The 57,671-nt window shown below is 72.0% G+C and carries 43 protein-coding genes and 1 pseudogene (1 of these 44 running past the window's edge); 23 read left to right on the forward strand and 21 right to left on the reverse strand.

Annotation, left to right across the window (positions count from 1 at the left end; translation table 11 throughout):
- Positions 1-408 precede the first annotated feature (408 nt).
- Complete coding sequence (locus tag AB0B29_RS17125; RefSeq protein ID WP_362240012.1) at positions 409-858, forward strand: PTS sugar transporter subunit IIA; 450 nt, start codon at positions 409-411, stop codon at positions 856-858.
- 78 nt (positions 859-936) lie between these two features.
- Complete coding sequence (gene ptsP / locus AB0B29_RS17130) at positions 937-2,607, forward strand: phosphoenolpyruvate--protein phosphotransferase (RefSeq protein WP_362240015.1); 1,671 nt, start codon at positions 937-939, stop codon at positions 2,605-2,607.
- Positions 2,608-2,675: 68 nt separating this feature from the next.
- On the opposite strand, the gene AB0B29_RS17135 is transcribed toward ptsP, so the two are convergent.
- Together AB0B29_RS17135 and AB0B29_RS17140 are read right to left on the reverse strand one after the other, a co-directional pair.
- Positions 2,676-3,566 (reverse strand): hypothetical protein, encoded by an 891-nt coding sequence (locus tag AB0B29_RS17135; RefSeq protein ID WP_362240017.1) that lies wholly within the window; start codon positions 3,564-3,566, stop codon positions 2,676-2,678.
- Positions 3,567-3,746: 180 nt separating this feature from the next.
- Positions 3,747-5,714, reverse strand: a complete 1,968-nt coding sequence (locus AB0B29_RS17140; RefSeq protein ID WP_362240020.1) for an acetoacetate--CoA ligase — start codon at positions 5,712-5,714, stop codon at positions 3,747-3,749.
- A gap of 211 nt (positions 5,715-5,925) precedes the next feature.
- Here AB0B29_RS17140 and AB0B29_RS17145 point away from each other — a divergent pair, with 211 nt between their 5' ends.
- A complete protein-coding gene (locus tag AB0B29_RS17145) occupies positions 5,926-8,292 on the forward strand; it encodes a glycoside hydrolase family 31 protein (RefSeq protein ID WP_362240022.1) in 2,367 nt (788 codons plus the stop codon).
- A gap of 107 nt (positions 8,293-8,399) precedes the next feature.
- Here AB0B29_RS17145 and AB0B29_RS17150 read toward each other — a convergent pair whose 3' ends face one another.
- A complete protein-coding gene (locus AB0B29_RS17150; protein ID WP_362240025.1) occupies positions 8,400-8,936 on the reverse strand; it encodes an NUDIX domain-containing protein in 537 nt (178 codons plus the stop codon).
- Positions 8,937-8,983: 47 nt separating this feature from the next.
- On the reverse strand, positions 8,984-9,793 hold the full coding sequence (locus AB0B29_RS17155) for a M15 family metallopeptidase (protein ID WP_362240028.1): 810 nt from the start codon (positions 9,791-9,793) through the stop codon (positions 8,984-8,986).
- Positions 9,794-10,722: 929 nt separating this feature from the next.
- Between AB0B29_RS17155 and AB0B29_RS17160 the strand changes: the two genes are divergently transcribed.
- Positions 10,723-11,517: an MIP/aquaporin family protein gene (locus AB0B29_RS17160; RefSeq protein WP_362240031.1), complete on the forward strand. Its 795-nt coding sequence runs from the start codon at positions 10,723-10,725 to the stop codon at positions 11,515-11,517.
- Positions 11,518-11,536: 19 nt separating this feature from the next.
- Positions 11,537-13,054, forward strand: a complete 1,518-nt coding sequence (gene glpK, locus AB0B29_RS17165; RefSeq protein WP_362240034.1) for a glycerol kinase GlpK — start codon at positions 11,537-11,539, stop codon at positions 13,052-13,054.
- Positions 13,055-13,143: 89 nt separating this feature from the next.
- Here glpK and AB0B29_RS17170 read toward each other — a convergent pair whose 3' ends face one another.
- The 5 genes from AB0B29_RS17170 to AB0B29_RS17190 are packed head-to-tail and all read right to left on the reverse strand — an operon-like array spanning position 13,144 to position 21,351.
- The gene (locus AB0B29_RS17170) at positions 13,144-13,749 is read right to left on the reverse strand and encodes a GTP-binding protein (RefSeq protein ID WP_362240036.1); all 606 of its coding nucleotides are present in this window, start codon (positions 13,747-13,749) and stop codon (positions 13,144-13,146) included.
- On the reverse strand, positions 13,730-17,413 hold the full coding sequence (locus tag AB0B29_RS17175; RefSeq protein ID WP_362240039.1) for a hydantoinase B/oxoprolinase family protein: 3,684 nt from the start codon (positions 17,411-17,413) through the stop codon (positions 13,730-13,732). The genes AB0B29_RS17170 and AB0B29_RS17175 overlap by 20 nt, the downstream gene beginning before the upstream one ends.
- Before the next feature lie 24 nt (positions 17,414-17,437).
- Positions 17,438-17,833 carry a DUF742 domain-containing protein gene (locus tag AB0B29_RS17180; RefSeq protein ID WP_104778870.1) on the reverse strand — a complete coding sequence of 132 codons (396 nt, stop codon included), beginning with the start codon at positions 17,831-17,833 and terminating at the stop codon, positions 17,438-17,440.
- 9 nt (positions 17,834-17,842) lie between these two features.
- Positions 17,843-18,277 (reverse strand): roadblock/LC7 domain-containing protein, encoded by a 435-nt coding sequence (locus AB0B29_RS17185; RefSeq protein ID WP_362240041.1) that lies wholly within the window; start codon positions 18,275-18,277, stop codon positions 17,843-17,845.
- Positions 18,274-21,351: a sensor histidine kinase gene (locus tag AB0B29_RS17190; protein WP_362240043.1), complete on the reverse strand. Its 3,078-nt coding sequence runs from the start codon at positions 21,349-21,351 to the stop codon at positions 18,274-18,276. Before AB0B29_RS17190 ends, AB0B29_RS17185 begins: the two co-directional genes overlap by 4 nt.
- A 419-nt stretch (positions 21,352-21,770) precedes the next feature.
- On the opposite strand from AB0B29_RS17190, the gene AB0B29_RS17195 reads away from it, so the two are divergent.
- A complete protein-coding gene (locus AB0B29_RS17195; protein WP_436845862.1) occupies positions 21,771-22,334 on the forward strand; it encodes a hypothetical protein in 564 nt (187 codons plus the stop codon).
- 135 nt (positions 22,335-22,469) lie between these two features.
- Here AB0B29_RS17195 and AB0B29_RS17200 read toward each other — a convergent pair whose 3' ends face one another.
- On the reverse strand, positions 22,470-23,660 hold the full coding sequence (locus AB0B29_RS17200) for an NAD(P)/FAD-dependent oxidoreductase (RefSeq protein WP_362240045.1): 1,191 nt from the start codon (positions 23,658-23,660) through the stop codon (positions 22,470-22,472).
- A gap of 193 nt (positions 23,661-23,853) precedes the next feature.
- Complete coding sequence (locus tag AB0B29_RS17205) at positions 23,854-24,177, reverse strand: bifunctional 3-phenylpropionate/cinnamic acid dioxygenase ferredoxin subunit (protein ID WP_362240048.1); 324 nt, start codon at positions 24,175-24,177, stop codon at positions 23,854-23,856.
- A 315-nt stretch (positions 24,178-24,492) separates the two neighbouring features.
- Here AB0B29_RS17205 and AB0B29_RS17210 point away from each other — a divergent pair, with 315 nt between their 5' ends.
- The 6 genes and pseudogenes from AB0B29_RS17210 (at position 24,493) to AB0B29_RS17235 (ending at position 32,343) form a co-directional block, all read left to right on the forward strand.
- Entirely contained in the window at positions 24,493-25,323 is an 831-nt protein-coding gene (locus AB0B29_RS17210) for an IclR family transcriptional regulator (RefSeq protein WP_362240051.1), read from the forward strand.
- Between the two features lie 227 nt (positions 25,324-25,550).
- Positions 25,551-26,636: an S-(hydroxymethyl)mycothiol dehydrogenase gene (locus AB0B29_RS17215; protein ID WP_362240053.1), complete on the forward strand. Its 1,086-nt coding sequence runs from the start codon at positions 25,551-25,553 to the stop codon at positions 26,634-26,636.
- 175 nt (positions 26,637-26,811) lie between these two features.
- Positions 26,812-29,262 (forward strand): GcvT family protein, encoded by a 2,451-nt coding sequence (locus AB0B29_RS17220; RefSeq protein WP_362240056.1) that lies wholly within the window; start codon positions 26,812-26,814, stop codon positions 29,260-29,262.
- 31 nt (positions 29,263-29,293) lie between these two features.
- Positions 29,294-30,436, forward strand: a complete 1,143-nt coding sequence (locus AB0B29_RS17225) for an aromatic ring-hydroxylating oxygenase subunit alpha (protein ID WP_362240059.1) — start codon at positions 29,294-29,296, stop codon at positions 30,434-30,436.
- 118 nt (positions 30,437-30,554) lie between these two features.
- Positions 30,555-30,743, forward strand: a pseudogene (locus tag AB0B29_RS17230) (aldehyde dehydrogenase family protein); the annotation flags it as partial.
- A gap of 37 nt (positions 30,744-30,780) precedes the next feature.
- Positions 30,781-32,343 carry an APC family permease gene (locus AB0B29_RS17235; RefSeq protein ID WP_362240061.1) on the forward strand — a complete coding sequence of 521 codons (1,563 nt, stop codon included), beginning with the start codon at positions 30,781-30,783 and terminating at the stop codon, positions 32,341-32,343.
- A gap of 40 nt (positions 32,344-32,383) precedes the next feature.
- Here the strand turns inward: AB0B29_RS17235 and AB0B29_RS17240 are convergent, their stop codons facing one another.
- The 4 genes from AB0B29_RS17240 to AB0B29_RS17255 form a co-directional block, all read right to left on the reverse strand.
- Positions 32,384-37,024: a hypothetical protein gene (locus tag AB0B29_RS17240; protein ID WP_362240064.1), complete on the reverse strand. Its 4,641-nt coding sequence runs from the start codon at positions 37,022-37,024 to the stop codon at positions 32,384-32,386.
- Between the two features lie 35 nt (positions 37,025-37,059).
- Positions 37,060-37,941 carry a hypothetical protein gene (locus AB0B29_RS17245; protein WP_362240066.1) on the reverse strand — a complete coding sequence of 294 codons (882 nt, stop codon included), beginning with the start codon at positions 37,939-37,941 and terminating at the stop codon, positions 37,060-37,062.
- 109 nt (positions 37,942-38,050) lie between these two features.
- Positions 38,051-39,577: a hypothetical protein gene (locus AB0B29_RS17250; RefSeq protein ID WP_362240068.1), complete on the reverse strand. Its 1,527-nt coding sequence runs from the start codon at positions 39,575-39,577 to the stop codon at positions 38,051-38,053.
- Between the two features lie 81 nt (positions 39,578-39,658).
- The gene (locus AB0B29_RS17255; protein ID WP_362240070.1) at positions 39,659-40,354 is read right to left on the reverse strand and encodes a GntR family transcriptional regulator; all 696 of its coding nucleotides are present in this window, start codon (positions 40,352-40,354) and stop codon (positions 39,659-39,661) included.
- Between the two features lie 196 nt (positions 40,355-40,550).
- Here AB0B29_RS17255 and AB0B29_RS17260 point away from each other — a divergent pair, with 196 nt between their 5' ends.
- Genes AB0B29_RS17260 through AB0B29_RS17280 form a run of 5 tightly spaced genes read left to right on the forward strand, consistent with a single transcriptional unit; the run spans position 40,551 to position 44,930 of the window.
- On the forward strand, positions 40,551-41,852 hold the full coding sequence (locus AB0B29_RS17260; protein WP_362240073.1) for an MFS transporter: 1,302 nt from the start codon (positions 40,551-40,553) through the stop codon (positions 41,850-41,852).
- Positions 41,849-42,676, forward strand: coding sequence for a putative hydro-lyase (locus AB0B29_RS17265; RefSeq protein ID WP_362240076.1), 828 nt, complete (start codon positions 41,849-41,851; stop codon positions 42,674-42,676). The genes AB0B29_RS17260 and AB0B29_RS17265 overlap by 4 nt, the downstream gene beginning before the upstream one ends.
- A 15-nt stretch (positions 42,677-42,691) precedes the next feature.
- The gene (locus AB0B29_RS17270) at positions 42,692-43,450 is read left to right on the forward strand and encodes a LamB/YcsF family protein (protein ID WP_362240078.1); all 759 of its coding nucleotides are present in this window, start codon (positions 42,692-42,694) and stop codon (positions 43,448-43,450) included.
- Entirely contained in the window at positions 43,447-44,064 is a 618-nt protein-coding gene (locus AB0B29_RS17275; RefSeq protein WP_362240080.1) for a 5-oxoprolinase subunit B family protein, read from the forward strand. The genes AB0B29_RS17270 and AB0B29_RS17275 overlap by 4 nt, the downstream gene beginning before the upstream one ends.
- On the forward strand, positions 44,061-44,930 hold the full coding sequence (locus tag AB0B29_RS17280; protein WP_362240083.1) for a biotin-dependent carboxyltransferase family protein: 870 nt from the start codon (positions 44,061-44,063) through the stop codon (positions 44,928-44,930). The genes AB0B29_RS17275 and AB0B29_RS17280 overlap by 4 nt, the downstream gene beginning before the upstream one ends.
- A gap of 211 nt (positions 44,931-45,141) precedes the next feature.
- On the opposite strand, the gene AB0B29_RS17285 is transcribed toward AB0B29_RS17280, so the two are convergent.
- The 4 genes from AB0B29_RS17285 to AB0B29_RS17300 form a co-directional block, all read right to left on the reverse strand.
- Positions 45,142-46,335, reverse strand: coding sequence for a glycosyltransferase (locus AB0B29_RS17285; RefSeq protein ID WP_362240085.1), 1,194 nt, complete (start codon positions 46,333-46,335; stop codon positions 45,142-45,144).
- Positions 46,332-47,459 carry a glycosyltransferase family 4 protein gene (locus tag AB0B29_RS17290; RefSeq protein WP_362240087.1) on the reverse strand — a complete coding sequence of 376 codons (1,128 nt, stop codon included), beginning with the start codon at positions 47,457-47,459 and terminating at the stop codon, positions 46,332-46,334. Before AB0B29_RS17290 ends, AB0B29_RS17285 begins: the two co-directional genes overlap by 4 nt.
- A 196-nt stretch (positions 47,460-47,655) precedes the next feature.
- Positions 47,656-49,074, reverse strand: coding sequence for a HEAT repeat domain-containing protein (locus AB0B29_RS17295; RefSeq protein ID WP_362240090.1), 1,419 nt, complete (start codon positions 49,072-49,074; stop codon positions 47,656-47,658).
- Between the two features lie 300 nt (positions 49,075-49,374).
- Positions 49,375-49,767 carry an ankyrin repeat domain-containing protein gene (locus tag AB0B29_RS17300; protein WP_362240092.1) on the reverse strand — a complete coding sequence of 131 codons (393 nt, stop codon included), beginning with the start codon at positions 49,765-49,767 and terminating at the stop codon, positions 49,375-49,377.
- Positions 49,768-50,064: 297 nt separating this feature from the next.
- On the opposite strand from AB0B29_RS17300, the gene AB0B29_RS17305 reads away from it, so the two are divergent.
- Positions 50,065-50,259: a hypothetical protein gene (locus AB0B29_RS17305; RefSeq protein WP_030843336.1), complete on the forward strand. Its 195-nt coding sequence runs from the start codon at positions 50,065-50,067 to the stop codon at positions 50,257-50,259.
- A 50-nt stretch (positions 50,260-50,309) separates the two neighbouring features.
- Entirely contained in the window at positions 50,310-52,067 is a 1,758-nt protein-coding gene (locus AB0B29_RS17310) for a hypothetical protein (protein ID WP_362240094.1), read from the forward strand.
- A gap of 110 nt (positions 52,068-52,177) precedes the next feature.
- Here the strand turns inward: AB0B29_RS17310 and AB0B29_RS17315 are convergent, their stop codons facing one another.
- Positions 52,178-53,677 carry a PLP-dependent aminotransferase family protein gene (locus tag AB0B29_RS17315; protein ID WP_362240096.1) on the reverse strand — a complete coding sequence of 500 codons (1,500 nt, stop codon included), beginning with the start codon at positions 53,675-53,677 and terminating at the stop codon, positions 52,178-52,180.
- Positions 53,678-53,776: 99 nt separating this feature from the next.
- Between AB0B29_RS17315 and AB0B29_RS17320 the strand changes: the two genes are divergently transcribed.
- The 4 genes from AB0B29_RS17320 (at position 53,777) to AB0B29_RS17335 (ending at position 57,250) form a co-directional block, all read left to right on the forward strand.
- A complete protein-coding gene (locus tag AB0B29_RS17320) occupies positions 53,777-54,430 on the forward strand; it encodes a YczE/YyaS/YitT family protein (RefSeq protein WP_362240099.1) in 654 nt (217 codons plus the stop codon).
- Positions 54,427-55,194, forward strand: a complete 768-nt coding sequence (locus AB0B29_RS17325) for a glycerophosphodiester phosphodiesterase (protein ID WP_362240101.1) — start codon at positions 54,427-54,429, stop codon at positions 55,192-55,194. The genes AB0B29_RS17320 and AB0B29_RS17325 overlap by 4 nt, the downstream gene beginning before the upstream one ends.
- 68 nt (positions 55,195-55,262) lie before the next feature.
- On the forward strand, positions 55,263-56,609 hold the full coding sequence (locus AB0B29_RS17330) for an MFS transporter (protein ID WP_362240104.1): 1,347 nt from the start codon (positions 55,263-55,265) through the stop codon (positions 56,607-56,609).
- A gap of 266 nt (positions 56,610-56,875) precedes the next feature.
- Entirely contained in the window at positions 56,876-57,250 is a 375-nt protein-coding gene (locus AB0B29_RS17335; protein WP_361932691.1) for an RNA polymerase-binding protein RbpA, read from the forward strand.
- A gap of 200 nt (positions 57,251-57,450) precedes the next feature.
- Here the strand turns inward: AB0B29_RS17335 and fxsA are convergent, their stop codons facing one another.
- A protein-coding gene (gene fxsA, locus AB0B29_RS17340; RefSeq protein WP_362240107.1) for an FxsA family membrane protein crosses the window boundary here: on the reverse strand, positions 57,451-57,671 show its 3' end. The gene runs 355 nt beyond the window's last position; the window shows 221 of its 576 coding nt (coding positions 356-576); the start codon falls outside the window, past its right edge; the stop codon is at positions 57,451-57,453.

Consider the following 57,671-nt stretch of genomic DNA (forward strand, 5'->3'; position numbering starts at 1 on the left):
GGCGTTGACTTTTGGCACGCTGTTGAGTTCTCAAGGAACGGTCGCTTCCTTTGTACTCACCCTCTCGGGCTTTCCTCCGGGCGCTTCCCTTCGGTGTTCCAAACTCTATCAGTGTTTTTCCGGCCTCCCGACCACCGTCCTGCAGACATGCAGAAGGCGATCCAGAGATAGGATCTGACAAGTTGGTTGCTGCCCGGCCAGGACGCATGGTTGCGTCGCTCAGCCCCAAGCAGGAGTACGACTGTACACGCGGCCACGGAGCAGGTGCAAATCGATTTGGGGTATGGTCTAGACCACTTCGGAGTGCCTGCGCGGAACCGGCACTTCAGGTGACATACGCTGCTGAACAGTGTGCCGCCCGGTACCTACAGGGACGGCCATTCGATCTCCACCCCTCGGAGGCTTCCCATGACGACCGTGACGTCCCCGCTCGCAGGACGCGTTATCGGACTGGCGGCAGTGCCGGATCCGGTCTTCTCCGGGGCCATGGTCGGCCCGGGCACGGCGATCGATCCCGTACGCGAGCCCTCCGAGGCCGTCTCGCCCGTGGATGGCGTCGTCGTCTCCCTGCACCCGCACGCTTTCGTCGTCGTCGACGAGAACGGCCACGGCGTGCTCACCCACCTCGGTATCGACACCGTGCAACTAAACGGCGAAGGCTTCGAGCTGCTCGTGAACAAGGGCGACACCGTCAGGCGCGGTCAGGGTGTCGTCCGCTGGAACCCGGCGGCCGTCGAGACCGCCGGCAAGTCCGCGGTCTGCCCGGTCGTGGCCTTGGAAGCCACGGCCGAGGCTCTCTCCGATCTTCGCGACAACGGCGATGTGAAGGCCGGCGACAGTCTCTTCCTCTGGAAGTGACGCCAGTGCCGTCGAGTGACGGCGAGTACGACAACCACCGCGGCGGCGGGGGCCGCCGCTCTATCGGAGACGGGTGAGATGGAGACAACGCTGCGAGGCGTCGGCGTGAGCCACGGTGTGGCCATCGGCGAGGTTCGGCACATGGGAACGGCGGTGCTCGAGCCGCCCGCGAAGCAGATACCGGCGGAGGAAGCGGAGCGTGAACAGGGTCGCGCCCGCAAGGCCGTCGAGGCGGTGGCGGCGGACCTGATGGCGCGGGGCAACCTGGCCGGTGGCGAAGCCCAGGCGGTGCTCGAGGCGCAGGCCATGATGGCGCAGGACCCCGAGCTCATGGCTGATGTGGAGCGGCGGATCGCCGTCGGCAGCACGGCGGAGCGGGGGGTGTACGACGCGTTCGCCTCCTACCGCGAGCTGCTGGCGGGAGCCGGTGAGTACCTCGCCGGTCGCGTGGCCGACCTCGACGACGTGCGGAACCGTATCGTCGCCCGGCTGCTGGGGGTGCCGATGCCGGGCGTCCCCGACAGCGACGAGCCCTATGTCCTGGTGGCCCGCGACCTCGCGCCGGCCGACACCGCGCTGCTCGACCCGACTCTGGTGCTCGGCTTCGTCACCGAGGAGGGCGGACCGACCAGCCACAGCGCGATTCTCGCCCGGGCGCTCGGGGTGCCGGCCGTGGTGGCGCTGCCGGGTGCCGGTGAACTCGCCGAGGGCACGATGATCGCCGTCGACGGCAGCACGGGAGAGATCTTCGTGGACCCGAGCGACGAGAAGAAGGCGCGGCTGGAGGCTGCGGCTGCCGAGCGGAAGGCCGCGCTGGCGGCCTCGACCGGACCGGGTGCCACGGCGGACGGTCACAAGGTGCCGTTGCTCGCGAACATCGGTGGCGTCGCTGATGTGGCGGCCGCCGTCGAGGCCGGTGCCGAGGGTGTGGGTCTTTTCCGTACGGAGTTCCTCTTCCTGGACGACAGCAAGCAGGCGCCCTCGGAAGAGAAGCAGGTCGCCGCGTACCGCCAGGTGCTCGAGGCGTTCCCCGAGGGGCGTGTCGTGGTGCGGGTGCTGGACGCGGGTGCGGACAAGCCCCTCGACTTCCTGACGCCGGCCGACGAGCCGAACCCGGCGCTCGGGGTACGGGGTCTGCGGACGCTGCTCGATCACCCGGAGGTGCTGCGCACGCAGCTGACCGCGCTCGCCAAGGCAGCGGAAGGGCTGCCGGTCTACCTCGAGGTCATGGCCCCGATGGTGGCGGACCGTACGGATGCCCGGGCCTTCGCGGACGCCTGCCGTGAGGCCGGGCTGCGGGCGAAGTTCGGCGCGATGGTGGAAATCCCGTCGGCCGCGCTGCGGGCCCGCTCGATCCTCCAGGAGGTCGAGTTCCTTTCGCTGGGGACGAACGACCTCGCCCAGTACACCTTCGCCGCCGACCGGCAGGTGGGTGCGGTGTCCCGTCTGCAGGACCCCTGGCAGCCCGCCCTGCTCGACCTGGTGGAACTGTCCGCCGAGGCGGCCAAGGCCGAGGGCAAGAGCTGTGGAGTCTGTGGTGAGGCCGCTTCGGACCCGCTGCTCGCGTGTGTGCTGACCGGTCTGGGTGTCACCTCTCTCTCGATGGGCGCCGCGTCGATTCCTTACGTCCGGGCGACGCTGGCGAAGTACACGCTGGCGCAGTGTGAGCGTGCCGCAGCGGCGGCACGGGCGACGGACAGTGCCGAGGACGCGCGCAGTGCGGCGCAGGCGGTGCTGTCGGGCGAGTAGGCCCCCATCGGATCCACGGCGTTTCCCGGGAGGGGCGCTCCATCGAGGTGGAGCGCCCCTCTTGTGTGTCAGTGCCGGTGCCCCTGGGCGGGTTTCTCCTCTCCGAGGTCGGGCGGCGCGCAGTAGTCGACGTTGGATTCCGGGGAGATCAGGTCTCCGGATTCGACGTCGGTGCAGTAGGCGTCGAAGACCTCGCCTGCGGTGAGGGGTTCGAGTCCGTAACAGCGCATGCGCCAGCCGTAGACGCGGTCGGGTGAGCCCGGGGCGCTGGCGCGGATGACGAGTCCTCCGGGGCTGTCGGTGGCCAGGCCGAGGGCCAGGACCGTGGTGAATTCGAGGGCTTCGGTTTCGTCCAGTTCCAGGGCGGCCCCGTCGTCGGTGATGTGGAGGGCGGCGACGAGGGTTTCGGGCGGTCCGGTGACACTGCAGACGAGGTGGCGGTCGCCCGGTGGCGCCGTGTCGAGGATGCGGACGAGCAGTTCTGCGGCTCGGGTGAAGGCGGCGCGTCCGATGTCCTCGCCGCAGGAGGTGCAGGCGCCCAGGCGGGCGAGGAGGGTGGTCGCGTACTCCCAGGTGGCCTGCCGGACGGCTTCGTCGACGAGGGCCGGGAGCAGGTCCGCCAGCGGTCGGCCGTCGTAGGGAAGGGTCGGGCCTGTCGCCGCGATCTGGGCGGTGAAGCGTGAGCGGCTCGACGGTTTGTCGGGGTCGAGGTCCTTGCGTGTGCAGAACTCGGCGAACTCCTCGGGGTCGAAGAGGGCCACCGTGGTGTGGCTGCCTTGCAGGGCCCTGGTCCTGAGGAGGGCTTCCACGTGTTTCAGATAGGTCGCGTGGTCGTCGAAGGCGAAGCTGCCGTAGCGCCGCATGGCCCGGAAGTCGTGATCGTCGGCGAGCAGGCCGATGGTGCCGGCGATTTCGCGGTGCAGGACGCGGCGCTTGGTCCGGTTGTCGGTGTGCGTCATGGATCCCCCTGTGCACGGTCGATCAATGCTCACTCACAGTAACCGGCGGCACTGACAGTGGGGCCTGCTCGATGACCGTTCACTCGACGGAGCACGGAAGGCGCAGGTCACAGCGGCTTCCGCTGCGGCCTGCGCCCTGAGCTCTTGGTGACGGGGAGTCGCGGGACAGGGGGAGGGTCGTCAGGCGCGTTTGCGGGCCAGCTCCTCGTAGAAGTCCAGCAGGCCGAGATCGTCGATGGAGCCCGGGTTGACGGCCTTCTCCAGCGGGGTGCCCTGGAGGAGGCGTTTGACGGGGACCTCGATGCGCTTGCCGGTGAGGGTGTGCGGGACGCCGGGCACTTCGATGATCTCGTCGGGGACGTGGCGCGGCGACAGTTGCTCGCGGATCGTCTGCTTGATGCGGTTGAGCAGAGCCTCGTCGAGGACGGCTCCGGGGGCCAGGTGCACGAAGAGGGGCATCCAATAGCCGCCGTCGGGCTGCTCGATGCCGATGACGAGGGATTCCTTGATCTCGGGGAGCCTTTCGACGGCTTCGTAGATGTCGGCGGATCCCATGCGGACGCCCTGGCGGTTGAGCGTGGAGTCGGAGCGGCCGTGGATGACGACGGATCCGCGGGAGGTGAGGGTGATCCAGTCGCCGTGCCGCCACACGCCGGGGTAGGTGTCGAAGTAGCTGTCGTGGTAGCGGCTGCCGTCGGGGTCGTTCCAGAAGTGGATGGGCATCGACGGCATGGGGTTGGTGACGACGAGTTCGCCGACCTCGTCGACGAGGGGGCTGCCGCCGGCGTCCCAGGACTGCAGGTCGGTGCCGAGGCAGGGGGCCTGGAGTTCGCCGACGTGGACCGGGAGGGTCGGTACGGCTCCGGCGAAGCATGAGCACACGTCGGTGCCGCCGCTGACTGAGGCGATCCACAGGTCGTCGCGGACCTCGTCGTGGAGCCAGCGGAACCCGCCGGGGGGCAGGGGCGAGCCGGTGGTGGCGACGCACACCACGGAGGAGAGGTCGAAGTCGCGGGACGGGTGCACGTCGGCCTTGCGGCAGGCCATGACGTAGGCGGCCGAGGTGCCGTAGAGGGTGGCCTTGGTGCGTTCGGCGATCCGCCACTGTGCGCCGGTGTCGGGGTAGCCGGGGCTGCCGTCGTAGAGGACGATCGTGGTGCCGGTGAGCAGGCCGGAGACGAGGAAGTTCCACATCATCCAGCCGGTCGACGTGTACCAGAAGAAGCGGTCCTCGGGGCCGAGGTCGCAGTGCAGGCCGAGTTGCTTGAGGTGCTCGACGAGGATGCCGCCCTGGGACTGGACGATGGCCTTGGGCAGTCCGGTCGTACCGGAGGAGTAGAGCACCCACAGCGGGTGGTCGAAGGGCACCTGCTCGAAGACGGGGTCCGTGTCGGCTGAGGTGAGGGCCGACCAGTCCAGGGCGCCCTCGGGTGCTTCGGTGCCGAGGAGCGGGATGTGGATCACGGCCCGCAGGGTGGGGAGTTCGCGGCGCAGTTCGGTGACCACCTCGCGCCGGTCGTGCTCCTTGCCCCCGTAGCGGTAGCCGTCGACGGTGAAGAGCACGACGGGTTCGACCTGCTGGAAGCGGTCGAGGACGCTGCGGGCGCCGAAGTCGGGTGCGCAGGAGGTCCATACACCGCCCACCGCGGCTGTGGCGAGGAGGGCGACCACCGCCTGCGGGACGTTCGGGAGGTAGCCGCTGACCCGGTCGCCGGGGCGCACACCGAGGGCGCGCAGTTCGGCGGCCAGGGAGCCGACCTGGCGGCGCAGCTCGGCCCAGGTGACGGGGCGCGGTTCGTGGGTCTCGTCGACGTACAGGAGGGCCGGTTCGTCGGCGCGGGTGGCGGATGCGCGCAGGGCGTGTTCGGCGTAGTTCAGGGTCGCCCCGGGGAACCACTCGGCGCCGGGCATCGAGCGGTCGCCGAGCACGCGCGCGTAGGGCTGCGAGAAACGGACGTCGAACCACTCCGTGACGGCCTTCCAGAAGGTGTCCAGCTCGTCGACGGACCAGCGCTGCAGAGCCGCGTAGCCGCCCTCGGCAGGGGCGCCGTGGTGCTCGGCCGCCCAGGCCTGGAACCTGGTGATCCGTGCGCGGGCGATGCGCTCGGGGTCGGGCTGCCAGAGCGGCTGGGGACTGATGGTCGACATGGTCGGCTCCCGGACTGTGCGCGTCGTGTGCGTCCTCCGCGCACGGGCTGGGGTGTGCGCGTGAGCGGCTGGCACGGACAATGCCATGTGATCGACTTCGATACCAGGGTGCGCCCCACATAGTCCGTGTCGTGAAGATGTGGTCCTGGCATGGGTGAACGGCAGTTGAACGGCACGCCCGCGCGGGGCCGTCAGTGGCAGGGTGAGCAGCATGAACGGTCGTGACCTGGTGCGTTCGGTGAAAGCGGTGGCTTCGGTGGGGGCGGCGCAGGGTGTGCGTACCGTACGAGCAGCGTGGCGCAGGCGTCGGGCCGACGCCACCGGGCTGCCGGCACGCGGGGCGGAGCGTGCGCGGGTGCCCGGGCCCGTGGAGGACGTGGAGCCCGGCCCGGGGGGTGGTGTCGTCCGGTTCAGCCGGTCGGAGCTGCGGATTCTGGTCGCCGTGAACGGGGCCGTGTTCTGGGGCTGGGACGGGGCGGGGCCCGAGCCGTCCTACGCGCTGGCCGGACGCTGTCCGGAGCCGGATCCGCGGGCGGTCCTGGAGCCGGACAAGGACGGCGGCTGGCGTGTGGTGGCCGAGCGGGTGACGGTCGTGGTCTCGCGGCACGGCGCGGTGGAGGTACGGACTCCGGGCGGGGTCACCCTGCGGCGTGATCTGCCGCCGCGGTGGTGGGAACCGGTCGGCGGCGGCCCGGCGCGGTGGATGCAGACGTCGGAGGTGGGCGCCGACGCGCGGTTCTTCGGGCTCGGCGGGCGCGCCTCGGGCCCTCGGCTGCCGGACGGGACGTACCGGCTGTGGAACTCGGATCCCGGCCGCTCCTTCGCGCCCGGGGACGACCCGCTGTACATCACCATGCCGGTGCAGCTGGTGGTGTCCGACGGCGGTACGCATCTGGCGTTCCACGACAGCTCGTGGGACGGCACCGTGACGCTGCGCGAAGGCGAGGAGGGCGCGGGTTCGGGGCACGACCGTGCCGGAACGAGCGAGCTGCGGATGGCCGGCGGTCCGCTGCGCTGCTGGGTGATGGCGGGCACCCCCGCGCGCGTGCTCCTCACCTGGGCGTCGCTGACCGGGGCGCCCGCGCTGCCGCCCGCGTGGGCCCTCGGGCACCACCACGCACGGTGGGGGTTCGGCGGCGAGCAGGAGGTGCGGCGGATCGTTGCCGGCTACCTGGAGCACGGTCTGCCGCTGGACGCCGTGCACCTGGACATCGACCACCTCGACGCGCATCAGGTGTTCACCGTCGACCAGGACCGCTTCCCCAAGCTGCCCGTGCTGGCCGAGGAGCTCCGGCGGGAGGGTGTCCGGCTGGTGTCGATCGTCGGGCCGGGAGTGAAGGCCCTGCCGGGCCGTGCGGTGTACGACTCCGGGGCGGCGCAGGACGCGTTCGTGCGGGATGCCTCCGGGGCGGCGGTGGAGGGTGTGGTGTGGCCCGGGGAGGTGGTTTTCCCCGACTTCACGCACGCGCGCGTGCGCGCGTGGTGGGGCGCTCTCTACGAGGAGCGGCTCGCCCAGGGCTTTTCTGGCTTCTGGCACGACGTGAACGAACCCACGTCGTTCACCGCCTTCGGGGAGTCGACGCTGCCACGCTCGGCCCGGCACTCCTTGGAGGGGCGGAGCGGTGACCATCGTGAGGCCCACAACGTGTACGCCCTGTGCATGGCCAGGGCCGGCTTCGAGGGGCTGCGGAAGCTGGCGCCCGAGGAGCGGCCGTTCCTGCTCTCCCGTTCCGGGTGGGCCGGCATGCAGCGCTACGGAGGGACGTGGTCCGGGGACGTCGCCACCGGCTGGCCTGGGCTGCGGGCCTCCCTGGCCCTGGTCATGGGGCTCGGGCTGTGCGGCGTGCCGTACTCGGGGCCGGACATCGGGGGGTTCGACGGGGATCCTTCTCCCGAGCTGTATCTGCGGTGGTTCCAGCTCGGCGCTTATCTGCCGCTGTTCCGTACGCACGCGAGTCTGCGGGCGGGGCGCAGGGAACCATGGGAGTTCGGTGACGAGGTGCTGGAGCACGCGCGCGTGGCGCTCGTCGAGCGCCGGCGGCTACTGCCGTACTTCCTGACACTGGCGCATCTGGCGAGGCGCACCGGAGCGCCCTATGTGCGGCCTCTGTGGTGGACGGCGCCGGAGGAGCGGGCTCTTCGCGACTGCGGGGACGCCTTCCTGCTGGGTGACGGTCTGCTGGTGGCGCCGGTGCTGGACCCGGGTGTGGGTCGTCGGGCCGTGCGGTTGCCGCGCGGGCGCTGGTACGACGTCGCCACGGGGCGGGCTTACGAGGGGCCGGGGCAGGTGCTGGTCGACGCGCCGCTGTCACGCATCCCGGTGTTCGCGCGCGCGGGTGCCGTGCTTCCGGTACGTGGGGAGGACGGGGGGCTGGAATTGGAGGTGTGGGCCCCCGCCCCGGGACGAACCGGGGGCGGGCTGGTCGTGCCGGACGGGGGCGAGGGGTGGGAGGAGCCGGAGATCGAGCGCTACAGCGCTCGGTGGAGGGGCTCCCGGGTGGTCGTGGAACGGGAGGGCGAGGAGGGTGCGAGTGCGCCTCCCTACCCTGTGTGGGTTCGCGGGACCGAAGGAACGTGAGCCAAGCCGGGCCCGGGAGCCTGGAGCTGCACCGGGCCCGGGAGCCGATCCGCCGGCTCCGCGGCCCGAGTTTCCTGAGCTTGGCGGAGGCCGGGGAGCTCGTGAGGTCAGATGTACCGGCCTTCGAACCAGGCGCGGGCGGCCAGGGTGTGCAGGGGGAAGGCGAGTTCCTCCGGCCTGCGCAGGAGGTGCCAGCCCGCCGTCTCGTCCGTGGCGGCGGAGGAGGGGAGGCTTTCGGCCGGGCGTTCCGGAAGGAGACCGAACAGCAGCAGGTGTCCGTCGGGTGAGCTCATCGCGTCGACGAGCCGTACGTCCCGGCCGGCCGCGTCGATGCCGGTTTCCTCCCGGAGTTCGCGTATGACCGCCTGCCGCCAGTCCTCGCGGTCGTCGATGTAGCCGCCGGGCAGGGCGATGCCCCCGCGCGCCGGAGCGATGGTTCGGGTGATGACGACCAGGGCGGTGCCCTTGGTGTCGTACACGGGCTGGAGGGCCACCGCGACCGGGAGCGGGTTGCGATAGGCCACGGCCCCGCACGCCGGGCAGGTACGGGGCCAGCCGGTGATGCCCTCTCCGTAGGGCGCGCCGCAGCTCGAACAGTGTGAGTTCGGGGCGGAGTTGGAAGCGGAGTGCTGAGTTTCGGACACGCGGCGGACTGTAGCCGATCGTGGAGAGGGCGCCGTGAGCAGGCTGCTCAGTGAGCGCCGGCGAGCGACTTCCTGGCCACGGGGAAGTCGAAGTAGGTGTCGGGATGGGCCTCGGGCTTGAAGGTGTAGTGCCACCACTCCTCCGGCAGGTTCACGAAGCCGAGGCCTTCCAGGGTGTTCTTGAGGAGCAGCCGGTTGGCGCGCTGTCGGCCCTGGATGCGCGGGTCGAGGGTGTGCGAGAGGGTGTCGAAGCAGTCGAAGCCGGTGCCCATGTCGATCGAGTTGTCCGGGAACCGCGCGTCCTGGGGCGCGAAGCACGGCACCAGGGGCTCTCCTTGGTGGTACGGCCGCGTCGGCTTAGCCGGGAGCCTGACGAGTGTGACGTCCAGGGTCGAACCGCGGCTGTGGCCGGATTTCGCCGCGATGTACCCGTCGGCGAACAGTCGCGTCTTGTCGACGTTCGGGTAGAACTCGCCCTTCATCGCCTGGTCGTCGAGGTCCTCGGCCCAGCGGACGAAGTGGTCCACCGCGCGCTGGGGCCGGTAGCAGTCGTAGACCTTGAGGGTGTAGCCCTGGCGCAGGAGCCTGCGTTGGGCTTTGTGGAGCGCTTCGGCGGCGGGGCGGGTGAGGATGCAGAGGGGCTGCCGGTAGCCGTCGATGCGCTCGCCCACGAAGTTGTGCGGGGTGACGTAACGCATCTCCTGAAGGATCGTCGGATCCACGCTTCTCAGCGCCACGAAGTCCTTCGGCGCCTTGGGGTCGGTGCCGGCCCGGGCGGTCGGGGTGAGGGCGGTTGACGCCAGCAGCGCGGCGGCTGCGGCGATCAGGGCACGTGTCACGGTGGTGAGTCGTGTCATGTCCCTGCGTCTATCAGGGAAGTGGACGCCAGGGGAAGGAGGAGGTGCTGGACGTAGGGGCAGTCGGCCGGCGGGTGCTGGGCCGGGCGGACGTGCTGGGCCGGGGTTCGCCGCGGACGCCGGTGCCTGCGGCTGTGGCCTTGTCTGCGGCCGGCGCTGGGCGGCTGCGCCGGTGCAGGCATCTGCGGCTGGGGCTTCACCGGCGCCCGTCCCCGCACCCGCACCCGCACCCGCACCCGCGGCAGTGTCGGAGGGCTGCGGGGTGGCGGTCGAGAGGGGTGGGCAGGGTGTCTGGGGCAGGGAGAGGGGTGAGCGGCGGAGGTCCCGGCCTGGTCGAGGCGGCTGCAGGGCATCAGGCGTCAGGGCGCATCCGCGGCGGCCACGACCCCGCAGATCCTCCTGCGGTTGAGAAACCGCCAGGTCAGGTGAATCCTGGACACTAGCAAGCGAGGAGCCAGGTGCGGCTGGGCTTCTGCCCTCCGGCGGAGTCCAGCGCAGGCCGGACACCATCAGCCAAGCCTCGCGCGGCTCATCCAGGCCCGCGCGGGTCCGGACCAGATCTGAACAACGACCCGACCGGGCGCCGCCGGACCGAGCAACCGGCCCGCCGGCCCGGCGCGAGCCCGGTGACCGTCCGACGGCCGTCAACCGTTGCGGTCGGCGACCTTGACGCCCCCTGGGTGCCGGTGAACACTTCCGGTGTCAGTCGACATCGCCGTACATAGGCGGCGCATTCCGGCACCGGGGCGGATGGTGCGCCTGCATGAGGCCCACTCCCCCTCGGGCGATTCGGCTGCGACGGCACGCTCGTCACGGATGCCGGGCGGGGCGCGGACGTCTCCCTGCCTTCGGCTGAAGTTGCCACGGGAAACGCACCCTGCAGGTGAGGACCGGGGCGGCTCGTCCCGGGCCGAGGCTGAGGAGCAGCCATGACTAACGGAGACATTTTCGTCGGCGAGATGATCGGCACGGCGATTCTGATTCTCTTCGGTGCCGGCGTGTGTGCCGCCGTCACTCTCAGGTTCTCGAAGGCCCGTGCCTCCGGGTGGATCGTGATCACGTTCGGCTGGGGCTTCGGAGTGCTGGCCGGCGCGTACACCGCTGCTCCCCTCTCCGGAGGGGTCATCAACCCGGCCGTCACCTTCGGCCTCGCCGTCGACACCGGCGTGTGGAGCAAGGTCTGGGTCTACCTGCTGGGCCAGATCACCGGCGCCATGATCGGGGCCGTCCTGTGCTACCTGGTGTACTACGCCCAGTTCGCGGCCAATGTGCGCAAGACGGGCACCACGGAGGGCACAGCGGACGAACCGGTTCCGACACTCGGGATCTTCTCCACGATCCCGGAGATCCGGAACCCGATCGCCAACCTGGTCACGGAGATCCTCGCGACCATCGCCCTGGTGTTGCCCATCCTGGCCCTGGTCGGCCAGGACAGGCACGTCGAGGGCGTCGGCATCGGCCTGATCCCCGGCGGCGGCGGTATCTACGGGTCCGGTATCGCGATCCTGCTGGTGTCCCTGCTGGTCGTCGGCATCGGCCTGTCCCTGGGTGGGCCCACCGGGTACGCCATCAACCCGGCGCGTGACCTCGGCCCGCGCATCATCCACTCCATCCTGCCGATCCCGAACAAGGGCACGTCCGACTGGGGCTACTCGTGGATCCCCGTCGTCGGACCACTGATCGGCGGCCTGCTGGGTGGCGTCATCTACAACGCAGCCTTCTGACACAGCCGAAGGGGTAGCCATGACGGAAAACTCCGCGAAGTACGTCGCAGCCATCGACCAGGGCACCACGTCGAGCCGCTGCATCGTCTTCAACCAGGACGGCGCGATCGTCGCCGTGGACCAGCGCGAGCACCGCCAGATCTTCCCGAAACCCGGCTGGGTGGAGCACGACGCCACCGAGATCTGGTCCAAGGTCCAGGCGGTGGTGGCGGGGGCGCTCGCCAAGGCCGGTCTGAGGGCCGACCAGCTGAGCGCGATGGGGATCACCAACCAGCGCGAGACGACCCTCCTGTGGGACCGGGCGACCGGCAAGCCGGTGCACAACGCCATCGTGTGGCAGGACACGCGGACGGCCGCGCTGTGCAACCAGCTGGGCGGCTCGGACGGGCAGGACCGTTTCCGCGAGCAGACGGGTCTGCCGTTGGCGACCTACTTCTCCGGGCCCAAGGCGGCCTGGCTGCTCGACAACGTGCCCGACCTGCGGGCGCGTGCCGAACGGGGCGAGATCGCCTTCGGCACCATGGACTCCTGGCTGATCTGGAACCTCACCGGCGGGACGGACGGCGGGCAGCACGTCACCGACGTGACCAACGCCGGGCGCACCATGCTGATGAACCTGGAGACCCTCCAGTGGGACTCCTCGATCCTCTCGGCGATGAACGTTCCGGAGGCCATGCTGCCCGAGATCCGGTCCTCCTCCGAGGTGTACGGCACCGCCGTCGGCCAGCTCACCGGCGTGCCGGTGGCGTCCGCGCTGGGCGATCAGCAGGCGGCCGTCTTCGGGCAGGCCTGCTATGACGTGGGCACGGCCAAGAACACGTACGGCACGGGAAGCTTCCTGCTGCTCAACACGGGCGACAGGCCGGTGCCGTCGAAGAGCGGACTGCTGACGACCATGGGGTACAAGATCGGCACTGAGGCGCCGGTCTACTGCCTGGAGGGCGCGATCGCCATCACGGGCGCCCTGGTCCAGTGGTTCCGGGACCAGCTGGGCATCATCCGCACGGCGGACGAGATCGAGCCCTTGGCGGCGAGCGTCGAGGACAACGGCGGCGCGTACATCGTTCCGGCGTTCTCGGGACTGTTCGCCCCGTACTGGCGCTCCGACGCGCGTGGCGTGGTCACCGGCCTCACCCGGTACGTCACGAAGGCGCACCTCGCGCGCGCGGTGCTGGAGGCGACGAGCTGGCAGACCCGCGAGGTCGTGGACGCCATGTACCAGGACTCCGGGGTGCACATCACCACCCTGAAGGTCGATGGCGGCATGACGAAGAACAACCTGCTCATGCAGCACCAGTCGGACGTGCTCGACGTCCCGGTGGTGCGGCCCAAGGTCTCCGAGACGACCTGTCTGGGCGCCGCGTACGCGGCCGGTCTGGCCACCGGTGTGTGGAACGACCTGGACGAACTCAAGGCGCACTGGCAGAAGGACGTCGAGTGGACGCCGAACATGGAGGCGTCTGTACGGGACCGCGAGTACCACAACTGGCGCAAGGCCGTGGAGAAGAGCTTCGGCTGGGAGGAGGGCGACGACTAGCTGACCACGCGCGCGTGGGGCGTCGCTCACGGCTGCGGCCCGTACCCCGGTCGACGGGGGTGCGGGCCGCGTCCCGGGTTCGGGCGACGTCAGCCGGTGACGGCCTCGCGGTGGTCGGCCGCGTACGCCATGGCGTGCTGGACGACGCCGATGAGTGCCTCCTTGACCGACTCGCGGTCCCGTGCGTCGCACATCAGGAGCGGCACGCCCTCGTCGAGGTCGAGGGCCTGGCGGACGTCCTCGACCGGGTAACGGGGAGCGCCCTCGAAGCAGTTGACGCCGACGAGGAAGGGGATCGAGCGCCGTTCGAAGTAGTCGACGGCGGCGAAGCAGTCCTCCAGGCGACGGGTGTCGGCGAGCACGACGGCACCGAGCGCGCCCTCGGAGAGTTCGTCCCACATGAACCAGAACCGCTCCTGGCCGGGTGTGCCGAAGAGGTACAGCACCAGGTCTTCGCGGAGGGTGATGCGGCCGAAGTCCATGGCCACGGTCGTGGTGTGCTTGCCTTCCACGCCGCTGGTGTCGTCGACCGGGCGCCCGGCCTCGGTGAGCAGCTCCTCGGTGCGCAGCGGCCTGATCTCGCTGACCGCGCCGACGAGCGTGGTCTTGCCCACGCCGAAGCCGCCGGCCACGAGGATCTTGAGCGTGACGGGCTCGACCGGAGGCTTGCCACGCTCAGAACGCCCGAAGATCATCGATCTCTTCTCCTGCTTGATGGGGGTCGGGCGACGGCGGGCCGTAGCCTCCGCCGCCTGGGGTTTCGATGACGAGTACGTCGCCGCTGACGAGGTCCGCGGAGCCGCTGCCACCCAGTTCGGTCACCGTGCCGTCGGAGTGCTCCACCCGGTTGGCGCCGAGAGCGCCCGGTTCACCGCCCGCCATGCCGTACGGGGCCACGCGGCGGTGCTGGGACAAGGTGGAGACGGTCATGGGTTCGAGGAAGCGGATCCGGCGTACGGCGCCGTCCCCGCCGTGCCACCGGCCTGCGCCGCCGCTGCCGCGCCGGACGGCGAACTCCTCGAGGCGCACGGGCAGTCGCCACTCCAGGACCTCGGGGTCGGTGAGACGGGAGTTGGTCATGTGGGTCTGGACGACGGGCGCGCCCGGGAAGCCGTCACCTGCCCCGGAGCCTGAGGCGACGGTTTCGTAGTACTGGTGGCGTTCGTTGCCGAAGGTGACGTTGTTCATGGTCCCGGAACCCTCGGCCTGGACGCCCAGCGCCGCATAGAGGGCGCCGGTGACGGCCTGGGAGGTCTCCACGTTGCCCGCGACGACGGCGGCGGGCGGCTCCGGGGCGAGCAGGGAGCCGGGCGGGACGACGATGCTCAAGGGGCGCAGACATCCGTCGTTGAGGGGGATGTCGTCGGCGACGAGAGTGCGGAAGACGTACAGGACGGCTGCGTTGACGACCGAGAAGGGTGCGTTGAAGTTGGTCGGCAGCTGCGCGGACGTGCCGGTGAAGTCGATGGTCGCGGCCCGTTGCTCGCGGTCCACCCGCACGGCCACGCGGATGACGGCCCCCGAGTCGGTCTCGTAGGCGTACTCGCCGTCGTCGAGGGCGTCGATGGCGCGGCGCACCGCCTCTTCGGCGTTGTCCTGGACGTGCCTCATGTAGGCCTGGACGACGTCGAGGCCGTAGTCCTGGATCATGCGGCCGACCTCGTCGACGCCCTTCTGGTTGGCGGCGATCTGGGCGCGCAGATCGGCGAGGTTGGTCTTCGGGTTGCGGGAGGGGTACGGCGCCTCGGCGAGCAAGCGGAGGGTTTCGGGCTCGCGGAAGCGGCCGTTCTCGGCAAGCAGCCAGTTGTCGAAGAGGACGCCTTCCTCCTCGATGGTGCGGCTGCCGGCCGGCATGGAGCCGGGGGCGATGCCGCCGATCTCGGCGTGGTGGCCGCGGGAGGCGACGTAGAAGAGGATCTTCGGATCCCGCTCTTCACCCTCCCGATTGTCACTCTCCGTGTCGCCCTCCGGTGTCGTGTCGAAGACCGGGGTGATCACGGTGACGTCCGGCAGGTGGGTGCCGCCGTGGTACGGGTCGTTGACCGCGTAGGTGTCGCCCGGGCGCATGCGGGGGCCGCGCCGGCGGATGACCTCCTTGACGCTCGTGCCCATCGAGCCCAGATGGACGGGGATGTGCGGCGCGTTGGCCACCAGGTTTCCGTCCGGGTCGAAGAGGGCGCAGGAGAAGTCGAGGCGCTCCTTGATGTTGACGGACTGGGCGGTGGATTCGAGGCGGGCGCCCATCTGCTCGGCGATCGACATGAAGAGGTTGTTGAAGACCTCAAGGAGAACCGGGTCGACTTCTGTGCCGAGTTCGGAACTCTGCGTAATCGCGGCGCGTTCCATGACCAGATGCCCCTCGACGGTCGCCGTGGCATGCCAGCCCTCGTCGACGACGGTCGTGGAACCGGCTTCGGTGATGATCGCCGGGCCGGTGACGGTGTCGCCGGGGGGCAGTTCCTCGCGCCGACGGAGGGGCACGTCGCGCCAGGCGCCACCCGTGTGGAGTCGGACGGCCCGGGGTGCGGCGGGGTTGGGGCCGGGGGTGGTGGAGGTTGCCTCGTAGGGAGCGAGAGCGGACAGATCGGGGGGTGCGGTGATGCCGGTGGCTTCGACGGAGAGGGCTTCGACGACGATCGGGCGGTCGAGCGCGAAGGAGTACGTGGCGCGATGACGTTCTTCGAAGGCGTGCCGCATCGTGCCGGGCTCGGTCAGCTCGACGGTGAGGGTGGTGTCGGTGCCGTCGTAGCGGAGTTCCGCGCGGCGGGTGACCTGGATGTGCTCCTCGGGGACGTCCTCGGCGAGGAGTTCGGCGCGGGCTGCCGCTTCGAGGTCCTCGGCGGTCCTGAGGACGCCGGTCATGGAGTCGGGTTCGAGAGGCGCCTCGACGGACTGCTCGCGCATGGCGGTGGTGTCGGCGAGTCCGATCCCGAGTGCGGACAGGACTCCGGCCATGGGTGGCACGAGGACGGTGCGGATCCCGAGGGAGTCGGCGACCATGCAGGCGTGCTGGCCCCCCGCGCCGCCGAACGTGGTGAGGGCGTAGCGGGTGACGTCGTGGCCCTTCTGGACGGAGATCCGCTTCACGGCGGACGCGATGTTGGCCACGGCGATCTGCAGGTATCCCTCGGCGACCTGTTCCGGCGTGCGGTCGTCGCCGGTCTGCTCGCCGATCTCGCGGGCGAGGGCGGTGAAGCGGTCCCGGACGAGCACCTCGTCGAGGGGCTCGTCGCCGTCCGGTCCGAACACCTTCGGGAAGTGGGCGGGCTGGATCCGGCCGAGCATGACGTTGGCGTCGGTGACGGCGAGCGGCCCGCCACCGCGGTAGCAGGCGGGCCCCGGCTCCGCGCCTGCCGAGTCCGGCCCTACGCGGTAGCGGGAGCCGTCGAAGTGCAGGACCGAGCCGCCGCCGGCCGCGACGGTGTGGATGTCGAGCATGGGGGCGCGCAGCCGGACGCCGGCGATCCGGCTGGTGAAGACCCGCTCGTACGCGCCCGCGAAGTGGGAGACGTCGGTGGAGGTGCCGCCCATGTCGAAGCCGATGACGCGGTCGAAACCGGCGAGCTGGGACATGCGGGCCATGCCGACGATGCCGCCGGCCGGCCCGGACAGGATGGCGTCCTTCCCGCGGAACTGCCCGGCCTCGGTGAGGCCGCCGTTGGACTGCATGAACATCAGCCGCACGCCTTCGAGCTCGTCGGCGACGTGCCGGACGTAGCGGCGCAGCACGGGCGAGAGGTAAGCGTCGACGACGGCTGTGTCCCCACGGGGTACGAGCTTCATCAGGGGGCTCGTCTCGCTGGAGAGCGAGATCTGCGGAAAGCCGATGCGGGCCGCGAGCTCCCCGACGGCCTGTTCGTGCGCCGGGTGGAGGTGGCTGTGCATGCAGACCACGGCGACGGCCCGGATGCCGTCGTCGTACGCCTCCCGGAGGGGCCCGGTGAGGGCCTCCAGGTCGGGCGTGCGCAGGACGGTGCCGTCGGCGGCGATGCGCTCGTCGACCTCGACGACCCGCTGGTACAGCAGTTCCGGCAGGTCGATGCGGCGGGCGAAGATGCTCGGGCGGTTCTGGTAGGCGATGCGCAGGGCGTCGCGGAAGCCACGGGTGATGAGCAGCAGGGTGCGCTCGCCCGTGCGCTCCAGGAGGGCGTTGGTGGCGACGGTGGTCCCCATGCGCACGCTGTCGACGGGGTCGCCGGAGCCGGCCAGCAGGGTGCGGACCCCCTCGACCGCGGCGTCGGCGTAGCGTGCGGGGTTGTCCGAGAGCAGCTTGTGCGTGAGCAGCCGGCCGTCCGGGCGCCGGGCGACGACGTCGGTGAAGGTGCCGCCGCGGTCCACCCAGAACTGCCAGCCAGTCACGTCAGTACCCCGCTTCCGCGCTGCTCACAGCGCTCGGAGGCCGTTGATCACGTCGCGCAGAATACTCTCGTCCGGCAGCTCGGCAGGGGGCACGGGCCGGTTCACATGGACGAATTCGGCGTCCACGAGATCTCCGACGAGGACCCGTACCACTCCGATCGGCAGGTCGAGTTCCGCTGCGAGTTCGGCGACCGACTGCGGGATGTCGCGGCACAGTTCGACGATATCCACATGCTCCGGGGAGAGCATGTGGTCGGCTTCCGGATCGTCCGCCTGCGGCTCCGCGACCACGACCGCGATCAGGTCCAGGCGGTGCTGGCCCTGGCTGCTGGTGCGGCCGCGGGTCATGGCGTACGGGCGGACGACCGGTCCGGCTTCGTCGTCGAACCAGTGGCTTCTTCCCTGACCGTCAGCGCTCATGCCATCCCACTACCCGCCTGCGGGCAGATCGGTGCGCGGTGCGGCCGCCAGATGCACGCCCACCCGCTTCACGAGGAGCGTCATCTCGTACGCGACCTGGCCGACGTCCGAGTCGGCGTCCGAGAGGACGGCGAGGCAGCTGCCGTCGCCGGCGGCCGTCACGAACAGGAAGGCGTCGTCGAGCTCGACGACCGTCTGGCGGACGTTGCCGGCCTCGAAGTGGCGTCCCACGCCCTTGGCGAGGCTGTGGAACCCGGAAGCGACGGCAGCCAGGTGTTCGCTGTCCTCCCTGGTCAGGTCCTTGGACAAGCCCGTCGGCAAACCGTCGCCGGAGAGCACGAGGGCCTTGCGGATGCTCGCGACGCGGTCCACCAGATCATCGAGGAGCCAGTTCAGCTCCCCCTTGTCGGTCGCGGTGTGGCCGGTCGCCTTCGGTGCGGTCATCGACCGTCCCCCTCTGTCGTTCCTTGTGGTGCTGTGCCGTTGTGGGCGGTGTCGCCCGCGGCGTTCTCCTCACGGCCGCGCTGCCAGCCACGCTGGAGCGATGCCATGCGGCTGCGTACTTCCTCGGCGTCGCGTTCGGCGGGCTCGGCCCTGTCCTCACTGCGCGGCTCCGAGCTCCGCTTCAGCTGCGGGGCCAGGTTGGCCTGCCGGACGCGCCGGGGCAGTGGGGCGGTGCCGGTACCGGACTGTGGTGCGGAGCCGGTTCCGCGGGAGGCTGCGCCCGAGCCCGTCTCGTGGCCGCGGGCAACGCCGGTGCCGGCCGACGCGGAGCTGGAGCGTTGGTCCGATTCTTCCGGGCCGCTCGAGGCGATCTCCGCAGGGCGGATCCGCCTGGGGAGAGCGGACGGCTCCGGCCTGTCGCCGGCGCCCCCGGAGGCGACCGGGGATTCCGCGTGGTCCTCGGTGCGGCCGACCGCGCCGATGCCACGGCGGCCCGAGTCCGTCCCGCGACGTCGGGCAGGCAGCGGCGGCGGCGCGTCCGGCAGGGCGTCGCCGCGACGGCTGCCGGTGGAGGGGCTCTCGGTGCGGCGCCGGGCCGGAAGCGGGTGCGCGGGCTCGGGTCCCGGCCAGTCGGTGCGGCGGCCGGGCGCGGGCTCCTCGCCCCGGTCGCGTGACGAGAGCGCCGAGGTGGTGCCCGTATCCGTGCGGCCGGTGGCGGCGGTCGTCTCCTCGTCCGTCCTGCCCCGCCGGGGGCGCTGCTCGGTCACCGGGCGCCCGTGCGAGCTGACCAGCTTGGGGGTGTGGCGGCGGGGCAGCGCGGCCGGGGCGCTCAGCTCTTCGTCGCCGTCGGTCCGCTCCCCCGTGCTGCGGGCGTCGGCGGGCTGCCGGCGCGGATCGGTGCGGCGGTCGGCGCTCTCGTCCTGGTCGCGTGTGAGGGAGTGGCGGGGGCGGAACAGACCGCCGTGTTCGCTGTCCTCGTCCTCGATGGCGCCCGGGAAGTCTCCGATGGCGTCCAGGTCGACGGGGGCCTCCAGCTCGACCGGGCCGTCCAGCAGGGCGGCGGGCAGGCCGGGGCGCTGCGCGGACGCGTGGGACAGGGCGGCGCGGCGGCTGTCCTGCGGCTCGTTCTCCAGGGCCGACTGGGGGCGGTCGAGACGGAACCCGATTCCGTTGGTGTCCGGGACGTCGTCGGTGAGCAGCGTGTCGGGGATGAAGACCACGGCGGTCGTGCCGCCGTACGGGGAGGGCTGCAGGGAGACCCTGACGTTCTGGCGCTGGGCGAGCCGGCTGACCACGAACAGGCCGAGCCGGTCGGTGTCGGAGAGCTCGAACTCCGGCGTCTCGGCGAGCCGGAGGTTGGCGTCCAGGAGCGCCTCCGCGGCCATGCCGAGGCCTCGGTCGTGGATCTCCAGGGTGAAGCCGTTGGCGACCCGCTCGCCCAGCACCTGGACGGCGGTGTGCGGCGGCGAGAAGACCGTGGCGTTCTCGAGGAGTTCGGCCACGAGATGGGTGAGGTCGGCGACGGCCGGGCCGGTGATGGCGTTGCGGGGAAGGCGGCGGACTTCGATGCGCTCGTAGTCCTCGACCTCTGCGACGGCGGCGCGTACGACGTCCATGAGTTGTACGGGCTTGCGCCACTGACGGGAGGGCGCGGCGCCGGAGAGGATCACGAGGCCCTCGGCATGCCGGCGCATGCGGGTGGTGAGGTGGTCGAGGCGGAAGAGGTCGGCGAGTTCCTCGGTGTCCTCGGTGCGGCGCTCCATGGCGTCGAGGAGGGTGAGCTGCTTGTGGAGGAGGACCTGGCTGCGGCGCGCGAGGTTGACGAAGACCTCGGAGACGCCGGCGCGCAACTCGGCCTGCTTGACGGCGGCTTCGACGGCTGCGCGCTGCAGGGTGTTGAGGGCTTGGCCGACCTCGCCCATCTCGTTCTTGTCGTATTCGAGGCGCGGGACCTCGGTCTCGACGTCGACCTGCTCGCCGGCGGAGAGGCGGCGCATGACGCTGGGCAGGCGCACTCCGGACGCCTCGTGGGCCTCCAGGCGCAGCTGCCGCAGATCACGGATGAGGGTGCGGCCCACGCGTACGGACAGGAAGAGGGAGAGCAGGAGCGCGATCAGGCCGAGGGCACCGGCGATGACCGCCTTGGCGATGACGCCGACGGCAACGGGGTGGACTCGGTCCTGATAGCGGTCGTTGGCCTGGTCGTTGAGGGTGCCGAGCTCGTCGAGCACGTTGCCGGCGGCGCTGTCCCAGCTTTTCGCGGAGACGCCGCGGGGGGTTCCGGCCCCGGAGGAGGCGGCGGCTTCTTCGGCCACGCGCAAGGGGGCGGAGGAGGCGTTCTTCCAGAAGCTCTGGTAGCGGTCGCGCTCCGCCACGGGCAGCAGCGGCAGGTTGACGTCGTACATCAGGGTGCGCTGGGCCACGAGGTCGGAGACGTCCCGCTCCTCGGAGTGGGAGATCCTGCCGACGATCAGGGCGGAGCCGAGGAGGGCGTCCTCGCGGGAGAGCAGTTCGCGGGCGCGGGCGAGATTGACCAGCGCGCGGTACTGCTTGTCCAGTTCGATGTTGTCGACCACGTGCAGGTTGGCCAGGAGGACGTAGCAGGGGTCGACGAGCCGGTTGTAGAGGTCGAGGGCCTGGGTGCGGTTGACGGTGCCGTCCTCGACGCTGCGACGCAGCGACTCGATGCCGTCGAAGCCGTCCAGGACGGCGGTCAGCCGCTCGTCGGTGTCCGCACCCATCGCGTCACGTACGTCGGGGTTCCGGGCGTTCTCGCGGATGCCGCTGACGGCCTTGTCGGTGGCGGACCGGCTGCGCCTGAGCGCGGCGAGGCCGTCGGACGCTCGGGGGTCGGCGAGGTAGACGAGGGTCTGTCGGCGTTCTTCCTGGAGGACGCGGACGGTGTCCTCGATGGGGTAGCCGATCTTCTCCACCACGGACGACACGTTGAACAGGTCGCTCGCCTCGCGTCCCGTGAGCACGGTGGCGAAGGTCCAGATCGCGGTCAGGGACACCAGCGGCACGAGAAGCAGCGCCACGATCTTCCGGCGGATGGACTTCCCGCGAAAGCGCATGGCCTCCCCCAGCTCGGGCCCCCGGCTACCGGGGGTACACATGTGCGTCAACAAACGGCGCGAGCCTACTACCGACCCACAGGGAACTCGAAGGCCGGTCCGGAAGCTGAACTTCCACGCCAGCCACGAGGCATGGCGAGTTGTCCGGGCATTGCGGGAGTTGTCTCCCCGAAACCGGTGGTGGCGGTGCGGGTCAACCTCCGAGCAATCCGTGGGCGGTTGGCTGAAATTTTTCGGTTTCCGGGAATCTTCATGAGCGGTCGTTCGTCCTACTCCATGGGAGACGGGGGCGGAATCGGCCACAGGAGCCGCGTCCCGCACCTGGGCGGCGTAAAACAGCGCAAGCCGGGCAGCCACTGGGGAGCACGGGTCTTCGGATGCGAGCGAGCGGTCTGCTGGCGGTGGGGAGTGACACGGTGATGGGCACGGCGGAACGGCGCGGAGCGTCCAGGGCGGGTGGGGCGCGACTGACGGGGCATCAGTATGCCGATGCAACCGATCGCGACAGCTCCGAGGGCGTGGCGGAGTCCCGCGGACAGGGCGCGAGGGTTCTGACCCGTGAGGCGGGTCGAAGTGCTCGGGAGCGGCAGCGCTACCGGCCCCTGTGGGTCGAAGAGCCCGCGCGGCGGCGCCGGTTGCCTGATCCGGTGCGGACGGCGGCCGTGCGAGCGGTCCTCCTCATAGCCGTGACGCTGCTCCAGGCCATGGTGGCCTTCCTGTGCACGTTGGCGGGGTCCTGGCTGGCCTTCCCCATGGTGATCAGCAGTGTGGTCAGCACGATCGCGGCCACCTGGGGAGTGCTCGACGTGTGGGTCACCCGTCAGGTCTGGAACCAGCGCAATGGGGTGGTGTCGGTGCCGAGCAGCACGGCGCGGGTCCTGCGGCGCGAGCGGCGGCGGACCCGGCGGCAGGAGCGCGCCGCCGAGCGGGCGCAGGAGCGGATACGCCGGCGGGGTGGCGCCGGGCAGTTGTCCCACTCGTGAGACAGGGTGGCAGCTGATGAGGCGTGGCGACCAGGCCCGAGACCCAGCCGGGCAGTTGTCCCGCGTGTGAGGCAAGGTGGCAGGTCTTGGGGCGAGGCGATGGGAGCCGAGACCGGCCACCGGGCCCGCGCCTTCTCACCGTGGGAGCGACTGCGTCTGCCCCTCCACCGCGTTCGGCGCGAGTTGACGCCTCGCCCGCATGAAAGGACGTGGCCGGTCCACGGCGAGGACGGCCGTCGTGAGGCCGTCCCGTTCGTAGCGGGCCAGGAATCCGCCCTCGGCCGGTGCGCCGTCCGAGAGTTCGCCCTCGGTGATGCGGACGGTGTCACCGTCCCGGTGCCGGCCGGCGAACTGGATGCGGGCGCCGTACTGGTCGGACCAGAAGTAGGGCACCGTGACGGCGGCCTCGGCGGTACGTCCGGCGAGCAGGTTGGTCACGGCGGCTCTCGGCTGCTGGGTGGCGGACGTCCAGTGCTCGGCGCGGTGGCCACCGACGCGGGCCACGTCTCCGACGGCGACGACCTGGGGCAAGGCCGTCACGCAGCCGTCGTCGCACAGGACGCCGTCCCTCAGAGCCAGGGGTGAGCCGACGAGCCAGGCGGTGTTGGGCACGGCTCCGATGCCGACGATCACGACGTCGGCGGGGAGGCTGCGGCCGTCGGTGAGGTCCACTCCGGTGACTGCGGCGGTGCCTCGCAGTCCGGCCACGCCTACTCCGGTCACGAGCTCCACACCGGCGCGGCGGTGCAATGCGGCGCACACGGCGGCCATCTGCGCGCCCAGTTGGGGCACGAGCGGGAGCGGGGCGGCTTCGACGACGGTGACGGAGTGACCGAGAGAGGAGCACGACGACGCGGTCTCGGCGCCGATGAAGCCGCCGCCGATGACGACGACGCGGCGCGGGCCCCGGGTGAGTTCCTCGCGCAGGGCCCGGGCGTCGTCGAGGGTGCGCAGGCTGTGCACCCCGGCCAGGGTGTCCCCGGGCAGGCGGCGGGCCGATGCGCCGGTGGCGATGACGACACCGTCGGTGGAGACGGTGCGGCCGTCGTTCAGCAGCACGGTCCGGCCCCGGGCGTCCAGGGCACGAGCGCGGACGCCGAGGACCCATTCGGCGCCGAGTTCCGCGGTCTCCTCGGCGTCGGTGAGCGCGAGGTGGGTCTCGTCGGTCCGGCCGGTGAGGAAGTCCTTGGAGAGAGGTGGCCGGTCGTACGGGGAGTGAGGTTCGTCGCCGACGATCACGAGACGTCCGTCGTAGCCCTGGGCGCGCAGTTCCCGGGCGGCGTGGAGGCCGGAGAGCGAGGCGCCGACGACGGTCACGGTTCGCATGCGGAACGCCTCCTCGCTGCGTCGGCATCGCCGCCTTGCGCACCCGTCGTGGCGCGAATGCTGGGGATGCCCGTGCACTGCGTGCTTGTGCGAGTGCCGGGGGCGCCCGTGCGCCGCGTCCGCCTGCGAGTACCGGGAGTGCCCGAGCGCTGCTTGCTTGGGCCATGGCCGGGCGGGCCCGTGTGCTGCGTTGTCACGCGGCTGTCCCCTCCTCCGCCGCGAGGTGCAGATGGATGACACCGTCGTCCACGGTGACGCGGTGGGTGCGGACGGGGCGGCGGGCGGGGAGGCAGGTCGGGGCGCCGGTACGCAGGTCGAACGAGGCCGCGTGCAGCGGGCATTCGACGAGGCAGCCCTCCAGCCAGCCCTCGGAGAGGGAGGCGTCCTGGTGGGTGCAGGTGTCGTCGACGGCGTAGAGATCGCCGTCGTCGGTGTGGAACACCGCGACGGGCGGGGTCGTCTCGACGCGGAAGGACTCACCCTTGGGGAGGTCTTCGAGGCGGCAGACGGGAATCACGGGCCCCCCTCTCGGTCCGGGACGCATGGTCCGGACCAGTTCGGCCAGACTGTAGGCAGTTCCTGGGAGTGCCGGGGCCGGGGCCGGTCCGGGCACGGGAAGGTGTTGATGCACGTCATCCGGCCCCACCCTGAGGTCGGGGCTCCCGGCCGGGGGCTCGTCCCCTACCGGGATCCGGACGCTTCGGTAACATGATGTTTCACATCACGCATGAGCAAGCGCTATACGCAACAGAATCCGGGCGGGACGACCGTCGCGTCAAGGGGTTCCCGCAGATGCGGCCCAAACCGGGCCGACAGGGGAGAGAGTTCAGCCATGACCCGCACGCAGAAGCAGTCCGGCCAGGAGGAGAAACACACCGGGAGCGGAGCCAACCGGAGCGGCAGAGGCGCGGCCAGTGCCGTCCAGTCGGTGGACCGAGCGGTCAGCGTGCTGGAGATCCTCGCCCGGCACGGCGAGGCGGGGGTGACCGAGATCGCCGACGAGCTGGACGTGCACAAGTCCACGGCGTTCCGGCTGCTCGGCGTCCTGGAGAACCGCGGCCTGGTGGCCCAGGCGAAGGACCGCGGCAAGTACTACCTGGGCGCCGGCGTACTGCGCCTCGCGGGGGCGGCGGCAGTGCGACTGGATGTCTCGCAGGAAGGCGTCCCAGTGTGCCGGGAACTCGCCGACGAGCTGGGCGAGACGGTCAACATCGCGGTGCTGGACGACGACGCGGCGGTCAACATCATGCAGGCCCGCGGCACCGCGTCCGTCACCGCGCAGAACTGGCTGGGCCGGCGCACTCCGCTGCATGCCACGGCGAGCGGAAAGGTGCTGCTCGCGCATCTGCCGCCGACCCTGCGCGAGGGTCTGCTGGCGCGCCCGCTGCACCGTTTCACGGAGCGCACCGCCACCGTCGCGTCCATGCTGCGCGGCGAGTTGGACACGGTGGTGCAGCAGGGGTACGCGATCACGACGGAGGAGCTGGAGATCGGGCTGGCGGCAGCGGCGTCGCCGGTGCGGGCGCACGACGGCAAGGTCATCGCGTCGCTCAGCGTCTCAGGACCGGTGTACCGGCTGACCGAGGAGCGGCTGCCCGAGGTGGCCAAGCGCACGGAGGCGGCCGCGATCGAGTTGTCCCGCCGTATGGGATACGGCTTCTGATGTAGCCCCGCCCGGTGGCCGCAGGCGCCGGGGCACAGCGCGGGAACAGGTGAAATCCCTGGTCCCGCGCTGTTGTGTGTCCGGCGGATTTCGCCGGGCCCGTCCGCCTTGTCCAAGGGTTGACCCGAACCATGGGCCGTACCTCTTGACGGCTCCTCGATGGCGTTCCCACTATGTTCCCCATCGCGCAACCCATCGTGCACTGCGCAACAGCAGAGGAGCCCGTCGTGCCACACGAGGTCCGTGCCGTAGTCGCTGTCGAGAAGGGCGCACCCGTCGAAGTACGGACGATCACGGTTCCCGATCCCGGGCCCGGGGAGGTTCTCGTCGATGTGCAGGCGTGCGGGGTCTGCCACACGGATCTGCACTACCGCGAGGGCGCGATCAACGACGACTTCCCGTTCCTGCTGGGCCATGAGGCGGCGGGCACGATCGAGGCGGTGGGCCAGGGGGTCACCGGCCTCGAACCCGGTGATTACGTGGTGCTGGCCTGGCGTGCCCCCTGCGGCGGTTGCCGCTCCTGTCGCCGCGGCCGTCCCTGGTACTGCTTCGACTCCCGCAACGCGGCCCAGCCCATGACCCTTCCGGACGGCACGCCGCTCACCAACGCGCTCGGTATCGGCGCGTTCGCCGAGAAGACGCTGGTCGCGGCGGGCCAGGCGGTGAAGGTCGACCCGGCTGCCCGCCCGGAGGCGGCCGGGCTCATCGGCTGCGGCGTGATGGCCGGATACGGCGCGGCGGTCAACACCGGCAACGTCGGCCGGGGCGACTCGGTCGCCGTGATCGGCTGTGGCGGCGTGGGCAACGCGGCGATCGCCGGCGCCTGCCTCAACGGCGCCATGAAGGTCATCGCCGTGGACATCGACGACAGGAAACTCGACCAGGCCGAGAAGTTCGGTGCCACGCACACCGTCAACTCGCGGGGCACGGACCCCATCGAGGCGGTCCGGGAGCTCACCGGCGGTTTCGGTGTCGACATCGCGATCGACGCGGTGGGCCGCCCGGAGACCTTCCGGCAGGCCTTCTACATGCGCGACCACGCCGGTCTGCTGGTCCAGGTCGGTGTGCCCTCTCCCGAGATGAAGGTCGAACTGCCGCTGATCGACGTGTTCTCGCGGGGTGGCGCGATCAAGTCGTCCTGGTACGGCGACTGTCTGCCGAGCAGGGACTTCCCGTTCCTGATCGACCAGTACCTGTACGGGTTGCTGGACCTGAATGCGTTCGTCAGCGAGACCATCGCCCTGGACCAGGTGGAGGCGGCGTTCGCGAAGATGCACCGGGGTGAGGTGCTGCGCTCGGTGGTCGTGCTCTGAGCACCCGCCCCGCGCCCAGGGCCTTCACCTGCCCTCAGGACCGTCGTCACTGAAAGCCCCAACCCCCCCCAGGACCGTCGTCACTGAAAGCCCCACCCCCCCCAGGACCGTCGTCACTGAGAAGCCCCGACGCCCCACTCCCCCAGCGCGTCCAACCGTCCCGGCAAGGAGGGGCATGTCCAGCACACCCGAAAACCCCCGCGTGGTCGTCATCGGCGCCGGAATCGTCGGCTGCTCCCTCGCCGACGAACTGACCGCTCGCGGCTGGACCGACGTCACCGTCCTCGAGCAGGGGCCCCTGGCCGCCCCCGGTGGCTCCACCTCGCACGCCCCCGGCCTCGTCTTCCAGACCAACCCGTCCAAGACCCTCACCGCCCTCGCCCGGTACACCGTCGAGAAGTTCGGCTCGCTCGACGTCGACGGTGTCCCCTGCTTCCACCAGGTCGGCGGCCTGGAGCTGGCCACCACCCCCGACCGCCTCGCCGAGCTGCACCGCAGGGCCGGCTACGCCGCCTCCTGGGGCGTGCGCGGCGAGATCGTCAGCGCCGCCCGCTGCAAGGAACTGTGGCCGCTGATCGACGAGTCGGTGGTCCTCGGCGGCTTCCACACCCCGGACGACGGCCTCGCCCGGGCGCTGCTCGCCTGCCGCGCGCAGATCGCCCGGGCCACCGCGCGGGGCGCCCGTTTCCTGGACCGGCACACGGTCACCGGCATCGAGCAGGAGGGCGGCCGGGTCACCGCCGTCGTCACCGACCGGGGCACCTTCCCGGCCGATCACGTCGTCTCGGCGGCCGGGTTCTGGGGACCGGTCATCGGCCGCATGGCCGGAGTCGACGTGCCTCTGCAGCCGCTCGCCCACCAGTACGCCAGGACCGGGCCGCTCCCCGAGCTGAGGGGCGCCACCGCGGAAGCCTCGAAGCCGATCCTCCGCTTCCAGGACCGCGACCTGTACTTCCGGGAGCACACCGACCGCCTCGGGATCGGCTCCTACGCCCACCGTCCCCTGCCCGTCGACCCCTTCGCCGTCCTGCCGTACGACGAGGCCCGCGCCCGGAACATGGACATGCCGTCCTCGTACCCCTTCACGGAGGAGGACTGGGCCCCCAGCTGGGCCGACTGCCGGCACCTCATGCCCGCCCTGCGCGAGGCCGAGATCGAGGCCGGTTTCAACGGGGTCTTCTCCTTCACCCCGGACGGCATGCCGGTCCTCGGCGAGTCCCGGCGACTGCGCGGGTTCTGGCTCGCCGAGGCCGTCTGGGTCACACACTCCGCCGGTGTCGCCAAGGCGGTCGCCGAGTGGATGGTGGAAGGGCGGCCGTCGATCGACCTGCACGAGTGCGACCTCACACGGTTCGAGGAGGCGCAGCGCTCACCGTCGTACGTCCTCGAACGCGGTGCGCAGCAGTTCGTCGAGGTGTACGACGTCATCCACCCGCTGCAGCCGATGGAGCGCCCGCGGCCGCTGCGCGTCAGCCCCTTTCACGCCCGCCAGCAGCAACTCGGCGCGTACTTCCTGGAGGGCGGCGGCTGGGAGCGCCCGCACTGGTACGAGGCGAACGCCCCGCTCGTGGACGCCCTCGGGCCGCTGCCCGAGCGGGACGCCTGGTCGGCCCGGCACTGGTCCCCCATCGCGGCTGCCGAGGCGAAGGCAACCCGCGAGGGCGTCGCCCTCTACGACATGACGCCCCTGCGCCGTCTGGAGGTCACCGGGCCCGGCTCCCTCGACTTCCTCGACCGCATGACCAGCAACAACCTCCGCAAGAAGCCCGGCGCTGTCACCTACACCCTCCTCCTCGACGAGTCGGGCGGCATCCGCTCCGACCTCACCGTGGCCCGCCTCGCCGCCGACCGCTTCCAGGTCGGCGCCAACTCCCCCGCCGACCTCGACCGGCTGCTGCGGCACGCACCCGCCGGCGTCCACGTCCGGGACATCACCTCCGGGACCTGCTGTGTCGGCGTCTGGGGGCCGCTCGCCCGCGACCTCGTCCAGCCGCTCACCCAGGACGACTTCTCCCACGAGGCGTTCGGCTACTTCAGGGCCAAGGAGACGTACATCGGGCACGTCCCGGTGACGGCCATGCGGCTCAGCTACGTCGGCGAGCTCGGCTGGGAGCTGTACACCACCGCCGACCTGGGGCTCCGGCTCTGGGACACGCTGTGGGACGCCGGCCGGGAGCTCGGGGTGATCGCGGCGGGCCGCTCGGCGTTCAACTCCCTGCGTCTGGAGAAGGGGTACCGCGCGTGGGGCGTCGACATGACCGACGAGCACGACCCGTTCGAGGCCGGTGTCGGCTTCGCGGTCCGCATGGACCGGGACGACTTCGTCGGCAAGGCGGCGCTGGCCCGGGCGGGTGAACCCGCCCGTCGCCTCACACCCCTGCTGCTCGACGACCCCGCCGCCGTCGTCCTGGGCAAGGAGCCGGTCTACGTCGACGGCACCCCGGCCGGCTACGTCACCAGCGCGTCGTACGGCTACACGCTCGGCCGCTGCGTCGCGTATGCCTGGCTGCCCGCCGGACTTCCCTCCGGCACGGGCGTGCACATCGAGTACGTCGGCGAGAAGGTCCCGGCGACCGTCGCCGACGAGCCGCTGTTCGACCCGAAGATGACGCGCATCCGCCGCTAGGCCTGCCCTGGCCTCTCTGAGGAGCACCCACGTGACGACCACCCCGATCCCGCCGAGCCTGATCGCCACCCTCCCCGGGCGCTACTACACCGACCCGGACCTCTTCCGGCAGGAGCAGGAACGCGTCTTCGAGTCGATGTGGTTCTGCGCCGTCCGCAGCGCCGACCTCGACCGCCCGGGCGCCTTCCGCACCGTGCAGGTCGGCCGCGAGAACGTCATCATCACCCGGACCCGCAGGGGCGACCTGCGCGCCTTCCTCAATGTGTGCCGGCACCGCGGGGCGCGTCTGTGCACGGAGGAGTCGGGTGAGATCCGCCGCACGCTCCAGTGCCCGTACCACGCGTGGACGTACGACCTCGACGGCAAGTTGATCGCCGCACCCAACCTGATCAAGATGCCGGACGTCGACCGTGTCGCGTACGGGTTGATCAATGTCGCCCTGCGCGAGTGGCTGGGCTATGTCTGGGTGTGCCTGGCCGACGAACCGCCTTCCTTCGAGGAGACGGTCGTGCGCGCGGCCGTCGAGCGGCTGGGCGACGTCGCCGCGATCGATCATTACGGCACGGAGAACCTCGCGCTCGGCAAACGCATCACCTATGACGTGAAGGCGAACTGGAAACTGATCGTCGAGAACTTCATGGAGTGCTACCACTGCGCCACGATCCACCCCGAACTGACCGAGGTGCTCCCGGAGTTCGCGGACGGGTACGCCGCCCAGTACTACGTGGGCCACGGCGCGGAGTTCGGCGACGACGTCAAGGGCTTCACGGTCGACGGCAGCGAGGGTTTCGGCAGGCTGCCCGAGGTGAGCGCCGACCAGGACCGCCGCTACTACGCCATCACGGTCAAGCCGACCGTCTTCGTCAACCTCGTCCCGGATCACGTCATCCTGCACCGCATGTTCCCGCTCGCCGAGGACCGCACGGTCGTCGAGTGCGACTGGCTGTACGCGCCGGAGGTGGTGTCGTCGGGGGCGGACGTGTCGAAGTCCGTGGAGCTCTTCCACCGGGTCAACCTCCAGGATTTCGCGGCCTGTGAACGGACGCAGCCGGCGATGGCCTCCCGGGCGTACCGCAAGGGCGGGGTGCTGGTCCCCAACGAGCACCACATCCGGATCTTCCACGAATGGCTCGTCGAGCGGCTGGGGGGCGCGCATGCCGGACCTGTTCATTGACGGTGAGTGGCGGGGCGCGGTCGACGGACGCACCCGGGAGATCCGCTGCCCGGCCGACGGCTCCCCGGTCGGGGCGGTGGACGAGGCGGGCGGCAAGGACCCGGTGGAGGCGATCGGCGCGGCCAGGCTGCGGCTCGGCACGGTCTGGATCAACGACTACCACCCCTATGTCCCCCGGGCGGAATGGGGCGGTTTCAAGCAGTCCGGCTTCGGACGCGAACTCGGGCCCGCGGGGCTCGCCGAGTATCGCGAGACGAAACACATCTGGCGCAACACCCGCTCCAGCCCCCAGGGTTGGTTCGACTGATCGGACCGTCCCTGAGACACCCCTTGAGGAACCGCCCATGAAAACGACCGCGGAGCCGACCGGCCCACACGGCCGGGACGACGCCGAACTCACCGAGTTCGGCTACAGACCCGAGCTCAAGCGCACCCTCGGCAACTTCCACACCTTCGCCGCGGGGATCAGCTACATCTCGATCCTGACCGGCACCTTCCAGCTGTTCTACTTCGGCTACGGCAGCGGCGGCCCGGCCTACTGGTGGTCGTGGCCGATGGTCTTCGTCGGCCAGTTCATGGTCGCCCTCTGCTTCGCGGAGCTCGCCGCCCGCTATCCCGTGGCGGGCTCCGTCTACAACTGGTCGAAGAAGATAGGCAATCCGCATCTGGGCTGGCTCGCCGGCTGGATGATGCTGATCGCCTCCATCGTGTCCATATCGGCCGTCGCGCTGGCCTACCAGCTGACGCTGCCGCAGATCTCGTCGTTCTTCCAGTTCGTGGGGGACGGCACCGGTACGTACGACGTGGCGACCAACGCGGTCATCCTGGCCGCGGTGTTGATCCTGTTCACGACCCTCGTGAACGCCTTCGGCGTCAAGTTGATGGCACGGATCAACACGGCGGGCGTGTTCATCGAGTTGATCGCCACCGTCGTTCTGATCATCCTGTTCGCCGTCCACATCACGCGCGGTCCGCAGGTCGTCATGGAGACGCACGGCACCGGCGCGGGCTACGGCAACGGCTACCTGGGCGCCTTCCTGGTGGCGTCGCTGGCCTCGGCGTACGTCATGTACGGCTTCGACACGGCCGCCTCACTCGGTGAGGAGTCCCTGGACCCGACCCGCAACGCACCGCGCGCGATCATCCGGGCGATCGTCGCGTCCTTCGTGCTCGGCGGCCTCGTCCTGCTGCTCGCGTTGATGAGCGTGTCCAGCCTGAAGGGCGACAAGCTGTCCACGGACGGCCTGCAGTACATCGTGCTGGACGTACTCGGCCCGACGGCCGGCAAGGCGATGCTGTGGTGCGTGCTCATCGCGGTGACGGTGTGCGCCCTGGCGGTCCACACGGCGGCGGTCCGGCTGGCTTTCGCGATGGCCCGCGACAACAACCTGCCGGCGTCCTCGAAGCTGGCCAGGTGCCACCCGCGGTTCCAGACGCCGGTGCTGCCGACCGTGATCATCGGGATCCTGGCGCTGGCGATCCTGGTGGTCAACATCCGCCAGCCGCAGATCTTCACCGTCGTCACCAGCATCGGCATCATCATGATCTACCTCGCCTACCTGGGGGTCACGGTGCCGCTGCTGGTCGCGCGGATCCGCGGGAAGTGGCAGCCCGCGGGCGAGGGCCGGTTCTCGCTGGGCCGCTGGGGCCTGCCGGTCAACATCCTGGCGGTCCTGTGGGGCGCGGCCATGACCGTCAACCTGATCTGGCCGCGGGACGCGGTATACAACGCCTCGGCTCCCTACCACTGGTACCTGCGCTGGGGTGCGGTGCTGTTCGTCGCCGTCATCGCGGGCGGGGGTTTCGCCTACTACTGGTTCGTCCAGCGGCACCGGACCGGGGTGCTCGCCGAACACCGTTCCGAGGTCTCGGCCACCGCTCCCGTCGCCGCCCCGGTGGCCGACTGAGGACCGAAGGAGAACGCCGGTCGCGCAGGTCCCCGCGTCCCTAGGGCGTTGTGGACGCCGGGCGTTTGTACATCCTGGTCGCCGTGATCTCGCTGTGGACCGCCTCCCCCGCCTGGGGCTGCTGCGGCAGGCCCGGGCGGAGGTGCTCCTCGACGCTGATGTACTTGAGTCCGGCCCTGAGGTCGGCGTCGTTGCGCATGCGGATGACCAGGGGGAACTCGGCCAGGGCGGTGGTGTCGAACAGGCCCGTGGTGTACAGGAGCTGCACGCCGAGGGCGTCGGAGACCGCCCGCTGGAGTTCCAGCAGGTACGTGGCGTTGGCGCGGCCGATGGGGTTGTCCAGGAAGAGCGTGCCGGCGTGCCGGTGCTTGTCGCGGCCCCGGTCGTTGGAGCGCAGGGCGGCCATCGTGCAGTACAGGGCGATGGCGGCGGTGAGGAGCTGACCGCCGGAGAAGACGTCGCCCATCTGCCCGACGGGGACGCGCTCGGCGCGCAGCACCGCGTCGGGCTTGAGGATCTCGACGGCGACGCCCTTGGGCTGGAGCGCGGCGGCGACGCCCCGCAGCAGCAGGGACATGCCGTCGCGGCGCAGGTCGGAGTTCTTCTTGACGGCGGCACGGGTCGCCTCGTCGATGACCTCGCCGAGCCGCTCGGTGAGGGTGGCCTGGTCGGGTTCCTCGAAGCGGATGCGCAGGAACTCCTGCCCGGACCACTCGCCGAGCCCTTCCGGGAGGCGGGAGAGCCGCTGGGCGGAGCGCAGGGTGGCCAGGGCCGACTCGACCAGGCCGCGCAGGCGGTCGACGATCGAGTCGCGGTTGCGTTCCAGCTGCTCCAGTTCGTCGGTGAGGACGCGCAGGCGGGGTGCGAAGGCGTCCGCCCACTTCTGGGCGTGCTCGGGCAGTGCGGAGGCGGGCAGTTCGCGGATCTGCTGGCGGGCCGGAGTGCGGACCTGCTCGTAGCGGGTGGAGTTGGCGTGCCGGACGAGGATGTCGCTCGCCTCGCGGACGGCGGCCTCGGCGGCGGACAGGTCGGCGGCGCAGCCGCGCAGCGAACGCCGGGCCTCGGCGGCCGCCTGCCGGGCCTCCTCCGGGCTGCCGGCGTAGGGCTCGGGCTCTTCGTGCTCCTCGTCCGTGGCGTGCTCGCGCAGCAGGTCGCGGAGCATGGCGGCGATCTCGTCGAAGCCGCTCGCCGCGTCCTCGGCGGCGCGGTGGGAGTCGAGGAGCCCGGCGTGCGCCTCGCGGGCCTGGTCCAGCGACTCGGTGTGCGAGGCGAGTTCGGCCGTGGCGGTGCGCAGCAGGGTCTGCGCGTGTTCGGTGTCGCGCGGCCGGAGGTCCTCGGGGAGGTCCGTGTGGCTCTCGCCGTCGTCGGCGGGGGCGAGGCGTTCGGCCTCGCCGCGCAGCCGTCCGAGCTGCTCGCTCGCGGTGGACATCCGGGTCTCCAGGAGCTGCACCAGCTCCTCGGCGCGGGCGGCGGCGGCCTGGCGGCTGGGGCCGTCGGAGCCGTCGGGTGATTCGAGGAGCTGTTCCGCGCGGGTGCGGACCTTGTTGCTCAGCCGGTCCAGTTCCGCGCGGGCCGCGCTCTCGTCGCTCTCCGCGCGGGCCTGCTCGGCGCGCAGGTCGGCGCCGACGCCGACCTTCTCGTACACCTGGGACGCGGCCCGGTAGGCCTCGCGCAGGGCGGGCAGGGAGGACTTGGGGGTCTGGTCCTCGTCCTCGGGTACGTCGTCGGGGGCGCCGGCGATCTCGGAGCGCTCGGCGCGCAGCGCGCGGGCCGTGCGGCGGGTGTCGTCGGCGGCGCGCTGGGCGGCACGGCGGTCCTCGTCGGCGGCCCGGGCCCGCTCCAGGCAGGCCTGCGCGCTCGCCTCGGACTCGGCCGCCTCGTCGGCCAGTTCGCGCAGCTTGACCTGCCAGCCGGCCCGCTCGCGCAACCGGAAGGCCAGCCCGGCGAGGGCGTCGGCGGAGCGGCGGGCCTTCTGCGCGGCCTCCTGCCGCTCGTCGCGGACGCGCGCGGCCTCGGTGGCGACCTCGTCGGCCTCCGCCCGCAGGGTCCGCGCCTCCGCCAGTTCGGCTTCCGACTCCTCGGCGAACTCGTGCGTGTCGTGAGCCGCCCGGGCCAGTTCGGTCAGCCGGCCGGCGGGGCAGCCGGTGCGCCAGGAGGCGAGCCGGGCGGCCAGTTCGCGGTCCTTGCCGAGCCGGGCGGCGAGCGTGCGGATCTCCTCGTCCCGCTCGCCGGCCCGGGCACGCAGTGCCTGCCGCTCCTCGTCGGCGGCGTGCTCGTCGTGCATCGCCGGGTTCGGCGGCACGAGGAACACGTCGCCGCTGACGGTGTCCGGGGCCGGGGTCGGAGCGAGCAGGGCGGCGGCGGTGCCGACCGCCACGGCGGAGCGGGGCAGCAGTGCCGCGTCGCCCAGGGCTTCCCGGGCGCGGGCGTGGGAGTCCGGGTCGGTGATGATCACGCCGTCGACGAGTTCGGGCCGGGCGGCCAGCACGCGCGCGTGGTCGGCCGGGTCGACGGCCTGGGCGAGGTAGCGCCAGCCGGGCAGCGCGGGGATGCCGTGCTCGCCGAGGAACTCGACCGTGGCGAGCACGTCGGGCCCGGGCGGCAGCAGCCCGCCGTCGCCGAGCGCGCCGAGGATCCGGGAGTCGTCGGCGGCGGCCGTACGCAGGTCGAACAGCTGCCGCTCGGCGGAGGAGACGGCGTTGTCGAGCAGGTCGCGCAGGTCGTCGGCGAAACGGTCGAGCTCCTCGGGGGTGAGCCCCTGCTCGCCGGTGGCCGGCCGTGCGGCCGGATCGCCGTCCGTGTCGTGCCGGGGCTGCGGGATGCCCGGACGGCTCTGCGGGGTGAGGCTGAGCAGTTCCGCCAGCCGCTCCTCCCCCGCCAGCGCCTCGGCGGTACGGCGCTCGGCCTCGTACGACCGCTCCGCCGCCGTGGCCGCGTCGGCGGCGCGGGCCGCGGTGAGTTCCGCGCGGCTCTCGGTGGCGGCGGCTTCGCGCGCCTGCTCCGTGGCCCGGCGGGACGCCTCGCGGGCCGCGTCCCAGGCTGCAACGGCGGTCTTCTCGGCGTCGCTGGCGGCCAGGGCCGCGCGGGCCGGGTCGGCGTCGGGCGCTGAGTCGTCGAGCCAGCCGGCCCGTACCGCTTCGGCGGTCTCCTGCTCGACCTCGGCGAGGCGCTGCTTGAGGTGCCCGATCTCGCTGCGGGCGCGCTGTGCCTGGGTGGCGGCGGCGGTGGAGTCCCGGTAGGCCGCGTCGCTGACCTCCTGGAGGGCGGCGGAGCGCTCCTCCTCCTCGTTGGCGTGGCTCTCCGCCTTCTCCGCGGCGGCGTGCAGGGCCCGTACGAGGTCGACGGCGGCCTTGGAGCGGGCGGCCAGCGCCGGCGCGGCGTCCCGCTCGGCCTCCTGGATGGCGGCGGACACGCGGGTGACGCGATCGGAGGCGGCGCGGTGGCGCAGCACGGCCTCGGCGGCCTGCCACGCCGAGTACAGGGTGCGGGCGTCGGCGAGCTCGCGCTTCTGCGCGGCGGCGGACTTCTCGGCCCCGGCCAGCGCCAGCGAGGCGTGCCGGTAGGCGAGTTCGGCGGAGATCAGCGCGCTGCGCTCGCGGGCCGCCTCCGCGTGTGTGACGGCGTACGCGGCGGCGGTGACCCGCTGGGCCAGGTCGGCGGCCCGGGCCCGCTCCCGCACACCGCGCGCGGACAGCCTGCGGGCCAGGCTCCGGGTCCGGCGCTCGGCCGCGGTGTGGATGTCACGGGCGCGTGAGCGGGCCTCGGCGGCCTCGACGATTCGTCCGAGGAGGTCGACGGACCCGGCGGTGAAGTCCCGTTCGGCCATCAGCTCGGCGCGTCGGCCCAGCTTGTTGCCGAAGCCGCTGACCAGGTCGGCGAGACCGTCGGTGTCGCGGGTGTCGGTGACGGCGCGCAGCAGCAGGTCGGTGAAGTCGGCGTCCTTCTTGACGGCGAAGAGACCGGCCGCCTCACCTTCGTCGGCGTTCATCTCGCGCTGGTAGCGGAAGAGTTCGGGATCGAGGCCGAGGTCGCCGAGGTGCTCGATCCAGCGGTCGTGGATCTCCTCCCAGTGCACCTCCAGGTGCGGGTAGTTCTTGCCCGCCTCCGTGAGGGCGTCACGGAATCCCTTCATGGTGCGGCGCCGCCCGCGCGCGCCGGACTGGCCCTCGGCCGTGGCCCGCACGGCGGTGGCCTCCGCCACGGGGAGGTTGTCCAGGCTCAGTCCGGGGCCGGGCCGGAAGGAGTACCAGGCCTCGGCGAACTTCCGTGGGTCGTTGGAGACCTGCCGCCCGCGCCACTCGCTGACCTTGCCGACGACGACGCACTCGCCGGTCAGCACGTGCTGCCACTCCAGCGCGACGTGCCCGCAGTCGTCGGCGAGCAGGAACTTGCGCAGCACGCCGGAGCTGGCGCCGCCGAGGGTGTTGCGGTGGCCCGGCAGCATCACGGAGAAGATCAGCTTGAGCAGCACCGACTTGCCGCCGCCGTTCTCCAGGAAGAGCACGCCCGCGGGCGCGGGCCGGCGCGGCGGGCCGACCGGCTCCTCCTCGAAGAACTCCGCCTGGGCGGGCGCGGGGTCGGGCACGATCTCGCCCACACCGCGCAGGTCAAGCACGGTGTCGGCGTAGCGCGCACCGGCGGGCCCGATCGAGTAGAGGCGGACCCGGGACAGCTCGTACATGGCGGACTCTCGTAAGTCTTCGTGAGATGGGGAGTTCAGGAGGAGTGGAAGGGCAGCCCGGCGTCGGCGACCAGTTCCAGGTCGTCGCTCTCCTCTGCGGGCAGCAGCGTCGGCGTGCCGTCGGTGACCGGGACGACGCCGAGGTCCAGCAGCTCGGCCATGGCGGCGCTGCCGGCCATGTCGCGGACCTGGAGCTGGTAGCGGGCGGTGGTGCGGTAGGTGCCGCCGTGGTCGTCGCCGGTGCGCTGCAGGAAGCCGGATTCGGTGAGGAACGCGGCGGCCTTGGCGACGATGCCGGTGGTCGAACCGGCCAGGCGCCGGGAATCCTTGGTGGCCCCGGTCGCACTGCGCCGTACCCAGATCCGCCAGGCGGCCTCCAGTCCCGGCGCGTCGCTCGCCGGGTCGGTGTTCTCGCCCTGTTCCTCGGCGCGCTCCTCCAGCCGGCGGCAGGCCTGGCGGACGAAGGCGTCGACGCCGTTGACCGTGATCCGGCCGATGTAGCCGTCGTCGGCGAGGTCCTCGGGCCGCGGGAACGCCATGGCGGCGACGGCGAGATGGGCCAGTCCGTGCAGGAAGCGGTCGCCGCCGTCGGCGGACGTACGACGCGCGTAGTCGCCCATGCGGACGGCGAACACCGAGTCCTCGGCGGCGGTCACGGCCATGCCCGCGCGCGGGGAGACCTCCAGCACGATCAGGCCGAGCCCGGTCGCCACGGCGTCCGCGAGCCGCGCGAAGGGCGGGTCCTCGCGGTAGCGGCGCAGCAGGTCCGCGTACTCCTGGTCGCGGGCGGGCTGCAGCTTGGGCTGCAGCCCGAACGACACGAGCCGGGCCGCGTCGGCGGCGTCGGCGGGAGTGACGGCGGCGGTGGCCACCGGGGCCGGGCCCTCCGGCTCGCTCCACTCGACGTGCTCGCTCACGACGGGAACTCCTTGACCTTGTAGACGAGGTTGCGGGCAGCGCCCTCAGGGGCGCGGGGAACTGCGCGGTCGGCCACGACGGCGTCGCAGCCGCCCACCGGCGGGAGCATCACGCGGCCTCCGTCCGGTCCGCCGCCATCCCCGCCGCGTCCAGAAGCGCGGTGCCGACGATCAGGTCCGCGCCGCCGAACTCCGGGTCGTCGAGCTCCGTCCCGTCGTCCACGGCGAACAGCAGCTTCTGCTCGCCCTGGCGATAGGCCGTGCCGACCGGCGGGCTGGCGGCGTGCACCGCCAGCAGGGCCACCAGGTAGGGCAGCTCGGGGTCCTGCCGCCGGGCCTCGGCCAGCAGCCCCGACAACCGGCGCGGCGCGTCCGCGGGCAGGTCGAGCAGCTCCTGCGCCGCCGCCAGCTGCTCCTCGCTGAAACGGCTGTCGTCCGGCGTGGCGATCAGGTCGGGCTCGGGCATCTCGGCGCCCAGGTGCTCGCGCTCCACCGGCGGCGTCAGCAGTATGTCGACCAGGTCGCCGACCCGGACGGACACGGGCGTGCGCAGCCCGGTGCCGCGGCCGAAGAAGGCGTCGGTGACGCGGACGGCCTGCTCCAGCGGCAGCGGCAGCACGGGCGAGACGAGATGCCCGTAGAGGTCTATGCCCGACGTCGTGAGGGGCGTGGCGAAGGCCTGCCGGTCCTGTTCGGCGCGGAACAGCGGTCCGGCCTCCAGCAGCCTGGACTGGAGCTGGGTGTGCCGGCGGATGCAGTCCTTGACGATGTCGACGAGCTCGGCGGTGCGGCGCTTGTGCTCGGGGTCCTCGGACTCGTCACGGGCTTTGCGGATGTTGGTGAGGATCGCGTTCTCGTGGCGGTAGCGGTCGGCGACGTGCTCCAGTGCCTCGGCGATCATGTCGGGCACGGCGGAGAGCCAGTCCACCGCGCGCACGTTGCGCCGGGTCGCGTCCAGGGCGCGGCGCAGGGTCTCGGAGTACTGCACGGTCCGGTAGCGGGCCTGTTCGGCGGCGAGCTGGGCGTCGGCGAGGCGGCCGCGGCTGATCAGGATCTCCAGCTTGACCTCGGCGGCGATCTGCGCGCTGGTGACGTCCGTGTCGAGGGCTCCGACGAGGACGTTGACCGCCTCGTCCGTCGTGCGGAGGTAGACCGTGCCTCCGGGGCCGGGGACCTCCTCGATCAGCTTGAAGTCGTAGTCGCGGCGCACATAGGTGCCGTCCGCGCCGAACGTGCCGTACACGGCGCGGAATCCGCGGTCGACGCTGCCGACGTTGATCAGGTTCTCCATGACCCAGCGGGCCACCCGCTCGTGCTCGGCGGCGGGGCGCTGTGCGGCCTGGGCGGCGATGCGCGGGATGAGGCGGGCGACGATCTGGTCGTGGTCCGCGCCCGTGTCGAAGTCCATGTTCAGGGTGACCAGGTCGATGGCCGCGAGGGCGACCTCCGCCATGCCGTACACCGAGTACTCGCCGGCCAGGTTGGCCTTGCGCGCGTCCAGGTCGTGCAGCGGCGCGGTGCAGGCGAGCGCGCGCAGGCGGCGCGCCAGGCCTTCGTCGGCGGCCGGCCCCGGGGCGGGGCGCGGCCCCGCGCTGAGCTGGGGCGGAACGCTGTCCGTCGATGCAGGCGAAGTCACGGTGCACAGACTAGGTCCTGGGTCTGACAACCTCCCAAACGACGCGGTACGCCCTCCGGGCCGGTCAGCTGCGGGCGGTCCTCAGCCGTCCTCGCCGACTCGTCGCCGGTACACCTCGACCACGCGCTCCAGCGAGTCGTCGAGGTATCCCGCGAGCAGGCTCTCGGCCTTCTGGCGGTCCCCGTCCTGAAGGGCCTCGAGAATTGCGACATTTCGTGCGATATACGGCTCATGCAGCCGCTCTGGCTCGTCCACCACATGGAAGGCCAGCCGCAGTTCGGCGAAGACGCTGCGCATCAGCTCGGCGGTGCGCTCGCTCGCGGCGAGGGCGACCAGTTCCCGGTGGAAGTGGATGTTGGCCGTACCCACTCCTTTCCAGTCACCTTCCCGGGCCGCCGCCCGCCCCTCCGCGACCGCTCCGGCGAGCCCCTCGAGGCCGTAGGGCGGCTCGCCGAGGCCCCGGACGACGGCACATTCGACGAGCCGCCGGGTGCGGTAGATGTCCTCGACGTCCTCGACGGTCAGCACCCGGACGAAGACGCCCCGGTTCAGCTCGTGGACGAGCAGGCGCTCGTGCGTGAGCAGCCGGAACGCCTCACGCAGGGTGTTGCGGGAGACGCCGAGCGCGCCGCCGATACTGTCCTCCGACAGGCGGGTGCCGGGCGGGAAGTACCCCTCGGCGATCCGGCTCCTGAGAATGTCCGAGACCCGTTCCGCGGTGCTGGTGCGCCCGAGCAGGGCCCGGTCGTCGGCGAGGTCCTTCAGCTGCTCTGCCATGCCGGAATTCAATCGCAGATCACAAGAAGAACCAACATGGGTATTGAGGGATCGTTGAACAATCCTCTACGGTGCTACGCACAGCGTCGCGGCGGCGGGGCCGCTTCCCCACCGCTTTCCCCACCGCGACGCCGACCGCCTCCGTACGGCACGGCTCACCCCGAAGCACCCTCCGTCCTCCCTCTGCGAGGTGCCCATGAGCACGACCCCTCCACCGCAGGCCCTGACCGACGACACACGCCCCGCACCCACCGAGAGCACCTCGGACGACGGGGCGCTCGGCTGGCTGCGCGCCCTGGGCCCGCGGGGCCGCCGCGCCTTCGCCGGTGCCTTCGGCGGCTATGCGCTGGACTCGTACGACTACTTCACGCTGCCGCTCAGCATGGTCGCGCTGTCCGCCTACTTCGGCCTGAACAGCGGCCAGACCGGCCTGTTCACCACGGTCACCCTGGTGGTGTCCGCGGTCGGCGGCGCCCTTGCGGGCGTGCTCGCGGACCGCGTCGGCCGGGTCAAGGCGCTGATGCTCACGGTGGTCACGTACGCGGTGTTCACCGTCGCCTGCGGCTTCGCGCCCAACTACGAGGCCCTGCTGGTCTTCCGCGCGCTCCAGGGCCTCGGATTCGGCGGCGAGTGGGCCGTCGGCGCGATCCTGGTCGCCGAGTACGCGAGCGCCAGGAACCGGGGGCGCACGCTCGGCGCGGTCCAGAGCTCCTGGGCCGTGGGCTGGGGCCTCGCCGTGATCGTCTACACCCTGGTCTTCTCGGTGGCGGGCGACGACCTGGCCTGGCGCATCATGTTCTGGACCGGCGCGCTGCCGGCGCTGCTCGTCATCTGGCTGCGGCGCAGTGTGCACGACGCCCCGGAGGCCACCGCTGCGCGTGAGCAGAGCGCGGAGAAGGGCTCGTTCACGGCGATCTTCAAGCCCGGCCTGCTGCGGATCACCCTGTTCGCGGGACTGCTCTCCACCGGTGTCCAGGGCGGCTACTACACCCTGGCCACCTGGGTGCCGACGTATCTGAAGTCCGAGCGCGACCTGTCGGTCGTCGGCACCGGCGGCTATCTGACGTTCCTCATCTCGGGCGCCTTCATCGGCTACCTGACCGGTGGCTACCTCACCGACAAGCTGGGCCGGCGGCGCAACATCTGGCTCTTCGCCCTGCTGTCGGCGCTGTGCATCCTGGCCTACGCGAACATCCCGAGCGGCGCCAACACCCTGCTCCTGGTGCTCGGTTTCCCGCTCGGGTTCTGCATGTCGGCGATCTTCAGCGGCTTCGGCTCCTACCTGAGCGAGCTGTACCCGACCGCGGTGCGCGGGACGGGGCAGGGCTTCACGTACAACACCGGGCGCGCGGTGGGTGCCGTGTTCCCCACGACGGTCGGATTCCTGGCGGACAGCTGGGGCGTCGGCGGCGCGCTGGTCTTCGGCGCCATCGGCTACGGCATCGCGGCGCTGGCGCTGCTCGGACTGCCCGAGACGCGCGGGAAGGAGCTCGCGTGAACCGCACGAGCACCGAGGACCGCCCCCTGCTCCTCGTGGACGAGCACGCGCGCGCGTGGAGCCCCGCAACGGCCCGGGCCCGCTTCCGGGAGGGGCTCACGGGCCCCACGGCGGGGGTCGCGGCGGGCCACACCCAGGTCAACCTGATCTCGGTGCCCGCCGACTGGGCCTACGACATGCTGCTGTTCTGCCAGCGCAACCCCAAGCCCTGCCCGGTCCTCGACGTCACGGACGCCGGCTCCTGGACGACCGTGCTGGCCGACGGCGCGGACCTGCGCACCGACCTGCCGCGCTACCGGGTGTGGCGGGACGGCGAGCTGGTGGACGAACCGACGGACGTGCGCGCGTACTGGCGCGACGACCTCGTGTCGTTCCTCATCGGCTGCAGCTTCACCTTCGAGTGGGCGCTGGGAGAGGCCGGCGTGCCGATCCGCCACGTCGAGCAGGGCCGCAACGTCCCGATGTACGTGACGAGCCGTCAGTGCCGTCCGGCGGGGCGGCTGCACGGACCGCTGGTGGTGTCCATGCGGCCGGTGCCGCCCCGGCAGCTGGCGGCGGCGATCAGGGAGAGCAGCCTCATGCCCGCGGTGCACGGCAGCCCCGTGCACTGCGGCGATCCCTCCGGGCTCGGCATCGCCGACCTCGGCCGCCCCGACTTCGGGGATCCGGTGGACACCGAGCCGGACGACATCCCGGTCTTCTGGGCGTGTGGAGTGACCCCGCAGGCGGCCGTGACGGCCTCGCGACCGCCGTTCGCCCTCACGCACGCCCCGGGGCAGATGTTCCTCACCGACGCCCGCGACGAGCAGTACCGCGTGGCCTGACAGGAGATACGGCACATGACCTCGATCGACCTGAACGCCGACCTCGGCGAGGGCTTCGGCCGCTGGCGGCTCACCGACGACGAACGGCTGCTGTCCGTCGTCACCAGCGCCAACGTGGCATGCGGTTTCCACGCCGGGGACGCGGTCACGATGCGCCGGGTGTGCGAACTGGCGGCCGAGCGCGGGGTCCGGATCGGCGCCCAGGTGTCCTACCGGGACCTGGCCGGGTTCGGGCGGCGCGCGATGGACGTGCCGCCCGCCGAGCTGGCGGCCGAAGTCGCCTACCAGATCGGCGCGTTGGAGGTCTTCGCGCGTGCGGCGGGCGCTCGCGTGGCCTACGTCAAACCACACGGCGCGCTCTACAACCGGGTCGTGCACGACGACGGGCAGGCCGCGGCGGTCGTCGACGGCGTGCTCCTCGCGGACGCCGCGCTGCCCGTGCTCGGACTGCCCGGCTCGCGCCTGCTGACGCTGGCCGGGAAGGCCGGACTGCCGGTCGTCCCCGAGGCGTTCGCGGACCGGGCCTACACCGACGCGGGCACCCTGGTGCCGCGCACCCTGGAGGGCGCCGTGGTCACCGATCCCGACGCCGTCGTGGAACGCTCCCTCGCCCTGGCCCGTTCAGGAGAGGTCGTCTCCCACACGGGGACGCGCGTCGAGGTCCGCGCCCGCTCACTGTGCCTGCACGGTGACACCCCGGGCGCGGTGGAACTGGCCCGCCGGGTGCGCGAGCGGCTGGAGGCCTCGGGGGTCCGGGTGGAGGCCTTCGCATGAACGTGCTGCCCGTCGGCGAGGACGCCCTGCTCGTCGAGGTCTCCTCGGACGACGAGGCCCAGGCCCTGCACGCGGAGCTGCTGCGGCGCCGCGCCGAGGGATCCCTCACGGCCCGCGAGATCGTGCCGGCGGCCCGCACGGTCCTCCTCGACGGCCTCGACTCCCCCGCCGGGCTGGCCGCCGAACTGACCGCCGCGGAGCTGCCGTCCGCTCCCCCACGCGCGGGTGAGGTCGTGGAGATCCCGGTGCGCTACGACGGCCCGGACCTGGGCGATGTCGCCGCGCACTGGGGCGTTCCGCGGAGCGAGGTCGCCCGCATCCACGCGGAGACGGAGTTCCGGGTCGCCTTCTGCGGCTTCGCCCCCGGCTTCGGCTACCTCACCGGGCTCCCGGCCCGCTACGACGTCCCCCGCCGGGCCACTCCGCGCACGGCCGTCCCTGCGGGCTCGGTCGCTCTGGCGGGCCCGTACACGGGTGTGTACCCGCGCTCGTCGCCGGGCGGCTGGCAGCTGATCGGCACGACGGACATCGTCCTGTGGGACCACGCCCGCGTGCCGGCCGCGCTGCTGTCGCCGAGCACGCGCGTGCGCTTCGTCCCCGAGGCGGGGTCATGACGGACCGTGCGCTCGCCGTCGTCCGCGCCGGGGCCCTCACGACCGTGCAGGACACGGGCCGCCCCGGCCATGCGCATCTCGGCGTCCCCCGCTCCGGGGCACTGGACCGGCCGGCCGCCGACCTCGTCAACCGGCTCGTCGGCAACGCACCCGGGACGGCCGTGCTGGAGACGACCCTCAACGGCTGTGCCCTGCGCCCCCGTTCGACCGTCACCGTGGCGGTCGCGGGCGCGCCCTGCCGGGTCACGGTGGACGGGCGGCCCGTCGCCTGGGGTGCGCCGGTGCGGGTGCCCGCGGGGGCGCTGCTGGACATCGGGCCCGCAGAGTCGGGCGTGCGGGCGTACGTGGGGTTCGCCGGGGGCATCGCGGTCGAGCCGGTGCTGGGCAGCCGGTCGACGGACCTTTTGTCGGGACTCGGGCCGCCCCCGCTCGCTGACGGGACGGTGCTGCCGCTGGGCCGGCCGGTGGGCGCGCACGCGCGCGTGGACGTCGTCCCGCAGCCGGCGCCCCCCGCCGAGCTGGTGCTGCGGGTGACCCTCGGCCCGCGCGACGGCTGGTTCACGCCGCAGGCCGTCCGCACCTTCGTCTCCAGCGCCTTCATGGTGTCGTCCGCGAGCAACCGCATCGGGTTGCGCACGGAGGGACCCGCCCTGGAGCGGGCCCGGCCGGGTGAACTGCCCAGCGAGGGCATGGTGCTGGGCGCCGTGCAGGTCCCGCCGGACGGCAGACCGGTGGTGTTCCTGGCCGACCATCCGACCACCGGGGGCTACCCGGTGATCGCCGTGGTCCGCACGGCCGACCTCCCGGCCGCCGCCCAGGCGGTCCCCGGCACGCCCGTCCGCTTCGTGTCCGTACGCCGCCGGTAACCGCCCGGACCGTCACAGCCGAGGTGACCGCATGCCGCCGCTGAACCGCCCGGGCCCGCCATGGCTGAAATGACGCCCTCCCCTCCGAGCCCGTCCGCCAGCAGCGCGGCCCAGCCGCGCCACTGACCGTCACCGACGGGATCCCCCACGCCCTCGGTGAGCGCGTCCCCGAGGGCGACGAATCTGAGAGGCCCCTCCCGCCGCGGGGGTCTCATGCCACGCCCCGGGGCGCGAACGGCCGGGCGGGGCGTACCGGGACGGCCGCGTCGTGCGCGGCGAGGAACGCGTCGACCGCCGTATCCCACCCGAAGCACTCCGCACGCGCGCGTGCCGCCTCGCGCCGGTCCGCCTCCGGCCGTTCCAGCAGCAGGCCCACGGCGTCCGCGAAGGCCTCCCCATGGTCCGCCGCGACGGCACCGGCGGAGCCGATCACCTCGGACAGCGCGGACGAGGCACTCGCGACCACGGGCGTACCGCAGGCCATGGCCTCCAGCGCGGCGAGCCCGAAGGTCTCGGCGGGCCCCGGTGCCAACACCGTGTCGGCGGACGCCTGCAGCGCGGCGAGCAGCCGGCGGTCGGAGACGTGCCCGAGGAAGGTGACCGGCAGGCCGCTCTCGCGCGCCCGCTGTTCGAGCCGCGCGCGCAGCGGGCCGTCCCCGGCCACCACCAGCACGGCCCGGCGTCCGCGACGCCGCAGCGCCTGCAGGGCGTCCAGCGCCGCGCCGGGCCGCTTCTCCACGGACAATCGCGAGCACATCACGAGCAGCGTCTCGTCCTCGCGCGCGTACCGGGCCCGTGTCGCCGGGTCGCGCAGCGCCGGGTGCCGCTGCACCAGGTCGACGCCGAGCGGTGCCCGGACGACGTTGCGCGCCCCGATCCGCACGAACTCCCGCTCGGCGAACTCGGTGGTGCACACCACGCGCGCGTAGGTGTGGGCGGTGCGGACGTTGAGGGCGTCGGCGGCACGCCGGGCGGCTCCCTCGGGCAGGCCCCAGGTGCGCATCACCCCGTCGGCCGTCTCGTGGGAGACCATCACGGCCGGGATCCGGGCGCGCCGCGCCCACCTGCCGGTCCATCTCAGGGTCGTGCGGTCGGACACCTCCAGCCGGTCCGGCGCGAGCTCCTCCAGCAGCCGCGCCACCCGGCGCTTGTCGACGAGGACGCGGTAGCCGCCGGTGCCGGGCAGGAGCGGCCCTGGCAGGGTGATCACCCTGCCCTGCTCGGTCTCGCGGTCGCTCATCCGCTCGCCGGGGATCACGAGGACGGGTTCGTGCCCGGCTGCCTGGAAGCCCTTGCCGAGTTCGCGCAGCGCGGTGCGCAGTCCGCCGGACGAGGGGGCCACGAAGTTGGCGAGCCGGACGATCCGCAGCGACCTGCGGTCGCCGCCGGAACGGGAGTCGCTCATGCCGCCACCGCCGTCCGGCGTCCGGCCAGAACCTGGGTGTAGTGCCCGATCAGCCGGTCGCCCACGGCCGCCCAGGTGCGGCCCTCGACGGTGGCGCGCCCGGCGGCGCCGTAGCCGGCCCGCAGCCCTGCGTCGGCGGCCAGGGACCGCACCGCGTCGCGGACGGCGGCCGCGTCGTGGGGCGGCACCAGCAGGCCGGTGCGCCCGTGCGCGACCAGGTCGAGCGGACCACCCGCGGCGGGCGCCACCACCGGCAGGCCGCTGGCCATGGCCTCCTGGACCGTCTGGCAGAAGGTCTCGAAGGGGCCCGTGTGCGCGAAGACGTCGAACGAGGCGAAGACCCGGGCGAGGTCGTCACCGGTGCGCCGGCCGAGGAAGACGGCGCCGGGCAGCGCCTGCTCCAGACCGGGCCGGCTGGGGCCGTCACCGACGATCACGACCCGGACGCCCTCCAGGCCGCAGACACCGGCGAGGAGTTCGACGTGCTTCTCGGGGGCGAGCCTGCCGACGTAGCCGACGATCAGCTCGCCGTTCGGGGCGAGCGCGCGGCGCAGGGCCTCGTCGCGCCGGTCGGGCCGGAACCGTTCGGTGTCCACACCGCGCGGCCACAACCGGACCCGGGGCACCCCGTGGGTCTCCAAATCGTTCAGGGCCGCGCTGGACGGCGCGAGGGTGAGGTCGGCGGCGCCGTGCACGGCGCGGATGCGCCGCCAGGCGGCGGCTTCCCCGGCGCCCATGTACGTACGGGCGTAGCCGGCCAGGTCGGTCTGGTAGACGGCGACGGCGGGGATGCCGAGGCGCGCGGCGGCGGCCATGCCCCGTACACCGAGGACGAAGGGGCTGGCGAGGTGGACCACGTCGGCACGGTGCCCGACGAGGGTGGCGGCCAGGCGGCGGCTGGGGAGGGCGACGCGGACCTGGGGGTAGCCGGGCAGCGGAAGGGAGGGGACGTGGACGACGGGGCACGGCGCGAAGGCGTCGGGCTTGTTCCCCGGTGCGGGGGCCGGGGCGACGACGACGGGGGCGTGACCGCGATCGACGAGGTGCCGGGCGGTCTGGAGCGCGCAGTGGGCCACGCCGTTCACGTCGGGGGGAAAGGATTCGGTCACGATGACGACACGCATACCGGTGTTGTCGCCGTGCCGGACGTGCCCGCGTCAACGTGGATCTTTCCGGACGAGGAACGTCCCATGAGCGTTCTGAGGTGCACCCGCGCAGGTCAGGTGGTGTCCATGCCCTCCTGACCAGCGGGTCATCCCCTGTTCACCCTGGAGGCGTGAATCCGCCCCGGCGTCCCGTCGAGAGGGGGGGTATCCAGGGTTACACCGCGGTCTCCTCGGGACCGATCCTGCTGCGTACGGCCGTCTGCACCTCGGCCTCCTCGGCCGGGTCGGAGGCGAGCCGGCGCAGCCGCTCGACGACGCGGGTGTCTCCGGTCTCGGCGTGCCGGGCGGCGATCTCCCGGGTGGTCTCCTCGCAGTCCCACAGGCATTCGACGGCGAAGCCGGTGGCGAAGGAGGGGTCGGTGGCGGCGAGGGCCCGGGCGGCCCGGCCGCGCAGGTGGGAGGAGGCCGTCTCGCGGTAGACGTGGCGCAGTACGGGTGCGGCGCAGGCGATGCCCAGCCGTCCGGTGCCGTCCACGAGGGTCCACAGGGTCGGTGCGTCGGGGCCTTCGCCCCGCACGGCCTCGCGCAGGGCCGCGAGGACCAGGTCGCGGTCCTGGACCCCGCCCCGGCAGGCGAGCACGCGCCCGGCGGCGGCGCCCAGCGGATCCGGGCGCCGGGCCCAGCCGCGCGCCCGGTCCACGGCGGCGAGTGAGCGCATTCGCTCGAAGGCGTCGACGGCCGCGTCCACGACGAGCGTCGAGCCGTTGGCCACGGCGCCCTCGATCAGATCGAGGGCCTCGGGGTCGTTGCCGTCGGCGAGGTACCGCAGAGCCGTACACCGTGCTCCGTCGGTTCCGTCCTCCGCCGCCCGGACGATCTCGGCCCGGTCCTCGGGTCCGGCCACGGCGCTGAGACAGCGCGCGGCCGGTACGTGGAGGGCGGCTCCCCGCTCGATGCCTTGCTGGGCCCATTCGAAGACGGCCTGCACGCTCCAGCCCGGACGGGGGCCGGAGGGCCGCATCTGGCGCTGCCAGCGGTCGAAGCAGCCCGTCTCGTGAGCGGCACGCACACGGGTGGCTACGGAGTCGCGCGGATCCTCGGCCCACAGGCGCCAGGGTCGGGGCTCGAAGGCGTCCCGGACGGTGGCGGCCAGCTCGGCGTCGCCCTCCGGGTCGGCCGGGAACCGGGCGAGGACAGGGGCGGCGAGGGCGCGCAGGCCCGCGTCGTCGTCCCTGAGGGCGAGCTCGTCGAGGGCCCAGGCCCAGTTGGAGCCGTGGGCGGCGTACCTGCGCAGCAGTTCGAGGGCGTCCCGCCTGCCGTAGGAGGCGAGATGCCCGAGGACGGCCAGGGCGAGCCCGGTGCGTGACTCGTCGCTGTCGAGGACGTCCTCGGCGCCGAAGAGATGGGCCTCGACCTCGTCCAGCTCGCCGTTCAGGTCGAGGTAGAGGCGGGCGTAGTAGAGGGAGCGGTTCTCCACCTGCCAGTCGTGGCGGGGATCGTGCAGCACGCAGTGGTTCAGCGCCGCCAGCGCCTCGGGGCGCGGGGCGGTGAGCGCGTGCAGCGTGCCGTCGCCGCGGCCCCGCTGGAGCAGGCCGAGCAGCGTACCGCTGGGCGCTATGACCGGATCGAACATGGGAAACAGCCTCACATCAAGCGTCGACGCAACCGGGGACGTGTACTACCTGGCCGCGTGACAACACGTCGGGGCGCCCGCCGTTTCCTGCTTGCTGTAGACCATCTTCCTCTGCCTCTCGTCGGTGGCCCTTGCGGACCGCGTCACGGCCCGCGCGGTGCGGCAAAACCTGCCCAACCATCACGTCCGTGAACCACGTGGTCATGATGACTCGGCACTTCCGTCTGCCGCGACCGAAATTTCGGCGGCCCTTTACCGCCTCCCCCGTTTTCGTTGTCGTTCCAGGTCAGACCGGTCGGCTCAGTGCTCGCCGAACAGTTCGAGCAATTCCGTCCGGCCGAACATCCGGGCGGTGTCGACCGCCGACGGCGTGCCGGCGGACGGGTCTGCTCCGCCCTCCAGGAGGGCCTTGATCACGTCTGTTTCGCCCTTGAAGACGGCCCCTGCGAGCGGGGTCTGGCCTCGGTCGTTCACGCGGTCGGCCTCGGCGCCGCGCTCGAGCAGGGCGCGCACCGCCTCGGAGTGACCGTGATAGGCGGCGAGCATCACGAGCGAGTCGCCGCGGTCATTGGTGAGGTTGGCCGGAACACCCGCGTCGACATAGGCCACGAGCGGCTCGGTCTGTCCCCGCCGGGCCAGATCGAAGACCTTGGTCGCCAGCTCCACGACCTCGGGGTCGGGGACTTCGGTCATCGGGCGGACCGCCTCTCCACTACGCATCGCCTCCGGTGCGTACGCCTGCGAGGGCGCAGCCGTACGAGTGAATCGCCAGGGTACTGGCTGGCGCTGCACATGACCCGATGTGCCCGAGGTAAAGATCAGCGCAGACCGGGACCAACGCGACCGCCCGGCCCGACGGGACCCGGAACCGCCCCGCCACCCAGGGTGAATAGTCCGGACTTCACCCAGTTGCACCTTTTATCGCATGGATACAAGCTGTGAGCCTGGAAGTACTCATGGTGACTGTCCCCGCGAACCAGGAGAACCCAAATGATCCTCTCCATCTCAGGTGTGGTCCTGCTCGGCATCGTCGTCTTCATCTTCTTCCGCAAGGACGGACTGAAGGCGTCGCATGCCGTGGTCGCCATGCTGTTCGGCTTCTATCTGGCGAGTACCGCCATCGCCCCGAGCATCAAGGCTGGTGGCGAGAGCCTGGCGAGCCTCCTCGGCGGAATCAAGTTCTGAGGCGATCCCCCGTACGCATCCCGCCCCGTACGCACTCCCTGGAGGCAGTAGTGGCCCGGCGCCCCCTCCCCCGCATTCTGAGCAACGGCGGCGCGCAGCTCGCCCGGAGCCGGGAGCTGGCCCGGACGGCCGCCGACAGCGCCACCGACGTCCTCCACCCGCTGATCACGATCATGCGGGGTCTGCGCCGGCTGGCAGCGGCCGGGCGGCGCAGATGGACCGAGACCCCCACGGAGCGACGGGGCGCGCTGCTGTTCCTGGTCGCCTCCGTCGTCCTGGTCGTGGCGCTGGTGCCGTACGGGCCGCTGCTGGCCGCCATCACCCTGATGGCGGCCGCGGCCTGGCAGGGCAGGGAGCGCTCCACGACGGCGTCGGACGGGCCCGACGAGTCGCAGAGCCAGCGGCTGAAGTCGCTGTACGACGCGCTCGTGCCGTACTTCTCAGCCGCCGAGGACCCCGAGCCGCTGTACTCCCACGGCGGCGCGTGGGACAAGGCCTTCCCCACCTACGCGTTCGACACCGGCGGCCGGATCTCGCAGTTGGTGGTCCGCTACCCGGCGTACTTCACCGACGGCGAGGCCGAGGCCCGCGCCCGGATCGAGCACCTCCTCGCGGCCAAGTCGGGCCGGGGCCGCGAATACCACTTCACGTGGGACGAGGAGGGCAACCAGTTGACGGTCGGCGTACTCCTGCCGCTGCCCGTCGACATCGCCGCCCAGCGTTTCGTCACCACCCCCGGCGAGACGGTCCTGGGTTTCACCGACTCCACCCGGGTCCAGCGCACTCTTCCCGTCACCTACGGGGAGCGGCAGCGGGACGTGCCGCCGGTCGTCTGGCGCACGGGCCTGCGCTCCACCGAGCCGCACCTGCTCGCTCTCGGCCAGCCGGGCAGCGGCACCTCCACCCTGCTGCGGTCCATCGCCCTGCAGGCCCTGCAGCACGGCGACGTGATGATCGTGGACGGTGGCGGCACCGGCGAGTACGCCTGCCTGACCGGCCGGGACGGCGTCCTGGCCGTCGAGGCGGGGCTCGCCGGGGTCACGGCCGGCCTGGAGTGGGCCGCGACCGAGACCGAGCGCCGCCTCATCGCCGCGAACCACGCCCACCAGGCGGGCGAACCGCCGCCCGACGACACCAAGCGCCCGCTGTGGATCCTGCTGGACCGCCCGACGGCGTTCACCCACCTGGCCGCCGCCGACGGCCGCAAGGATCCCCAGTCCCTCCTCCAGGTCCCCCTCCGGCACGGCCGACCCGCGAACGTGACGGTGGTCGTGGCCGACCAGCTGGACAGCTTCGACGCCCTGAGCGATCCGGTTCGCCGGCACACCCGCGCCCGTGTGGTCCTGGGCCCGGCCACGGCCGACCAGCTCGAATCGGTCCTGGGCGCGCCCCCGCCCAGCACATTGATCGACGAGCTCCCGCCGGGCCGCGGCTACGCCCGCCTGGGCACGGGCCCGGTCCACCGCCTCCAGGTCCCGGCCACGCCGAACCCCTACGACGACGCCACACCCGACGCCCTCTGCGAGGCGGTCCTGGACCTCCTCCCGCCGCGCACCGCCCCGGCGGACGGGGAGACGATCCCGGAGCAGGACCCACCGGAAGGCGAACCGGCACCGGTGCCGACGGAGCAGGAACCGGAACCGGGGCAGGGGCAAGCACCGTCGCGGCAGGCGGCGCCGGCCCCGGCAAAGGAGCCCATGCCGGACCCGGTACCGGTCCCCACCAAGGAGCCCCGACCGGCCCCGGTACCGGTCCTCACCAAAGACCCCCTGCCGGAACAGGTGCCGGTGCTGACCAAGGAGACGTAGCGGCGGGTGGCGTGCCACCCGGGGGGCAGACCCCGGCAGCCGCCGCCCGGTCCGCCGGGTCTGTCCTGGTCGCCGGGGTAGTCCGGGTCGCCGGGATTTTCCGGTCCGTCCTACGCCACGAACGTACGCGGCGGCTCCGCGCTCCCCACCGCGCCGCTCTCCACCAGTCCCGCCGCCGCGGCCAACCGCACGGCCGCCTCCTCGGCCACCGCCCCGCCCACGGTGAACGGCAGCCGCACGTACCCCTCGAACGCCCCGTCCACCCCGAACCGCGGCCCGGACGGCACCCGCACTCCGACGCGCTCCCCCGCCTCGGCCAGCCGTGACCCGGACAGGCCGCCGGTCCGCACCCAGAGCGTCAGCCCACCCCGGGGCACCTCGAACTCCCACGCGGGCAGCTCCCGCCGCACCGCGGCCACCAGCTCGTCCCGGTTCGCCCGGGCCTGCTCCCGCCTCACCTCCACGGCCTGCTCCCAGCCTCCCGTCCCGAACAGCCAGTTCACCGCCAGCTGCTCCAGCACCGGCGTGCCGAGATCGGCGTACGCGCGGGCGGCGACCAGACTGCGGATCACGTCCGGGGCGGCCCGCACCCACCCGATCCGCATCCCGGCCCAGAAGGCCTTGCTCGCCGACCCCACCGTGATCACCGTGGACCCGGCCGGGTCGAACGCGCACACCGGCCGCGGCATCCGCACCTCCGGGTCGAGCCACAGCTCGCTCATCGTCTCGTCGGCGATCAGCACGGTTCCCGCGGACCGCGCCGCGTCCACCAGCCGCCTGCGCTGGTCCTCGTCCGCGAGCGCCCCGGTCGGGTTGTGGAAGTCGGCGACGACGTAGGCGATGCGCGGCGCGGCGTCCCGCAGGACCTGCCGCCAGCGGTCCATGTCCCACCCGGTGAGCCCCTCGGCCATGGCGACGGGCACCAGCCGCGCCCCGGCCTCCCGCATCAGCTGGAGGATGTTGGCGTACGAGGGCGACTCGACGGCGATGCGCTCCCCCCGCCCGGCGAACAGATGGCAGATGGCGTCGATCGCGCCCATCGCACCGGTCGTGACCATGATCTGCTCGGGCATGGTGGGGATGCCGCGGGCGGTGTAGCGCTCGGCGATCATCGCCCGCAGGGCGGGCAGTCCGGCGGGATAGTCGCCGTGGGTGTGCGCGTAGGGCGGCAGTTCCTCCAGGGCGCCCTGCACGGCCCGGGTGAGCCAGGGTTCGGGAGCGGGGAGTGCGGCGCAGCCGAGGTCGATGAGGGAGCCGAGTGCCTCCGGCGGCAGGGGTTCGAGACCGCGCGCGGGCAGCGGGTTCCCGGCCGGGACGGCGGTCCAGCTCCCCGCACCGCGCCGGGACTCCAGGAACCCCTCGCTGCGCAGGGCCTCGTACGCGGCGGCGACCGTGGTGCGGCTGACGGACAGGGAGAGGGCGAGTTCACGCTCGGCGGGCAGCCGGGCCGCCACCGGGACGCGCCCCTCGAGCACCAGCAGGCGGATGCCGTCGGCGAGCGCGCGATAGGCCGGCGGCCGGCGTGTGCCGGGTCCCGCCGGGCGGTCCTGCTGGGAGCTGAGGAGCCGCGCGAGCTGTGCCGCACCCACGGCCGAGGTCCATTCCGCCATCGAAATCAGTCCACCTTCCCCGGATTGGCCATGGATGGCCTCTCCACCCAAGCCACAGGGTGTCACGAAGCAGTCCACTATCACCACTGGGGGCACATCATGGCCACGCAGGGGCGCCTCGCCCGTCGGCTTGTCCAGCTCTACGCGGGTCTCGCGCTGTACGGCGCGAGTTCCGCGCTGCTCGTCCGGTCGGGGCTCGGCCTGGAGCCGTGGAACGTGCTGCACCAGGGTCTCGCCGAGCGGACCGGTCTGTCGATCGGTGTCGTACTGACCCTGGTGGGCGCCGCCGTGCTGCTCGCGTGGATCCCCCTGCGGCAGCGACCGGGCCTGGGCACGATCTCCAACGTGCTGGTCATCGGCATGGCGATGGACGCGACGCTGGCGCTGGTGCCCGACGCGCACGGCCCGGCGCCGCGCATCGCGCTGATGGTGGCGGGGATCGTCCTGAACGGCGCGGCGACCGGCCTGTACATAGCGGCGCGCTTCGGGCCGGGCCCGCGCGACGGCCTCATGACCGGACTGCACCAGCTCACGGGCGTCTCGATCCGCCTGGTCCGCACGGGCATCGAGCTCGCGGTCGTGGCGACCGGCTTCGCCCTCGGCGGTACCGTCGGCATCGGCACCCTCCTGTACGCCCTGGCGATCGGCCCGCTCGCCCAGCTGTTCCTGCGTGTGTTCGCCGTCCCCCGGGCATCCGGCGGCAGCACGGCCGTTGCCACCGGTCAACCCCGAGGAGCGATACTGCGTTCGTGACCCCGCGGATACGCCATCCCTACCTCGACCATCCCGGCCCGATCGCCTTCGCCCACCGGGGCGGGGCCGCGGACGGCCTGGAGAACACCGTGCGGCAGTTCCGGCGGGCCGTCGAGGCGGGTTACCGGTACATCGAGACCGACGTCCACACCACTGCGGACGGCGAGCTCGTCGCCTTCCACGACGCGACGCTGGACCGGGTGACGGACGGCGGGGGCCGGATCGCCGACCTGCCGTGGCACGAGGTGCGGCAGGCCCGTGTGGCGGGCGAGGAGCCGCTCCCCCTCTTCGAGGAGCTCCTGGAGACCTTCCCCGACGTGCGCTGGAACGTCGACGTCAAGGCGGAGGGCGCCCTGCTGCCCTTCCTCGACCTGGTCGGGCGGACGAACTCGTGGGACCGGGTGTGTCTCGGCTCGTTCTCCGAAGCGCGGGTGGTGCGCGCCCAGCGGCTGGCCGGCCCGAGCCTGGCCACGTCGTACGGCACACGGGGCGTGCTCAACCTGCGGCTGCGCTCCTGGGGGCTGCCGGCGGCGGTGCGCCGCTCGGCGGTGGCCGCGCAGGTCCCCGAGACGCAGTCCGGCATCCAGGTCCTGGACCGGCGGTTCCTGCACACCGCTCACGCGCGCGGACTCCAGGTGCACGTGTGGACCGTCAACGACGCCGAGACGATGCACCGGCTCCTCGACCTTGGCGTGGATGGCATCATGACCGATCACATCGACACACTGCGCAAGGTCATGGAGGACCGCGGCGTCTGGGTCTAGGGAGCGTCAGAAGCTCCCCGCCCCGGGGCACCTCCCCTCCGCGCGTTCACGGGGAAGCGAGGGCACGGGTGGGCAACGACACCGTGCGGACACCACCGGCCGACGGGGCCGCGGAGCTGAGACGCGAACAGCGCGGCTGGTACTTCTACGACTGGGCCTGCTCCGTCTACTCGACGAGCGTGCTCACCGTGTTCCTCGGCCCCTACCTGACCTCGGTCGCCGAGTCGGCGGCCGACGCCGACGGCTACGTCCACCCCCTGGGCGTCCCGGTGCGGGCCGGGTCCTTCTTCGCGTACTCGGTGTCCCTGTCGGTGATCGTCGCGGTCCTGGTGATGCCCCTGGTCGGCGCCGCCGCCGACCGCACCGGCCGCAAGAAGCCCCTCCTCGCGGCCGCCGCCTACACCGGGGCCACGGCCACCGCGGCCATGTTCTTCCTGGACGGTGACCGCTACCTGCTGGGCGGTGCCCTGCTGGTCGTCGCCAACGCCGCGCAGTCCGTGGCGATGATGCTGTACAACTCCTACCTGCCGCAGATCGCCCCGCCCGAGCAGCGGGACGCGGTGTCCTCGCGCGGCTGGGCCTTCGGCTACGCGGCGGGCTCCCTGGTCCTCGTCGCGAACCTGGTCCTCTACACCGGGCACGAGGGCTTCGGCCTCTCCGAGAGCACGGCCGTGCGCATCTGCCTGGCATCGGCCGGCCTGTGGTGGGCTGCGTTCGCCATCGTCCCGCTGCGGCGGCTGCGCGATCGCCGTACCGCCGGCCGGGAGGCGGCCCTCCCGGGCTTCCGGCAGCTGGCGGCGACCGTCCGCGACATGCGACGCCATCCGCTGACGCTGTCCTTCCTGCTGGCGTACCTCGTCTACAACGACGGCATCCAGACGGTGATCTCCCAGGCCTCGATCTACGGCTCCGAGGAACTGGGCCTCGGGCAGTCCACACTCATCGGCGCCGTCCTGCTGGTGCAGGTGCTGGCGGTGGCCGGCGCGCTGGTCATGGGCCGGCTGGCCCGGGTGTACGGGGCCAAGCGCACGATCCTGGGCTCGCTGGTCGCCTGGACGGTGACGCTGGCGGCCGGGTACTTCCTGCCGGCCGGGGCGCCGGTGTGGTTCTTCGCCCTCGCCGCCGGGATCGGCCTGGTCCTCGGCGGCAGCCAAGCGCTGTCCAGGTCCCTGTTCTCCCATCTGATCCCGCCGGGCAAAGAGGCCGAATACTTCTCGGCGTACGAGATGAGCGACCGCGGCATGAGCTGGCTCGGGCCACTGCTGTTCGGCGTGACCTACCAGCTGACGGGGAGCTACCGGGACGCGATCATCTCGCTGGTGGCCTTCTTCGCCCTCGGGTTCGTCCTGCTCTCGCGGGTCCCGGTGCGGCGTGCGATCGACGAAGCGGGGAATCCGGTTCCGGACAGGATTTAGCACTCGGAGCGAAAGGGCTGTAGTGTACGCGTTTGGCCTGCCAGGCGTACCGTTACTGCGCGTCAAAGATGCCGAAACGCTGGGTTATATCTGTTATCAGATGTGACAAACCGGGCGCTGGTGGGTACAACAAGGGCGGCTACGACGGCGACGCATGACCCGGAACGAGACCCGGAACGGGAATCTTTACCGCCGACCGGACGTTGACCGGATGACGACGACAGCGACACCTGTCCTGTGGGCGACAAGCCCGGGAGGCACGATTCATGAGTGAGCGAGCTCTTCGCGGCACGCGCCTCGTGGTGACCAGCTACGAGACGGACCGCGGCATCGACCTGGCCCCGCGCCAGGCCGTGGAGTACGCATGCGAGAAGGGGCACCGGTTCGAGATGCCCTTCTCGGTCGAGGCGGAGATCCCGCCGGAGTGGGAGTGCAAGGTCTGTGGGGCCCAGGCACTCCTCGTGGACGGCGATATCCCTGAAGAGAAGAAGGGCAAGCCCGCGCGTACGCATTGGGACATGCTGATGGAGCGGCGCACCCGTGAGGAACTCGAAGAGGTCCTCGAGGAGCGCCTGGCGGTGCTGCGTTCCGGCGCGATGAACATCGCTGTTCATCCCCGTGACAGCCGCAAGTCGGCTTAGTCCCCCAGGGTCTGGCCCGAACAACAGCGCATCACAAGACCGCGGGCGCCGTACGTGACGTACGGCGCCCGCGGTCTTGTGCATGTCCGGTGCCCGAGTGCGTGGGCGGAACGGCCTGCCCAGGCAGGCGGGCGGCCGATGGCTGCCCGGAGCGCGGGCCGCGGAACGGCCCTTCGGCTACGCGCTCCCCGGGGGGCGGCTCAGTGCGTCAGTGGCGGGCGCGGCGGCCGCGGGGCATCGCCCGGCTCATCCCTGATGACCTCGCCCTGGACGACCTTGCCGTCGGGCCGGTGCATACGAACCTGCTGGAAGGCGCCGCCCAGGCCGCCCGCGCCGGCCTCGCGGAGCTTGCGCTCGAAGGTGCGCTCCGCCGAGCGGCTCACGAGCTTCTGGACCGGCGGCAGCAGCAGGAGCAGACCCA

The sequence above is a fragment of the Streptomyces tibetensis genome (genome assembly GCF_040647715.1).
Lineage (GTDB): Bacteria > Actinomycetota > Actinomycetes > Streptomycetales > Streptomycetaceae > Streptomyces > Streptomyces tibetensis_A.

Excerpts from the sequence above, each read along its gene's own strand:
- AB0B29_RS17275 (WP_362240080.1), top strand. The coding sequence starts at position 43,447 with ATGAACGTGCTGCCCGTCGGCGAGGACGCCCTGCTCGTCGAGGTCTCC.
- AB0B29_RS17125 (WP_362240012.1), top strand. The coding sequence starts at position 409 with ATGACGACCGTGACGTCCCCGCTCGCAGGACGCGTTATCGGACTGGCG.
- AB0B29_RS17315 (WP_362240096.1), bottom strand. The coding sequence starts at position 53,677 with ATGGCGGAATGGACCTCGGCCGTGGGTGCGGCACAGCTCGCGCGGCTC.
- AB0B29_RS17220 (WP_362240056.1), top strand. The coding sequence starts at position 26,812 with ATGTCCAGCACACCCGAAAACCCCCGCGTGGTCGTCATCGGCGCCGGA.
- AB0B29_RS17135 (WP_362240017.1), bottom strand. The coding sequence starts at position 3,566 with ATGACGCACACCGACAACCGGACCAAGCGCCGCGTCCTGCACCGCGAA.
- AB0B29_RS17195 (WP_436845862.1), top strand. The coding sequence starts at position 21,771 with ATGGGCACGGCGGAACGGCGCGGAGCGTCCAGGGCGGGTGGGGCGCGA.
- AB0B29_RS17155 (WP_362240028.1), bottom strand. The coding sequence starts at position 9,793 with ATGACACGACTCACCACCGTGACACGTGCCCTGATCGCCGCAGCCGCC.
- AB0B29_RS17335 (WP_361932691.1), top strand. The coding sequence starts at position 56,876 with ATGAGTGAGCGAGCTCTTCGCGGCACGCGCCTCGTGGTGACCAGCTAC.
- AB0B29_RS17320 (WP_362240099.1), top strand. The coding sequence starts at position 53,777 with ATGGCCACGCAGGGGCGCCTCGCCCGTCGGCTTGTCCAGCTCTACGCG.
- AB0B29_RS17170 (WP_362240036.1), bottom strand. The coding sequence starts at position 13,749 with ATGATCTTCGGGCGTTCTGAGCGTGGCAAGCCTCCGGTCGAGCCCGTC.
- AB0B29_RS17185 (WP_362240041.1), bottom strand. The coding sequence starts at position 18,277 with ATGACCGCACCGAAGGCGACCGGCCACACCGCGACCGACAAGGGGGAG.
- AB0B29_RS17160 (WP_362240031.1), top strand. The coding sequence starts at position 10,723 with ATGACTAACGGAGACATTTTCGTCGGCGAGATGATCGGCACGGCGATT.
- AB0B29_RS17190 (WP_362240043.1), bottom strand. The coding sequence starts at position 21,351 with ATGCGCTTTCGCGGGAAGTCCATCCGCCGGAAGATCGTGGCGCTGCTT.
- AB0B29_RS17290 (WP_362240087.1), bottom strand. The coding sequence starts at position 47,459 with ATGCGTGTCGTCATCGTGACCGAATCCTTTCCCCCCGACGTGAACGGC.
- AB0B29_RS17240 (WP_362240064.1), bottom strand. The coding sequence starts at position 37,024 with ATGTACGAGCTGTCCCGGGTCCGCCTCTACTCGATCGGGCCCGCCGGT.
- AB0B29_RS17235 (WP_362240061.1), top strand. The coding sequence starts at position 30,781 with ATGAAAACGACCGCGGAGCCGACCGGCCCACACGGCCGGGACGACGCC.
- AB0B29_RS17295 (WP_362240090.1), bottom strand. The coding sequence starts at position 49,074 with ATGTTCGATCCGGTCATAGCGCCCAGCGGTACGCTGCTCGGCCTGCTC.
- AB0B29_RS17270 (WP_362240078.1), top strand. The coding sequence starts at position 42,692 with ATGACCTCGATCGACCTGAACGCCGACCTCGGCGAGGGCTTCGGCCGC.
- AB0B29_RS17140 (WP_362240020.1), bottom strand. The coding sequence starts at position 5,714 with ATGTCGACCATCAGTCCCCAGCCGCTCTGGCAGCCCGACCCCGAGCGC.
- AB0B29_RS17180 (WP_104778870.1), bottom strand. The coding sequence starts at position 17,833 with ATGAGCGCTGACGGTCAGGGAAGAAGCCACTGGTTCGACGACGAAGCC.
- AB0B29_RS17145 (WP_362240022.1), top strand. The coding sequence starts at position 5,926 with ATGAACGGTCGTGACCTGGTGCGTTCGGTGAAAGCGGTGGCTTCGGTG.
- AB0B29_RS17200 (WP_362240045.1), bottom strand. The coding sequence starts at position 23,660 with ATGCGAACCGTGACCGTCGTCGGCGCCTCGCTCTCCGGCCTCCACGCC.
- AB0B29_RS17260 (WP_362240073.1), top strand. The coding sequence starts at position 40,551 with ATGAGCACGACCCCTCCACCGCAGGCCCTGACCGACGACACACGCCCC.
- AB0B29_RS17300 (WP_362240092.1), bottom strand. The coding sequence starts at position 49,767 with ATGACCGAAGTCCCCGACCCCGAGGTCGTGGAGCTGGCGACCAAGGTC.
- AB0B29_RS17305 (WP_030843336.1), top strand. The coding sequence starts at position 50,065 with ATGATCCTCTCCATCTCAGGTGTGGTCCTGCTCGGCATCGTCGTCTTC.
- AB0B29_RS17280 (WP_362240083.1), top strand. The coding sequence starts at position 44,061 with ATGACGGACCGTGCGCTCGCCGTCGTCCGCGCCGGGGCCCTCACGACC.
- AB0B29_RS17210 (WP_362240051.1), top strand. The coding sequence starts at position 24,493 with ATGACCCGCACGCAGAAGCAGTCCGGCCAGGAGGAGAAACACACCGGG.
- glpK (WP_362240034.1), top strand. The coding sequence starts at position 11,537 with ATGACGGAAAACTCCGCGAAGTACGTCGCAGCCATCGACCAGGGCACC.
- AB0B29_RS17285 (WP_362240085.1), bottom strand. The coding sequence starts at position 46,335 with ATGAGCGACTCCCGTTCCGGCGGCGACCGCAGGTCGCTGCGGATCGTC.
- AB0B29_RS17255 (WP_362240070.1), bottom strand. The coding sequence starts at position 40,354 with ATGGCAGAGCAGCTGAAGGACCTCGCCGACGACCGGGCCCTGCTCGGG.
- ptsP (WP_362240015.1), top strand. The coding sequence starts at position 937 with ATGGAGACAACGCTGCGAGGCGTCGGCGTGAGCCACGGTGTGGCCATC.